The organism is Flammeovirga sp. SubArs3, assembly GCF_947387565.1.
Lineage (GTDB): Bacteria > Bacteroidota > Bacteroidia > Cytophagales > Flammeovirgaceae > Flammeovirga > Flammeovirga agarivorans.
The window spans coordinates 1-57,671 of the sequence record NZ_CANDOA010000003.1 but is presented as its reverse complement, the minus strand read 5'-3'; the positions used below and the strand labels follow the sequence as shown (position 1 = coordinate 57,671).

The following is a 57,671-nucleotide window of genomic DNA, read 5'->3' as shown; positions in this document are numbered from 1 at the left end:
TCGGTAAATCTCAGAATGATGAAGTGACCTTTAATGGTAGAAAATTTACTGTTAAAGAAGTATTGTAGTTAACGTTTATTTTTTTCTTTTTTGAAAAACTGATATTCCCCTCATTCAGACATCAAACAAAAGGTAAATATTTATATCTTTGCTTGATTTTTTATAGGAATTCCTGTGAAATCAAAACAATAAAGCATTTACATTTTTAGAATACAATATAAAGTATGTCTGAATTTAACCATAATTCATTTGAGCCTAAGTGGCAAAAGTATTGGCAAGATAACAACATCTACAAAACAGATGTTGATACAAATAAGCCTAAGTTTTATGCATTGGATATGTTCCCTTATCCTTCGGGAGCTGGCCTTCATGTAGGTCACCCTATGGGATATATTGCATCAGATATCGTTTCTCGTTTCAAACGATTAAAAGGATTCAATGTACTTCACCCAATGGGCTTTGACTCTTTTGGTCTTCCTGCTGAGCAATATGCCATTGAAACAGGGCAACACCCTGCAATTACTACTGAGGCAAATATCAGTACTTTCAAAGGTCAGATGAATAAAATCGGATTCAGCTTTGACTGGAACCGTGAAGTTCAGACATCATCTCCTGAATATTACCGTTGGACACAATGGATTTTCCAACAATTATTCAATGCTTGGTATGATAAAGATGCTGACAAAGCAAAAGATATTTCTGAATTAGTTGCTCATTTTGAATCCAACGGTTCTGCAGGAATCAATGCTGAATGTGATGATGATGCAATACAATTCACTGCTGAAGAATGGAAAGGTTTCTCTGAATTAGAGCAATCTCAAATCTTATTACAATACCGTTTAACTTTCTTGTCTGAAGCAATGGTAAACTGGTGTCCAGCTTTGGGTACTGTACTTGCAAATGACGAAGTTAAAGACGGTGTTTCTGAGCGTGGTGGGCACCCAGTTGAGCGTAAAAAAATGAAACAATGGATGATGCGTATTACTGCATATGCAGATCGTCTATTGAACAATTTAGAAGGCTTAAACTGGTCTGATGCTTTAAAAGAAATGCAACGTAACTGGATTGGTAAATCTATTGGCTGTGAAATCGATTTTAAAGTAGCAGATAGTGATATTACATTAACTGCATTTACTACTAGAGTTGACACTACTTTTGGTGTTACTTATGTTGTTCTTGCTCCTGAGCATGAATTAATCCCAGAATTAACTACAGCTGAACAAAAAGCTGCTGTTGAGGAATATGTAGAGACTGCAAAAAATAGATCTGAAAGAGAGCGTCAATCTGATGTTAAAACTGTTTCTGGTGTATTTACAGGATCTTACGTTATCAATCCACTTTCAGGTGAGAAAGTACCTTTATGGATTGCTGACTATGTATTAGCAGGTTATGGTACTGGTGTCGTTATGGCTGTACCATCTTCTGATGATAGAGACTTCCGTTTTGCAAACAACTTCGATTTACCTATCGTTAGAGTAATCGAAGGTACTGAAGACATGGAAGATCCTACTGAAGTGAAAAAAGGCAAAATGATCAACTCAGGTTTCCTTAACGGTTTAGAATCTGATGAAGCGATCAAAGTAGCTATCGATAAATTAGTTGCTGAAGGAAAAGGTAAAGCGAAAGTGAATTTTAGAATTCGTGATGCTGTTTTCTCTCGTCAACGTTATTGGGGTGAGCCAGTTCCTGTTTATTTCGACAACGACGGTACACCTCACTTAGTTCCTGACAACCAACTTCCATTGGATTTACCAGAAGTAGAAAACTACTTACCTACTCCAGAAGGTGATCCTCCATTAGGTAATGCTAAAGATTGGAAGTTCGAGAATCAATACAATTACGAATTAACTACAATGCCAGGTTGGGCAGGTTCTTCTTGGTACTTCTTACGCTATATGGATCCTCAAAATAAAGAGGCTTTCGTAAGCAAAGAAGCGGCTGAATACTGGAACCAAGTAGATTTATATGTAGGTGGTACAGAGCATGCTACTGGCCATTTATTGTACTCTAGATTCTGGAATATGTTCTTATACGACATGGGCTTCATCGGTCATGAAGAGCCATTCCAAAGAATCGTAAACCAAGGTATGATCCAAGGTCGTTCGAACTTTGTTTACAGAGTTAAAGGTACCAACCAGTTTGTATCACACGGTCTTAAGAAAGACTATGAAGTACAACCTTTATACGTTGATGTTAACATCGTTGAGAATGACGTATTAGATACAGAAAAATTCAAGCAATGGCGTAAAGATTACGAGAATGCTGAATTCATTCTAGAAGATGGAAAATACATTTGTGGACACGTTGTAGAAAAGATGTCAAAATCTAAATACAATGTAGTTAACCCAGATGTTGTGATTGAGAAATATGGTGCGGATACTCTTCGTTTATACGAAATGTTCTTAGGACCAATTGAGCAATCAAAGCCATGGTCGATGCAAGGTATTGATGGTGTTTGGAAGTTCTTACGTAAACTTTGGAGATTGTTCTACAACGATGCGGGTCAATTGGTAGTTGTTGATGAGAAAGCAACTCCTGAAGAATTGAAGATCTTGCACAAAACAATCAAAAAAGCAGGTGAAGATATGGAAAGCTTAAGCTTAAACACTACAGTTCCTGCATTTATGGTTTGTGTTAATGAATTAGCCTCTGCTAAATGCCATAAAAAAGAAGTATTAGAGAAACTATTAGTAATCTTATCTCCTTTTGCCCCACACATTGCTGAAGAGCTATGGCATGAGGCTTTAGGAAACCAAGACAGTATTATCAATGCTGAATTCCCATCATTTGATGCCTCACTATTAGTTGAAGCTTCTCATACTTACCCTGTTTCTATTAACGGTAAAATGAGAGTAAAACTTGATTTACCTGTTGACATCTCTCAAGAAGAAGCAAAAGAAGCGGTATTCGCCAATGAGATTGTACAAAAATGGGTGGATGGTAAGCCTGTGAAGAAGTTTATCTTCGTTCCAAAGAGAATTGTAAACGTTGTAGTTTAATTTACAACGACAACCAATATATAACGGATACATCTTTCGGTGTATCCGTTTTTTTATCTCTTATCTATAGCCCAAGAAAAATACTTATCGATAATTTCCTCTCTATGCTCATTTATATGCTGAATTAAAGCTGCTGACGCAGGAAGTAAGTTCTTATTTTTATTGTAGACAAAGTTCCAATTGGTTACTATTGGCAGTCCTCTCATAGGAATCACTTTTAAAGAGCCGTTGGCCAATTCATTTTTTAATCCAATCAAAGGCATTACTGAAACACCAATCCCCGCATTTACCGTCTGTTTTACGGCCTCATTAGAAACTAATTCAATAGACTTTTCATATTTCAACTTCCTTTTTTCTAAGAATTCTTCCATTGCCAATCGAGTAGCGGACCCCTGCTCTCTAAAAATCATATTCATCTTAGAAAGTTTCTTTGTTGTAATTTTATCAGATAGATCTGCTGAGCCTATCAAATAAAGTTTATTCTCCATTAATTGAAGTATTTCTAGTTCCAAATTATCTGGTATTACAGAAACCAAAGCAAAATCAGTAGCATTGCGTTCCAAACTTTCTACAACTTTTAATTTATTGGACACATCGATCTTCAACTCTACCTGAGGATATTTTTTCATAAAGGATTGTATGAAATAAGGAATGACATACTTTCCTGTTGACACCACCGAGATATTAATTTTACCCGTAAGCAATCCATTGTATTGGTCTGTGAGTGATTGAAATTTATCTGCCTCACCTAAAATATTTTTACAAATTTCTACAACCTCTTTTCCAAATTCTGTAAAAAACAACTGCCTACCTATGGTTTCTGTAAGTGGTATTTTAAACTGTTCTTGAAACTTTTTCAACTGTATTGACACTGCTGGCTGTGTTAGAAAAAGTTCTTCCGAAGCCTTAGTAATACTCTGTAATTCAAATACTTTCAAGAACACTCTTAACTGATGTAAAGTATAATTCATAAACTGTTATTTATGTATATTATAAATTTTATAAATAAAAACTTATGATTAATTATACACATATTTGCAGCAACAAACAATTAAAATTCAATTCTAATGACTATAACATTTAACCGTAATTTTATGGAAACAGCAGCTCAAACAAGTGTACACTCACACATTAAACAAGGGATTTCTATTTCAGAAATCATTCAAAAAGTCCTATCCGAAAAAGGTGAAAAAGATGAATTTACTATTGATTGGATTTCCCCCAACGAGTTTGAGATAAAAAACATCTCTTCGCTCTCATTGCATTCTGCTCTCCTAGAAATTGAGAAGTTTGGTAAAAAGATTTCATATTCAAAAAAGACAATTATTAAAATCGATTAGTAATTGTCTTTTTTTTAGAATTCACTCTGTAAAAAACCGATGGGTAAACAAACTCATCGGTCACAACAAATTAATTTTCATAAAGTCTAAAACTTTATCATGAACCTTTTAGAGAACATAACAAATCCTGCATTATTATTCTTCTTATTAGGCGTATTGGCAGTACAGCTAAAAAGTGACTTGAAAGTTCCAGAGAACTCTTCTAAGTTCATGTCTATTTACCTTTTAATATCAATTGGTTTTAAGGGAGGACAGGAATTGTCTCACAACGGTATCACAACTGAAATTATCTGGAGTTTACTTTCAGGAATATTATTAGCGACCATTGTCCCTATTATTTCTTTTCTGATACTTAGAAGAAAAATGAGTGCGGCCAATGCCTGTGCCATTGCAGCTTCTTATGGATCTGTTAGTGCTGTAACTTTTGTAACTGCAGCCTCTTTCTTAGATTTTGAACAAATACATTTTGGAGGACATATGATAGCTGTTATGGCAATTATGGAGGCTCCAGCTATTGTGATTGGTGTGTTACTGTATAACTACTTCAAGGAAAACAATACAACTGACAAACAAGAAAACTCTATTAAAAGTATTTTTAAACATGCTGTAACAAATGCAAGTGTGTTTTTAATTCTAGGTAGTTTATTGATTGGATTTTTTGCTACCAAAGAACAAGCTGATGGAATTAAACCTTTCACCACAGATATATTCAAAGGCTTCTTAGTTATTTTCTTACTTGATATGGGGATTACTAGTGGCAAACAACTTTCAGCCATGATCAGTAAAGGTATCTACCCTTTCTTATTTTCCACAATAATGCCTTTTATCTATGGTTTAATCGCTTTACTTATAAGTATAGAAATCACTGATAATATTGGTAATCAACTTCTTTTCTCCATTCTTGGAGCAAGTGCGTCTTACATCGCAGTACCAGCTGCAATGAAGAATGCTCTACCAGAAGCTAATCCGGGGTTATATTTACCTATGGCCTTGGGGATTACTTTTCCGGTCAATGTGTTGATAGGAATACCATTCTACTATTCAATTCTTATGGTAATTCACTAATAATAAAATAGTTGAAGTAGAGATATTTGATACACTCTCTACTTCAACTTAAAATACGTATCTATAGTAAACACAAAAAGTTGGCATAAAAATTCTAGTATTCTTTACTAAACAAACTTCACTAAACTAAATCAAACATGCGACTTGTGTATACTACTCTCTCACTGATCATATTATTGGTCAGTTGTACTCCTAAAAAAGGGAGTATTTATTACAAAAGTAATTCTGGCAAAAGCATTACGGCGGTAAAGTACAGCCCATTAAATGCGACCGAGGAAAAAGTCTCCTTAGATAAAGTTAGCGAAGCAGAATATAACTATTCCATTGATGCCACCTCGTATTTAACCATTCATGATGACAACTTTGATTTAGAGTTCTTAGTATCTCCTGGGCAAAGTATCGAAATCACAAAAGAAGATGGAGACGTAGTTTTTAAAGGAGACAATGCAGCATACAATCAATCCCTATATGAGATTCAGCGTACTTTTGATAGAGTGTATGAAAATATCAATTATAAAGACCTTTCTATTCTTGATTTTAATAAAACCATCAAGGATTTAGAAAATGAAATGACATCGAAAATCAGTGAAAACCTGAAAAAACATCAGAAAGAGGTGTTATTACAAATCATACAGATAGAAACTTCATTTATCCGCATCAATTATGATCTTCAAACAAGAAGAGCAAGAGAAGAGGAATATGTATTAGACGATAAAGCAGATATTAAAAACTTTGACCTTTCGATTATCGATGAATTATACCAACAGAATTTCAATTATTTATCGTATTACATTCCACATTATAGTGATGTTAAATATTTCAACAATGTTATTTACCAGAAGAGTGGTGAATTTTATTACGCTTTAAGAGCTGATGAATACAAACGCTCTAACCTACCCAATAATATTAAAGAAAAACTTATCGCTTCTGATGTGAGTAGATCTATTACTAATTATGGGTTTAATCATAATTCAGAAACTTTATTGTATCAATTTTTGCAGGACTTCCCTGAGTTTTCTCATAAGAATGACCTGATTGCATTGATTAAAAAACATTCAACGATAAAAAATGGAAACCCTGCCCCCGAAATCAAAGATACATTCACGAGTAATGGAAAGTTTTTCGACATCAACCAATATAAAGGGAAATTGGTCTATATCAACGTTTGGGCAACTTGGTGTACTCAGTGTGAAAGTCAATTGATAGACATGAACTCATTACGAAACAAGTATGATCATGAAAAGATCAATTTTATCACATTAAGTGTAGACAGAGACCAACAAATGTGGAAAAATTATGTGGAAAACAACGATCTTGAAATCGATGATAATGTATGGACTTCAAATGTAGACAAGTTCTATTCTGGATATAAAATTTTTGGACTACCAAGATTTATATTGATTAATCAGGAAGGTAATATTATTGATGCTTTTGCTCCTGCACCTGCTTCTACTCAATTAGAAGAACTTATTGCAGAGGCTATATAAATCAGAATAAAAGAAGTAAAAAAGGCGAGCTCATTACATCATAAGCTCGCCTTTTTTATAGATCACTCAAAAACTTGCATTGTTTTCATTTATTAAAAAGTAATAACAAGCACAAACAAGCATAAACAAGAAAATATTAGTACTTTCAACTCATCAAAAGATTATCAATCTTACTATATGAAAATGAAATACTTTTTTTTAAACATCTCAGTACTAATACTTTTAATGGGATGTTCAGCTAAATACCAAGGAATCGATCAACAATACCACTCTCTGCTTGATCGTGCATTAACAAAAGCAGGAGACAATAGACAAGACATTGAAGCAGCTTTAGAAGATATACCTACTGAAATGAAAAACGGTATGGCGTTTCTTATTGCCTATATGCCTGAAAGAGACCTTAGAACACTTTCGTCCGCTTATTTATTAGAAAATGTTCAATTGGCATATCAAGCTAAAAATGAATTCCTATGGGGAAAATCTATTCCCGATTCTATCTTTTATAATGATGTATTACCCTATGCATTAATGAATGAAAGAAGAGATGACTGGAGAAAAGACTTCTACCAAAGATTTGCACCGATTGTCAAAGATTGCAAATCATTAGAAGAAGCTATTCAAGTTATTAATGATACCATTATTGATATTGTAGAAGTAAAATATTCTACAGAAAGAGAAAAACCCGATCAGTCGCCTTATGAATCTATAGATCAAGGTTTGGCTTCATGTTCTGGGTTATCAGTATTGTTGGCCGATGCTTTTAGAGCTGTGGGAATCCCAGCAAGATTGGCTGGTACTCCTAATTGGACACTAAAAGAGGGCAACCATAACTGGAACGAAGTTTGGGTAAATGGCAAGTGGTATTTTACAGAGTACTACCCTTCTGGGTTAGACAAAGGGTGGTTTTTAGCTGATGCAGGTGCTGCAAATACGGAAGATCCTAAAAACTGGATCTATGCTTCTTCTTGGAAACCTGCCGAACATGCCTTCCCTCTAGTATGGGATTATTCGATTAAATATGTTCATGCTCATAACGTAACAGATCGTTACATTAAATTATGGAAGAAGGAACAAGCTAGTCATGCTGATCAAGAGGGAAAAGTAGCAGTTCGAATTAAAATGTTTAAAGATAAAACATGTTCGCTGATAAGTAATAATAGAGTCGAATCTGAAATTACCGTTTCACTAGATAGAAAAATTATTGAAAATGGTAAAACTGCTGGACCACTGAAAGATATGAATGACATTCTTCAATTCTACCTTGAAGAAGAAAAAGATTATCAGATTACATTTATGAACGACAAAGGTATTCCGGTAACACACACCTTAGAAGTAGAAAAGGAACCTATGGAAGTTACGTTGTATCACTCAGAAAAACCTGGAAAAACTCATTTCCCTTCAAAATAGGTAAACCGATAAATACAAAAAGCCCTTCCTCAGATCACAAAGAACTGGGAAGGGCTTTATCATTTAATTAATTATATTTTACTGTTCGTGTAGATTACTCGTATTTCTATTTCCTTCTTGCATTGTATACCAATTACGGTTGCTTCCACCACCAGTAGTAGCAAAAGTTGAGAAATTGACATAGGCATTAGTAATATCTACATTCTCTTTTGGAGGATCAAAACGAATTGGAACATGTACTGCCCATGGATAGTTTTCTACAGTTTTAAAACCACCTACATCTTCACCTGCTTGAATAAATGTTGTTTTGAATTTAGAAGTATATGATTTACCTGGTAAATGCACCTCTCTATCTCTTTCACTATTTACGAAGATAAATGGATTATAAGGTACATCTCCTAGTGATGATAATGCTACTGGACTACTTAGGCTTACTACTACATTAATAGTACTACTTGATTTCACTGGTCCTGTACCACTTAACACATCGGATGATTTATCAAAGATGATTACTACAGGTTTTTCTGCTGGGATTCCACTTTCTAGACCTTTACTGTCTAATGAAACTACACCTCCTGTTAAAATTGAACCTGCTACACTACTGATAGAGTCAGCATGGAACGGTAACTCTACAGCAAAACCAGAATGTAAATGTGCTTGAACAGATTTTGCTTTGAATTCCATATCCATTTCCACCACATCATTATCGGCATTTGTGATCAAATTGAAATTGTATTCAATGATCAAATCGTTGAAATCAAAGTCACCTCTGTGAGGGTATAAATCTTCATATGCTACCGATGACCATGCTCCTGCGGTTGGATAATTATTGTTGAATGCTTTGTTTGGATTATTCGGATAATCATCATTTGCATCAACTACACCATCATCGTCAGAATCTGCTTCTTGAGCTGTACAACGATAACCCGAGATATCTCTAACAGGGTGATCTAAAGTATCAAGTATGGTGTATGAACCATCTGAAGGATCCATTTGTAATAAAACTGCATTACCACTTGAGTTGACTGTAGCATACATATTGTTGTTTCTATCAAACGCAATACCTGTTATGTAATAAGGGAAACTACCTGGTGTAATTTGTGTACAGGTAGCTACTGTAGTATCACTATTAAAGGTCATTGAATATAGACCAACAGTACCTGTAGCCATATACATATTACCATTATTATCAATGGCAATATCTCCACCTCCATTCGGGTTTCCACCACCAGGAACTAAACCATTTACAGTGGGATTATGAACGATACTATTGTCTGATGCATCCATAATTAAAATTCTGTTCGCATCTCCAATAATCAGATAATCAGTAGCATGGTCATATTCCATACGAGCATAACTGTTATCAAATACTGAAATACCTGTATTATTCTGACCAATTAAATTAGCTGTACCAGTAGCTAAATCAGTACTGTATAGATTAGCTGAATTACTTCCTGTTCTTACATCATAATACATGATATTTCTTGAACGGTCAATTGCATTGGCTTGAGATCCACCTGCAATTGCAATAGGAGTAGATTGAGCATAACTATTTTCTAAATCAATAGTAAACTGTTCACCATCCGAGTTTACTGCATATAACAAATCATTACAATCTTGTACCCTTGAATTATTATTTCTAACCCTTTCCGATTCTTCATTAAAATTTACATTAATGTTGTTTGTTGTTAATTGTATTTTTTCAAAATGGTCTCGACCATTACTACTTCTCATTATATATAGAGCCTCTATATGATTAGAGAAGTTTGTCGAATATTCTAGTCGACCTTCTGCGTCTGATAATGCTTTACCTCTTAACTGTAAGTTATCACCATCTTCAATCGCATATATACTATATACTACTGGTTGTGATACATTCTCTGAAGTTATTCTCAAGTTTATTTCTTGAGTAGTTTCGTAGTTGAATCCATCAGGAACAGTGTAATCTGTTAGAGCTGTTTGGCCATCTTGTGCTCCGCTTTGTGGATCGGTAGGATCGTTTTCCTTTTGAGAACATCCGATCAAGGTTGTGATGATGAAAAGAGCAACTGGTAAGTGTCTCTTAAAAAAATGAGTCATAATTAATTAAATTAGGTGTTATTCAAGGAATATTATTCAAGGAGTATTACACTCTTTTATTAGGTTTCATTTGTAATTACACCCGTTAACAGAAAGTAGTTTTAGTATGTAAGTTTTTTTTTAATTGTTGACTATTTTATTTTTCCACTACCCAATTTTGCTATGAAATTATACTAAGACATCCTCAAATAGTTCAATTTTTCAGAAATCCACTAATATTTAATTTTTAAGGAAAAAAATCTACACATGTAGCATTCTTCCAAATTTGAAATAAAAAATGGTTTCCAATCTAAGATCAGAAACCACTTATTTATATTTAATTCCATGTTTTAATAAAATCTGAATACATCAGGTATTGATTATTATTCAGACTCAAATGAATATTATTATCTCTTTCTTGCTGTAGTTCTTTACATTTCTTTCTTCGTTCACTGACACCTAACTCAGAAAATTTATTTATTGAGAGGTAAAACTCTGTATATGCATCAATAATCTTCGTTTTCTGATTTTTTGAGATGTTTTCCACCTTTGTTGATATAATTTCAGCATCTTTCTTTCCTTGTTGATAAGGGTCATCTATCACCACAAAAGTATAATCCAGATGATGGTGTTCGCATTTTAAGTCGTGATAATGCTTCTTTAATTTCTTCTTATGATGGTGGTCGTAATGTGCTTTAGTTTTTACCGGTTGATCCTGAGCGTTGCATATAAACGTCACACCGGTAACTAAAACTGTGAACAAAAATAGATACCTCATGTATAGCAGTAAGTTAAATGAATTCGTTTCGTACAAAAAAATCTAAGTATAGTAATATCAATTTATATAAATCGAGAAAAAAATCAAAATAATGGATACGTTAGGTCAATGTACCTTTTAAAAATAAAAGCTCTCCAAAAAGGAAAGCTTTTAAATTTGATTGATAATGCAGAGGTTATACTATATGTTTTTTTATGAACTGATGAAGAAGAAGATATTTTAAAGCAAAAAACTTAATCCACAACTATAGACTTTAAAACTCTTCTCTTCGTTCAGCTCATACTATCTTTTACAAAAAAACTCATGAAACTTATTCAGCTTCATGAGTTAGTCGTATGAGAAAACTAATCCTTACACTCTCTATCTTATTTTTTTAAAGAATTTATAATTTTTTCTTTCTTTTCATCTGACAGTGTGATCTTTACATCTTCATTTTTTTTATAAAATAAAGACATTGAAGCATCAAAACGTAAAGTCATCTTCTCATAAAGCTTACATGTTTTACACAAGGCAGTATGTATACTTAATTTTAGATTGTCTATAAAAGACAATTTCACTTCTGCCTTTTTATCTATAAGAGCTGCTGCTTTTTTACAAGTAATCATGATAATAGGTTATTTATTAAACCAGTTCAGTTGAATACAATTCCTTAGATTTAATTTGGCTCTATGGATAAGCTGCCAATAATTAGACGTTGAAATTTCAAGATCCTTACAAATCTCATCTGCTTTTTTGTCTTCAAGATATTTTGAGGTTATCGCGATATGAGATCTTTCCGACAGTTTCCCTAAGCATTCTTGCAAAACCTTTACAAAATCTAAGTTGTTCATCAACTGCTCATCAGTATCTCCCCATAAGGTGGGGTTGTTATCTTTTTTCCAAGTTTCATTTTCATTAAAGAAAATATCACTCTGTGGTTGTTCCCGTTTGCTCTTCTGTTTTCTAAAATGATCCAACATTTTATGTTTCAAAATAGAAATCAGCCAAGTTTTAGGAGAACTTTTCCCTTCAAATTTGTCTATTGATTGTTGAGCAGCAATAAATGTCTCTTGAATTAAATCTTCTGATACTTGAACATCTGCAGTTCTCTTAAGAACCCACCTATATAATTCGTCAGCATATTCATGTACCCATTCTTGGATATTGTGTTGATCGATCAAAATAATTCTTTTTGAGTTGAATTTATAAGACCAATATAAGCATAGAGAAGTGGATCTTACAAAAAAGCTCGCCTATTATAAAATAGGCGAGCTTTATTTTTAATGGTGGTGATGTCCACCTTCTGATTTTTTCATTTCAGCCATTAGATAATAGGCATTATTTAAAGCTACTTTTTGTCCCTGTTTCATTGGGTACAATAACTTCACTTCAATATTTCCATGATCACTATTTCCTACCTGAACCTTTTGAGGTTTAAAAGACCATTCGTCTCCTTCTTTGTCCACAGTAAAGAAGAAATAGTCTTCACCTTCTTGAACTACAGCCGCTTCGGGCAATGCATCTACATATTTATTATTGATCAGTATCTTTCCTCTTACATAAGTACCCGGAATCAAGTCATTTTTCTGATCTACAATATCAGCATGAAGATGGATGGCTTTCGGTCCTTTTTCAAAAGATTTACCGATATTAAAAATCTTTGCTTTTCTCTTTTTCCCAGATTCTATTTCGGTAGTGAAAATCACATCTTGTCCTACCTCCACTTTAGAGATATCTTTTTCATATACCATTAAATCCACATGTATATCATCAAGAGATATTACTTCGAATAATTCTTTCTGAGGTAAAACGTATTGCCCAGTTTTAACAAGGACCTTCTGAATATATCCATTTAAAGGACTAACAACTGGTATATTTTCGTAGATATGCCCTTCTTGGATCTTTGGTAAATTGAGAAGCAACATTTTCAATTGAGCTTCTAAACCTTTCACCTCACCATTTAAACTAAAGTAGGATGCAGATGCTTTCTGATATTCTCTCCCAGAACCTACCTTCTCATCATACAGTTTTTTCTGACGATTGTATTCTTCTTTTGCAAAAGATAATTGATGAAACTTTTGTTGATACTCGGTCTGCAGACTAATTAGATCAGGGTGACTGATATAAGCTAATACTTGCCCTTTTTTCACCTTCTCGCCCTCAATCACTTTTATCTTAATGACATTCGCTCCAATAATTGTGGTCACAGCTGCATCGTGTTGAGGAGGTACTTCGAGATCTCCATTGGTCATCACATATTCACCAATATTCATTTTTTGAAGTTCTCCAATTTCCATATCCATACTTTTAAACTGTAAAGCATTGATATGAACTTCTTCACCATGTTCTCCTTCTTCATGCCCCTCTTTATGTTCATGTTTCTCTTCTTCGCTATGCTCATGGTTTTCACCAATGGAAGAAGAACAAGAGTAAGCCCCTACCATTAGGAACAAGGTCAGTATATATATATTTAGTTTTTTCATTTTATTATCGTAATTCAGTTTGTCAGTTATTCATTAATAAGGTATTCCAATTGAATAGTAATCATATTGTAATTATTCAATGTATTCAGATAAGCATATTTTATCTCCAAACTCTGGTTTACATTCTGGAAATATTCAACATAATTGATGGCTCCATTTTCAAAGCTTTTCTGAGCATTGTCAATAATTCTATCCACTTGGGGTAATGCCTTATTTTCATAATACTCCAAGCTACCATTCAACTGATTTAGTTGTTGGATAAGACGTTTGTACTGCCCTTCCAATCTAATTTGTTGTTGATCTGCTGATATCTGAGCGATTTGTCGTTGCAGTTTTGCAGCATTCACTTTTGCTTTTTGTGAGCCAAAAAACAAAGGAACACCTAATCCCACACTAAATCCTTGGAAACGGTCTGATGAGGAAGCAAAACTACCATCACTTAGTACTGATCCATCCAAAGAGTTATTGAAATATCCTAATTGAATATCAGGTAACATCTCTGCAGAAGCTACTTTTTGTTCTGCATTGGCGATTTCAATTTGTTGTTGAGCAAACTGTAATAATGGATTACTATTTACTTTCTCTTGATCAAGCACCGTTTCAGCGCCTCTCTTATTCAAAGGTGCAGGCTTAAATTCATAACCTAAAGTATCTTGAAGTAAAACTCTTAAGGTATTTTCTTGAATTAAGATATCTGCTTGTAGAAGATAAATCTCATTTTCAATTTGCATCACTTGAGTTTCTGCTGATGCCTTTTCCAAATAATTAGCTGCTTCGGTCTCGAACCTAATTGTTGCCGCTCTTAAAAACTCTTGATAAAGACTATCTTGAAAAGACATTAGTTTCTGCCTTTCAACCAGATAAGATAATTGATACCAAGCACTTCTAATTTCACTGACCACTTGATTTTGAGTCATCTGCAACTTTATATTACTACCCGAAATATTTTCCTCGGCTAACTTTCTTTGCCTAGAATATACCGTCGGAAAGTCGAAACTCTGCGAAATGCTTATTCCTAAATCATTACGATAACTGTTATACTGTCCATATTCTGCAGTAACTTCTGTCTTATTGATATCTATCGCCTGACGTTTCTGTTCCTCAGTTAGTTGCACATTCGTCTCTGCAATTTTCACACTACCATTCTGTTGTAAACCAATCGCTATGGCCTGATCTAAAGTTTCAATGACTCCTGTTTGAGCTTTTACATGCTTAGGAAGTAGAAGCATACAAAAGCCAATAAAAGCTACGGAAACTATCTTTGTATTGGGTTTAACAATCACTCTTCTTGATTCTATCATTTTATACATAATAGGAAGTACGATTAATGTTAGAAGTGTAGAAGTAATCATCCCTCCTATAACAACAGTTGCTAAAGGACGTTGCACCTCTGCCCCTGCCGATACTGAAATAGCCATTGGTAAGAATCCTAAGATATCCGTTAAAGCAGTTAATAATATTGGTCGGATACGTCTTTTTGTTCCTAAACGAATACGTTCATTTAAATCATCTACGCCATTCTCTTTAAGTTCATTCCAACCTTCAATCAATACCAAACCGTTCAATACAGCTACACCAAATAGCACTACAAATCCTACTCCTGCTGAAATACTAAATGGTAATCCTCTAAAGTATAAGGCTAAAATTCCACCGATAGTAGCAAATGGTATCGCCATATTGATCATAATGGTTTGCCTCCAAGAACGAAGTGCTATAAACAACAAGAAAAATATGGATAATAAGGCTACTGGAACAACAATCTGTAATTTTCTATTGGCTCTTTCTAGATTTTCAAATTGACCTCCATAGCGGATAAAATACCCTGGAGGCAGTTCTAATTCTTCATCCAATATTTGTTTGATATCTTCAACCACAGACTGAATATCTCTACCTCTTACATTGATACCAACATACGTTCTTCTCTGTGTGTTATCTCTACTGATTTGCATTGGTCCCACTTCGTAATCAATATCAGCCACCAAATATAAAGGCACTTGTGATCCATCCCGAAGAGGTACTAAAATTTCTCTTAATTGATCTATGTTATCTCTTTCAGTTTTGTCAAAACGTACTACCAAATCGAATCGCTTTTCGCCTTCGAAGATCATTCCTGCAGATTTCCCTGCAAATGCGGTCTGTACTAAGGTATTTAAGTCTGAAATATTTAAGCCATATTGTGCTACTTTCTCTCTATTGTACTGGATGGAAATTTGTGGCAAACCTGCTGTAGCTTCTACACGCATATCTCCAATTCCCTCTACCTTACTCACTAATTTTGAAATTTCCTGAGCTTTGTTTGCAAGAATATCCAAATCTTCCCCAAAGAGTTTCACTGCTATATCTTCTCTTACCCCTGAAATCAATTCATTGAATCTCATCTCAATAGGTTGAGTAAACTCATAGTTCACCCCAGGTAATATTGATAATTTTTCTTTAAACTTCTCGATCAATTCTTCTTTTGAAGATGCTGAAGTCCACTCACTTTTAGGTTTTAGAATCACTAGACAATCTGCCAAATCGAAAGGCATGGGATCTGTGGGAACATCAGCAACACCTATTCTACTCATTACCTGCTCCACCTCGGGGAAATTATCTTTCATGATCTTTTCCACCTTAGTCGTTGCTTCGATTGTCTCTTCTAAAGAAGAACCCGGTTTCATCATGACATGGTAGGCAATATCTCCCTCATCAAGTTGAGTCATAAATTCTCCACCCATTGTTGTGAAAATGTAGATACTACCCACTAATACTACAAATGATGAAAGTAGAATCACCTTTCCTCTTTTTAATGATACTAATAAAATAGGTTCATAGAAGTTCTCAATACCTCTTATCAGTTTATCACCAAAACCAACTGTAGAACCTTGGTGTACATTAATAAATAAAGAAGAAACCATCGGTACGTAGGTTAAGCAAAGAATCATTACTCCGATCATGGCAAACATAAAGGTCAACGCCATAGGAATAAACATTTTTCCTTCTACACCTTCTAATGTCAAGATGGGAGCAAACACAATAAGTATAATAAGTTGTCCAAAGAAAGCAGAGTTCATCATCTTACTAGATGATTGATATGTTGCCTGATCCTTTTCGTCTTGCGAAAGCTGAATAGCTCCCTTTATTTTACTGTGCATTGCAAACACTGTAGCTTCAACAATGATCACCGCACCATCGACAATTATACCAAAGTCAATAGCTCCTAGACTCATTAAATTGGCCCATACATCGAATTGATACATCATCATAAAGGCAAATAATAATGATAATGGAATTGTAGATGCTACTACTAAACCCCCTCTCCAGTTTCCTAATAATAGAACAAGTACAAAAATTACAATCAATGCCCCTTCTACTAAGTTTTGTGATACCGTTGAAGTCGTCTTATCAATTAACTTATTTCTTGCCAGAAACTCTTTGATTCTTACCCCTTCAGGTAAAGACTTTTGAATTAGCTCTACTCTTTCTTGAACAGCATGAATCACTTCCTTAGAATTGGCTCCTTTCAACATTAATATCATTCCCCCAACGGCTTCACCTTCACCTTCTTTAGTAAGTGCTCCATACCTTACAGCATGACCATATTGTACCTTACCTATATCTCTAATTTTAATTGGGAGTCCTCCCTGATGTGCAACTACAATATTTTCAATATCAGAAAGACTTCTTGCCAAACCTTCTCCTCTAATAAAATTGGCTTTATGGTTTTTGACAATATAAGCCGCTCCAGAATTCTGATTATTTTTTTCCAATGCTTCAAATACCTCCGACAAAGTAATGTCCATTGATCTCAACACATCGGGTTTTACGGCTACTTCATATTGTTTGATATAACCTCCAAAAGCATTGACCTCTACCACACCGGGAACCATGGCCATTTGTCTTTTGATGATCCAATCTTGTACAGACCTTAGGTCAGATAAAGAGTATTTGTCTTTAAATGCTTCATCAACTTCTAAGGTATATTGATAAATTTCACCAAGACCAGTCGTAATTGGTCCAATAAATGGCTCTGCAAAGCCGGCAGGTATATTTTCTTTAATTTCAGGAAGCTTTTCAGCAACTAATTGTCTAGGTAAAAATGTACCCATTTGATCTTTGAAGACAATAGTTACCAATGATAGTCCTGATCTACTTACCGAACGAATCTCCACAACATCTGGTAAATTAGATAACGCTAACTCTACAGGGTATGTGATAAACTGTTCTACTTCTTCAGTTCCTAAACTAGGAGCTTGTGTGATTACTTGTACTTGATTATTGGTAATATCAGGTACAGCATCAACAGGCACTTTTGATAAGCTCCAGATTCCTCCGACTAACCAAAAGAGTATAAAGATCCCTATCAATAATTTGTTCTTTATTGAGAAGGAAATGATTTTATTAATCATTCTAAGAAATTATTTTTTGTTTGTTATGTATTTAGAACTCCACAAAGTATATATCAATCTGTGGATTAGACATATTTGTCCATGGGTTAAAGAAGTGAGGGCGGGCCTCGTTTTCCAAATACAAAATGGGGTATGAGTGATGTTAGGATGTGGTTTATGCTTACAGAATTCACCTTCTGTTCAACATAAATAGGTTGTAAAACCACCATCAAAAAAGCTGTTACTTCTCTGATCTCCTTGGGTACTTTTAGTAGAACTTCTTCTCTACTTTCCTCAAGTAAATTTACAGATTCAGCATGTTGAATTTGCCCAAGAATACAAGACAGGAAGTCATACAGATTAGGATCGCAGTGTCCTTTATGTTCGAAATGGGCATTTTTCTCAATACCACATTCGTCTACATTAATTGATGGGGTATGGCAAAAATTTGCCTCATCGCTGCTATCATGATTATGGCCAATAAAGGTATGTACTACTCCCAAAGAGTAGGACAACAAAACCATAAATGATATGTATAACTTCAATTTTTCCATCAATGCAAATTTAGGAAAAAATGAGTTGTAACAATAAGGCAAAAAAGATTTTTTGATAAAGTGCGTGTATAATATAAATCAGAATGAATTTAATACGCTATCAGAAAATAGAAATTTGTTCCATTTCATTTCCATACCACACTCGGTCACCATCTTTCTTTCCTTTAAAGATTCTATACAATGGTGAATCTGTAGTTAGGCCAACAACCCTTTTACCTTTAATTTTCATATCAGGTAATTGCGTACCTACTACAAATATTGAACTTTTGGTTTCAAACACTACTCCTTTTGAGATCTCATCAAATGGTTTTAGGCGCATAATGTATTGTATACGCTGCTTGATTTTCTCTTTTCTTTGGGGTGTTCTTGCACTTAATTCAACAGCTTCTAATAGACGTCTGTAGAATTTCACTTTCTTAGAATACATATGACGATAAAGTTAATTTATATTGTATAGGAATATAACCATTAAGAGATACAATATCAACAACTTAATTATCAAATATGTTCAGTATGACAAAAAACTATTTCTTCACCCAAATTTCTATATTCTCTGGGCTTCTCCAGATAAAATTCAAAGGTTTGCTAGCCGAAGACTTTTCAGGATCATTATAAAAAAAGATACCAACATTTGGAACCTCCATTCCCCATTTTGAAGACATTTTAGTTTCCCCTCTTCTAATCATGGCTAATTGAATAAAACCCTTAAACGGGTAAGCTATGACTACTACTTCTCCTTTGTTTGCCAATTCTTGAGCCTCTGACAAAGTGGTAGCATTGGCTTCACCAATCATTTTCCATTGGCTATCCGCAGAGATTTTATCATAAGCTTCTGTCATCGTCAGAAAAGAACCTCCTACATAGGGATCTTTGAAATCATCGATATTATAAATTTCTGTAATAGCTTTTGCTGTAGTTTGTCGACATTTCAGAGGATCAATACTTTTGGCATAACAAGTAGTAAATTCTTTAATATAGCTATTTAATACCTGATCAATCTCTTCATCAGAAAGCGTTGACTTTTTACTATTCTCTTCCACAGGTTCAGATAATAAATCTGTATCACTTTCCGCTGACTCATCTAACTTTGATAATAAGAACATACCAAGGTCTACATTTTCCTTATTGAAGTACTCTCCTTTAAACATGTATTGGGCAATCACTTTACCTTCAAACCTTTCACCATTAGGCTGTACTAGTTTGATCTTACCATCACTTCCTTTTTCTCCAACTAATTTCACTTTTTCATTAGTGGATTTATAAATGCAAAAACCTTCTGCTTTATTATCATCACCAATACTAAAACGTACTCTTACTTCTAATTCAGAATTAATTAACCCTTCAAAAGCTAAGTCCGTTTGTGAGAATGCATTACTAGTAGAATATAAAAGTATGAATGTCAGTACTATGTTTTTTAACATGATGTATAAGTTAGATAACAAAAAACCGCAGTAACTATAAATATATTCTTGAGATATACTTTATAGATGCTAATTTTAAAAGTGTAGATTCGTTTTTCTTATCGCGAAATTAAACGTTTTTTTAGTATAACAAGACTTTCACTTATGAAAGAAGCTCAACTTTTAGAAAAAATCATTACATCAGATCTGCTCCCTTCTAAAGAGAAAGTTTTTAAAAGAGGTGAACTATTACAAGAAGTAAATTCTATTGCAAATGAAGTCTTTGTGATAATAGAAGGTGCAGTTCAAGTGATATTTCATGATAAAGAAGAATATATTATCCGTTTGGGATATAAAAATTCTATTATCGCTGCAATTCCTGCTTTCTTTTACGATACTCCTACTAACCTAAGTATTGAAGCAATTCGAACTTGTAGAGCAAAAGTGATTAAAAAGAAAGACTTTGATCAAATTATTGAGACGCATCCTGAATTTCAAAAAGGATTACAATACCTTCTTGTTGATCTTATTCGCCAACAAAGTGAGAGAGAAATAGATTTACTAATCAATTCCCCTAAAGAAAGAATACGAAGAGTCATGGAACGCAGCCCTCAACTTTTCCAAGAGGTCCCGTTAAAATATATAGCTACCTACCTACGCATGTCTCCTGAAACTTTAAGTAGAATTCTAAAATCTTGATCTCAATCAAGATTCTTTGTCGATATTCTATTGAATTTTGGGTAACACTAAATCTCAATACTATGAAAGTCAACCAAGAACAATTTTTACAACAACTAATTGAAAACGTTGAAGACAACCTAACTTCTGTCAATGAGTACATGGAGTTATCTGATGAGGAACTGAATACTAAATACGATGAAAAAAGTTGGAGTATTCTTGAATGTATGGAACATCTAAATAGATATGGAGATTATTATATCCCATATTTAAAGAAAGCGATGAATACATCACCTCAAAAAACAAAAGATATTTATAAAGGAGGATGGCTTGGAAATTATTTTGCCAATATGATGCAACCAAAAGGCGGAAGTATCTCCAATAAAATGTCAGCCCCTTCAGATAAAAATCCAATTGGAACAACTCTAGATCGAGTAGTACTTAGTGTTAGAAAAGAACAATGTACACAACTACTTGAGATTTTAGGGCACTCTTTTGATAAAAATATAAATAAACCAAGAATACCTATAAGTATAAGTAGAGTGATCAGACTAAAATATGGTGACACCTTACACTTCTTAATTGCACATGACAATAGACACACCCTACAAGGTGATAGAATAATGTATTCTATTTCTAACAAAAACACCATTTAAAATAGGTGATTTCTATTATTTCATACAATAAATTGCAGTATTAGATGAAAACACTGAATTGAATAAAGAATATCAATGTAAACAGATACATGCATTTACAATTTTTTGTACTTTTATAATGAACCAAAAGTTTATAGACCCATTATTAAAGACATTAATATACCCAAATACTAACTATGATTACACAATTACTGTGAAGCCTGTTCAAAAAGAACAGGCTTATTTTTTTCCTATTTTTTATAAAAAATCTATGTTAGTCTAGTTCTCACTATATTCTGTAAAAAATTAATCTAAGATTAGTCGAAAAAGAAGTTTTTTTCATTACCGGAAAGTATCAAATTATTGAAATAAAATTGGTAGCTTTAATTAACACTGTCGGATTTTACAATCAAATTTCAATTCCCAACCAACATGTCTAAAAAGAAGGTTTCAATCAGTAAAGTCTTTAAAGAAATAGTATGGCCAAGAAGAAAGTTGCTATTAATAGGACTACTTCTAATTATAATTAACCGTTTGTGCGGGCTTGTTCTACCGGGAGCAAGTAAATATTTAATGGATGATGTGATTACCAATCAAGATTATGAAATGCTCAAAAAGTTAGTCATGGTGGTTGTCCTTGCCATATTTTTCCAAGCATCCACAGGTTTTTTACTTACCCGACTTCTTTCGGTTGAAGCACAACGACTAATTGCCCATTTAAGAGCAAATGTACAACGTCATGTCATCTCTTTGCCAATTAGTTATTTTGATAATACTAAATCTGGAGTTTTGGTTTCTAGAATAATGAGTGATGTTGAAGGTGTCCGTAACTTAGTCGGAACAGGATTGGTACAACTTATAGGAGGAACGATTACAGCTATTATTTCTTTGGTATTACTAATAAAAATCAGTTGGTCCATGACTGTATTTGTTCTCGTTCCTGTTTCCATTTTTGGGATGATTTCGATGAAAGCCTTTCAATTTATACGACCGATTTTCAGAAAACGCGGCAAGATAAAGGCGGAAGTAACAGGTAGACTCACGGAGTCTTTAAATGGTGTCAGGATAATTAAGGGTTTTAATGCTGAAGAAGAAGAAAATAGGATCTTTGAAGAAGGTGTAGATAAGCTATTTAAAAACGTTAAGAAAAGTCTGACAAGTACGGCAATTATGACAAGTTCGTCTACCTTTTTACTGGGTATAGCGTCAACAGGTATTATGGGTATTGGTGGATATAAAATTATGCAGGGAGAGTTAACCATTGGTGATTTCCTAGCCTTCACTTTATACTTAGGTTTTATGATTGCCCCTATCGTTCAGATGAGTAACATCGGAAGCCAATTAACAGAAGCATTTGCTGGTCTAGATAGAACAGAGGAAATAATGAATGAGGCAAGTGAAACGGATGACCCTTTAAGGACAGAAGAAGTTAGCGACCAAATTAAAGGAGATATTGAACTTAATAATATTGAATTTGCTTATGAAGACAATAAAAATGTTCTTCACAATATTTCATTTAAAGCTAATGCTGGATCTATTACTGCCTTGGTGGGTTCATCGGGTTCTGGTAAAACAACCATTGCAAGCTTAATTGCTACATTCCTTAACCCTACTTCTGGTTCTATTACATTAGATGGACAAGATTTAAGAAAAGTACACCTACCTAGTTTCAGAAAGCACTTAGGTGTTGTTTTACAAGATGATTTCCTATTTGAAGGAACTATTGAAGAAAACATCAAATTCTCCAACCCTGACGCCACCAATGATTCACTATTAAAAGCTGTAAAAGCGGCTTATGTAGACGAATTTACGGATCGATTTGAAGAAGGCTTGCAAACCGTTATAGGAGAAAGAGGTGTAAAACTATCTGGAGGGCAACGTCAAAGAATTGCTATCGCCAGAGCCATTATTGCTGATCCAAAAATCATTATTCTAGATGAAGCAACTTCTAGCCTTGATACTGAAAGCGAAGCTCTAATTCAAAAATCCCTTAATGTTCTAATGAAAGGTAGAACTACCATCGTTATTGCACATAGACTAAGTACTATTCAAAAGGCAGATCAGATCCTTGTTATGAATCAAGGAGAAATTATTGAAAAAGGTACGCACCAAGAACTTATCGATAAAGAAGGGCGCTACCATGAATTGTATAAATACCAGGCTAGAATTTAATTTCATATCAAACATTAAAAACACAAAAGAATCATAACATTAATAATTTCAGATATTATTCAATAAAATAATAATTTATGTTTAATATTAAACTTATTAAGTTAAGAGACTAAAAATAGAAAAAAGGTCATTGTGATGGTTAATAATAGACTCTTTATTTGTAGTGAATTACATACAATTTACTTATTTAATTATTTGTCTATTATTAACTACTACAATGAAAACCAATACTTTATTTAGTAACATCAACAAAGACTTTCCTGCAAGTATAGTGGTGTTTCTAGTCGCCCTACCACTATGTCTTGGAATTGCTCTAGCATCTGGGGCTCCATTATTATCGGGTATCATCTCTGGAATAGTTGGTGGTGTTGTTGTCGCATCCTTTAGTGGGTCTGCAATTGGTGTAAGTGGCCCTGCCGCTGGTCTTGCGGTTATTGTTTTCCATGCCATTGATGACCTTCATTCGTTCGAGGCCTTCTTATGTACTGTTGTATTAGCAGGTGCTATTCAGATTGTACTTGGCTTTTTAAAAGCAGGGGTAATTGGATACTACTTCCCTACATCTGTCATTAAGGGTATGCTCACTGGTATTGGGGTAAACATCCTAATACAACAAGTTCCTAATGCTTTAGGGTATGTCGGTCCAGAACATGAACTGACCTTATCCTTATCAAACATTACATTTGGTGCTATCCTTGTTTGTGCAGCTTCTTTGTTTATTCTTATTATTTGGGACAAACCCTTTATGAAAAGAAACAAAATTGTTGCTCAGATTCCTGCTCCATTAATTGTAGTTGGTTTTGGTATTGGGTATTACCTGCTTACTCAAGGTAACCAAGAATGGGGATTAATGACTGACCAACTTGTTCAGATTCCAGTGATTCATAATTGGGATGAATTTGTCGCTACGTTCCACTTCCCTGATTTTTCTGCAGTATCTAATCCGAAAGTATATACAATTGCATTTACCATGGCTATTGTTGCTTCTTTAGAAACTTTGCTATCGGTAGAAGCGGCAGATAAGTTAGATCCACAGAAGAGAAATACACCAACTAATCGAGAGTTAATTGCACAAGGAACAGGTAATATCATTTCTGGTATGATTGGAGGATTACCAATTACACAAGTAATTGTGAGATCATCTGTGAATGTCAACTCAGGAGGAACATCTAAGTTATCGGCAATTTCGCATGGTATTTTACTATTTATCTGTGTTCTGGCGATCCCAGAAATATTAGATTTTATTCCATTAGCTTGTTTAGCTGCGATTTTGCTTCAAGTAGGTTATAAATTAGCAAAGCCTGAAAACTTCAAAATGATGTATTCAAAAGGCTGGACTACTTTCCTACCTTTTATTATAACTGTAGTCGGTGTAGTATTTACCGATTTATTAGAAGGTATCGCTTTGGGCTTAATTGTCTCGGTAATTGAAATTGTCTATAATTCAATACAAAAGCCAGTGGCCGTAGCTTTTCAAGCTAATACTACCGATCAAGGACCGATTAATATTGAACTATCACAACAAGTATCCTTTTTAAATAAGGCTAAAATCAAAAAAATACTAGATGAGCTACCAGAAAATTCTGAAGTGATCATCAACACATCTAAAAGTGAAAGTCTTCATACTGATGTGAGTGACATTATTGACCAATTTATAACTGAAGGATCATTAAAGAAAAATATAAAAGCTTCTTTAGTGAGTAGTCCTCAACAACAATTGGCATAAATAAAAAAGTCATCCTATCTGAATCGAATAGGATGACTTTCTTTTTTATATCGAATAGAAAGACCAACTAAAACCTAACCTCACCTGAGACGGTAAATCTAAATCATACTCACTCTCAAATTGAGGTGAATAGGTCTCTCGATAATATCTTCTAGTTTGAAAAATATCTTGTGCACTTACCCATATTTTACCTTTTCGTTTTGCAACATATCGGGATACATTGACATCAACACCACTGGCCGGTACTAAATTACCATTGTACTCAATTTTCTGAGAAACATAATACCCTACAATTCTAAATCGATAATGTGTAAAGAACTTAGCTTTATAAGTCATTTTTGCATTGTAAACCCAAGCCGACAACGGTAATCTTTCATCTACTCTTTGGTTATAAATGTCTTGGTATAGGTTTCCGGAAAGAATGATGGATTGATTTTTTGCAACGTGCCAATGTATATACATACTTGTTCCAATGGTATGCTTATCAACGACATTATCAAAGGTGGAAATAATAGTATCCCCTTTTGTCTGATAAACCCTTTCAACCCCATCCATAATATTTCGATAAAACAGCCCTAACCTCGTCGACACCTTATCTTGCTGATTGGTAACATTCAATGACAACTTCTGAAACTTCTCCAATCCTAAATTAGGGTTACCAAAACTAATAAATAACGGGTTATTATCATTTACCAGAGGGTTCATCTTGTATTCAGAAGGGGTGTTCATTCTAAATGAGTAAGAGATATTTCCCATCCAGTTCTCATTGAACTTCTTATTCAAACTTGCATTTGGATTGATCACTAAAAATGAATTATTCGTATCAAAAAGTGTATCAGGTGCTGCCACTTCTGAAGTAACGATGGAATTTTCAACAACCGCTCCTACATTGAAAGATACATCATTGTAAAACTTATAATTCCAAGAAGCATACCCTGAGAACTTCTGATTTAGGTAGTCGGTATTCTGAGAACCTCTACCTCTCTCTTCCTGATCGCCTTCTGATGTGATATTGTAATACTTTTCATTCGTTTTTTGAACTTTGGTATAGTTTCTAAAACCTGTTGTTAAAGTACTTCTTTCATTAAAAGGGTGGATATATTTTAAAGATGCAAAGTAGTTTTGTGCAGGTCTTTCTCTTTCGGTAATTCTCGTATCATTATAGCTCCACAAATCCTTATCTACATTGTAAGTATTCGTTCCATTACTATTGTATTGATCGAAAGAATCCATAGACCACCTTGCTCTAAAAAGAAGTTTTCTACCTTCCTGCATAAAGTGCTTATCATAATTTAGCTGGGCTTGCAGCTTATGAGTAGTTCTATCATTATAAATAGACCTGTAGTTGATCCTAGGGTTAAGATTATCTACGTCTGTATTTTCTAAATATTCTACTTCATCTCCTTGTAATTCATGTTCTCTTTGCTGCCAAGTAAGAAGTAATTTCAGCTTATCATTTGCAGAAAGAGCATAAGAAGTAATCCAATTGACATTATAGTTCGTTTGCTTTGTTACATCATCTCGAACCGCTTCTCTATAATTTTTATCGTAATTTAAACGACTACTTTCTCTTGAAGTTGGTGTTTCTATGTTCTGGTAGCTTAGGTTTAGTGTTGTTGCCCAACGATCATTAGACCTCGATACATTAACATTACCTTTGTATTGTTCTGGCATACCACCTTGAATTTGTACTCTTGCATGGTTACCCAACTTTACGTTTTCTTTCAAAATAATATTGATAGCAGAACTAGCAGAAGTATATTCAGCTGGTGGATTATTTAGCAATTCCACCCTATCGATCATTTGCATGGGGATCTCCTCCAATGGATTCTCCAAATCCGATTCTTCACCATTGACTAGAATAACGACGGTTTCGCCATTTGATGTTACTTCGCCATTTTCATCAATCGTTACAGAAGGCATACCTGAAATGATATCCTCCATATCTGTTCCACCGTCATCATCAACATTAAAACTCATGCCGTTGGTTGTCATGTTTACGTTTTCTCGTTCGGCGGTTACGGTAACCCCTTCTAGTTCCGTAATATTCGATTCTAATAAAACTTTACCCAATGAAATGTCCAATTCATCAGTAACAGATATTATCCTTTGGTAAGGCTTATAGCCTGTAAAGACAAATCTTAAAGTATATTCATCGTAGCCTTTTGCAGACATCGAGAATTTACCATCAAAATCGGTAGTAGTCACTGCATATATGCTATCTCCTTTTACCCATGCGATATTTACAAAAGGCAGTAGTTCGTTTGATTCTGCATCTAACACAATACCGGATATATTTTGTCCAAATCCTGGTAGTGCATAAAAGATGATGCAAAATAAAGTAGTCAAAATTCTTCTCATCTCAAGAAAAAGTTGGTTGTTGTTCACAATTAATATTAAATGCTTCGGTATTCTTACAAATTTACTTATTGAAAATTATCATACTCATCTGCATCCTTATTATTTGTTAAAATGAATTATAACATACAACAAATAGATTTTCAGAAACAATTTTGTATCAATATCTTATGGAAATGGTCAAAATAGGTTTTGTGTTTGTTCAAAATAGTTCAGTTTTCATTCAAAAAACGACTTTTAAAACCATTTAATACAATAAAATCTTATTTAAGTTAAATTTATTGAATTTCTCTACTTATCTTTGTGACAACTAAATATAAATCCTACAACCTATTCACTATAACTATAAATGATCAATCAAGGTATTAAATATATCATTTCACTTTTTCTTTTCTTCACCATAAATACGCTATTACAAGCACAAAGTAATTTTATGGTAAGCTATACCAATACAAAAGCTGTTGGTGATGAACAAGTACTTGACCTCAATGGGGTTAATATTGAATGGAGAACTTTTATCAAGAAATCCAATTTCTCTGCAAGTATCAGTGCTGGATTTCAAATGTCTGCTCGTTCAGATTTTAATAGAGAGATAGATTCTGGCATCATTAGTAGTGATGTGAAAAACTTAAGAATTGTGCCTACTACATTCGGTATCAATTATCATTTTAGAAAAGGAAAGTTTTTCGAACCATATATTGGGATCAGTGGAGTCTCTTACTATATGACTAGAGATTTATACTTCTCTCTCCTCAGACAGACTCAAGATAATAGACAGACTGCTACTTTAGAAGAATGGAATTTTGGTATTTCTCCTGAAGTTGGCGTCATTACAAAAATATTTGATAAGGTAAATGTATTCGCTAATATAGAATATCACCATGTATTTGGAGATAAGCCACCATTTAACTTTCAATTTATGAGTTTTAATGTTGGTCTTATTTTCTAATAAAAAAGCCATCACAAACTAAATTGTGATGGCTTTTCTAATATACTATTTTTTACTACATAGCATACTCGTTGATAGGCTTGATAAACTTCAACTTATTGTTTTTGAATTTCAATAAGTCTTTTCTACCTCTACCTAACGCAATACCTTCGTAGTCTGCAATAATCAATTTCTTTTTCCCAGCATCTTTGACCGTTAAAGTGATAAACTTAAAAGGAGAATCTTCGGGAGTAATAATAATTGTTTCTTTACCCGACTTAATTTTTTCTTTGATATAGTCAATGTATGGGTAAAGATAATCGCTCTCGTCTAGGCGCTTTTTCTTCATGTATTCTCTGGTCTTAATTACAATACCAGTAGTTAATGCTGCACCTGCCGCGATTGCTGTTACTAATGTAGTTGCCTGTTTTCTTTTCATAATCCTCTAAATAGTTTTCGATAATATTAAGATACGATGAATTTGGAGAATTGTTTAATGATTTTCATTTATTATAGAATAATTTTTTCCATGATATCAATATATTGAAACAAAACCTTTACAATCCATTGATTTACAACATTATGAAAAAATTATTATCTATAATCCTTCTCCTTTTCTCTCAATTTTCCTTTGGGCAATCCTTTGTTCCTGCCCTTTCTGTATCAGGAATGGTCTCCGCAAAGTCTGCCTATGTCATAAAAAATGATGGTACTAAAATAGAGGGTAAAGTAACTTCTGCATCCCTGACAAATAATATCTTAAAAACGGTAACGATGAAAACAAGTGATGGAGAAAAGATGAAATTCAAGGCGGAAGATATTAAACAGTTTGCTGTCGTTCCAAAAGATCTATTTAAGTTTGAGCAATCTATGACTGCTGGCTCAATCAAAGAATTAGCAGGTAGAGATTTTGCTGATGTAGTCGACCAAAGCCATGTGTATTATGAACAAGCTATACTACCTGGGAAGAAAAATAAATTTGCTCTTATGCAATTACTAAACCCAGGTTTTGATCATGTTGTGAAGATTTACAAAGATCCCAATGCAAAACAAACAGGAGGTATTGGAGTTGCTGGAGTTAAAGTAACTGGCGGTATTGATAAATCATATTTGGTTTGTGATACAGGATCTAATAGAGCGGTCTTAATGGAAAAGAAAAAGTATAAAAAAGAAGCCCAGAAAGTGATATTTGATAAATGTCCTGAAGTCTTCAATAAATATTATGCTGGCGAAAAATTTCAATGGAAAGATTTTGCAGAGCATGTTTACGTTTATGATCAGCTATGTGCAGATAAATAACAAAAGGGTCGCTTCATAATATTTGAAGCGACCCTTTTTTCTATATTTAGAATGAACTATGCTTTAATAGCTTCTGTGCCCACTCTGTTTACTAATTCTTCTCCATTTTCATAGGCAGTTAAGTTACCTAATGTTACTCTTGCAATTTGAGTTAACGCTGTATCTGTAAAGAAAGCTTGGTGACCTGTTACCAATACATTAGGGAATGCCATAAGATTCATCATTTTCTCATCTCTGATTAATGTCTCTGACAAGTCTCTGAAGAATAGTTTTTCCTCTTGCTCATAAACATCAATGCCAAGGTAACCTAAATGACCTTTTGATAATGCTCTAATTGCTGCTTCTGTATCAATTAATCTACCTCTTGAAGTATTGATCAACATCGCTCCTTTCTTCATTCTCCAAATCGTGTGATCATTAATGATATGGTGTGTTTGAGGAGTTAATGGACAGTGTAATGAAATAATATCCGATTGATCAAGTAACTCATTTAATGAAACATATTTAAGTGTTCCATTCTTTTCTAATTCTTTGTTAGGATATAAATCGAAGCCTACCACCTTACAACCTAAACCTGTCATGATATTTGCGAAAATCTGCCCAATTTTACCGGTACCAATAATACCTACAGTTTTTCCATGAATATCGAAGCCAGTTAAACGGTCTAATGAGAAGTTACCCTCTCTTACTCTGTTGTATGCTTTATGTGTCTTTCTATTTAAAGTAAGAATTAATGCTAAAGTGTGCTCAGCAACTGCATATGGTGAATAAGCAGGTACTCTTAGGATTACAATACCATGCTTTTCTGCTTCTTCTAAATCTACATTGTTAAAACCTGCACAACGAAGAGCAATAACTTTTACACCAAAATCAGCAATAATTTTAATAGTTTCTGCATCAACTACGTCATTCACAAAAACACAAACAGCATCAAACCCTTTGGCTAATGGAGCAGTTTTAACTCTTAATCTAGATTCAAAAAATACTAACTCGTGATTAGTGCTAACTCCTTCTAGCTTAAAAAATTCTTTATCGTATGATTTCGTACCAAAAATAGCGACTTTCATAATAATATCTTATTTGTAAAACAGTAAATTTTATATAGTAAAAATAAGAGAATATTTTAATATACAATGATGATTTTCATTGACTTAAATATCATTTTTTACACTTAATTACACCACTTTTTTATAACAACATTAAAGACTGGCAATTATTTATTTAGTTTTCAAGTGTTTATAAAAATGTTAAAATATCACTTATTGATCCAATAATCATCAAAATAATAGTGATGAAGGGAAAAATAATTCTGATCCCTTAAACTGTTAATTCAAATTGAGATGAAATTACTTTCCCTGCCGATGCTGAAGGGATATTAAGTACTATTCCACACATATAAGCATGAGCATATATTTGATTACTTAATAGATCAGGTTGTGTCGCTAATCTATTTTGCAAAAATTTCTTCTGGAAGCCTTTAATTACTTCTCCTGTATAAGAGTCTCTTGTAGGTACTGGACATCTTTCACAGGGTTTATAGCCATTAAGCTGTACATTATTAATAAAGAAAGGTTTGGGGTGTTGCTTATCAACTCCCATCAGTTCATCCTCTTGGAAAGCATATTCACTGTTTATAATAAAGTTCATACGCATTCTCCTATTTACTTCTTCAGGGTCTAAATCAAACCACTCACCTACTAATTGGAAAGTTTGGTTTGATACGAGACTCGCTCCAACATTTCCTCCATTGTGGTCAGGGAAACCAGTTGAAGTGTTTTCTAAAACATGAACTTCCTCCTTAAAATATTCAGATAAAAATGCATTTAACTGTGTATAATCTCCTTCTAATAGAAAGTTTTCTTTTGAAGCATCACCAATACCAAGGGCAACTGTTTTATTATCCAAGTCAAACTCAGACCTTAATTGATGTACAGCTGGATATTTTTTTCCATTGACTGTTCTACCATCACTTTTTCGATGAATTGCCCACCTTCTATCATTTTCTAATGTTAAGCCATCAGTGATTTTAACTTCATCCAAAACTACTGGATCTAAGGATTTGATAGGGAAAATTTGAATTCTTTCTAGTTTCATGGTAAAAATCTTTGTTGAAAATGGAAAATCGTGACAAAAGAACAGAATTATTAGAATTTTAACAAAATAAATGAATCTATTCAAATTGTATTACGTTTAAATCATTAACCATATACATCACTAAATAGTAAAACCATGAAGCATTTAATTCTAAAGAACGAAATCCACCTTGGCTGTCTATCAGTAGTACCTGAAGCAACCAAAATGCCTATTTCTCTCGGAGACATTATGGCTTACATGAACTTCCCCAACAATGAAATCGCAAAAAATGTTGTGGAAAGAGTATTCAATGAAAACTCGGGAAGCGTAGAAAATGAAGTGATGGTCAGAGAGTATTTCAATCAAAAATTCAATGTTGATGAAATTTTGAAATCTGCTCATTACAAATTTAATCATCAACCAAATACAAAAGAGGAAGCTGATGCTTATCTAGCTGAAGTGAACCTTGCTTGGGATGATTTTCTAGTAAAAGTAAATAACGGTTTAATGCAGGTGAGGTATTCATTACTTGATAGAATGTATACTTCTAGTGCAAATAGCCTATACCAATAATTATTATATATGCTGTTTTATTAAAAAGGCTAACTTCTTTTTTGAAGTTAGCCTTTTTTTAGTGCCAAGCGCCTATAATCGCACCTTGTATGGTGAGGAAGGTAATCTGATACCCTGCATCTATTAACCATAATTTTATACTTCTTCGTTGATATAAATAGTTAATACCCATTGACATTCCAACGAACATAATTCCAATTAGAAAGCCATGCATTGCTCCTTGTGTAACGTCGATAGTTGCCCCTGCATGACTGATTAGCATGGATATGCCAAAAGACATAATTAGCATGAGAACAAAGCTAGTCCCAAAAATGACAGCCATATTTGCTTCCTGTAAATATTCATCAGTAAAGCCTAATTCTTTTTGCCAAGCTTTTCCAAAAATGGCTGAATACCAAATTGCTCCTAAAATAAAAGAAGCAACTGCTGCTACTAATACAGCTAAAAAATTAATCTGAGAGAAGTCCATAGTTTGAAATTGAAGTAGAATAATATCAATCTTTAATATACACTTCTTCAAAGTATTACCCAAAAATATTCTTTTTCTTCTCCGCTTTTAATGCTTCAATATCTTTTGCAAGTTGTCTCATATCCAGCTTTATGGTACCATTGTAGATTCCTCTGATCCGTTTATCAGCATCTACTAAAATAACATGTTCGGTATGAAGAAAATCTGTAGAATCTTTTGTAAAACCTAGATCCTCTTCGGCAAAATAGGATTGTCTCGCCAGTTGATAAATTTCACTTTTATCTCCCGTTAGAAAATGCCAATTTTTAGATTGGATCTGTTGCTTCTCAGTATACTCTTGTAATACTTCAACATTATCTATCCAAGGCGTAACACTATACGACAAAATAGCTACCTCTTGATCATCACTATATTCCTGATCTATTATTTTCATATGATTGGTCATCACAGGACAAATACTTCCACAGCTTGTAAAAATGAAATTTGCCACATGAATTTTCCCTTCTATATCTTTTTGAGTGATTTGTTGATTGTGTTGATCAAGGAATGAAAAATCGTTGATTTCATGAGTGATCTTGCGATCAATATCTTTTTCGTTATTTAGAAAAATAGGTGTAAAATCAGGTGTATTATAAAATGGCAATTCTTTTTCCTGTGATTGACATGAGAATAATACTATCGTAAATAATATCGTGATGAATCTATATTGCATTGTCGGATACGTTTATACAGTTCTTGGTCCCAAGTAGTCCATACCTCCTTCCGTCTTTTATTACATAGTTGGCTTTTATCTTGCCGTTGTCATACCAAACTTTTTGAGGTCCTTCTTCTTGGCCTAAATGATAATTTTGATCTCTTATTAAAATACCGTCCATTGTCCATGCTTTAGAATTTCCTTCATAAACATCATTGGACAATTCATAATGAAATTTTAAAGATCCATTCTGGTAGAAACCTTTATGATTTCCTTCTTTCTTTCCTAAATGGAAAAAACGTTTTTCTTTCATAACATGGTCAGGATAATATCTTGACCATTGCCCTTCTTTTTTTCCTTTATAATACCTTTTTACTCTTAGTGTATCACCGTTGGAATAACTCCAATAAATTGCACCAGAAAAAGGTTGTTGATTTACATAAAATATTCCTCCCATTGCTTGATGGCTGACACTATCAACATGTACAGTGGGCAGATATTTGAAATCAACTATGTTCTCCTCCTTCTTGCCTTTTTGACAAGAGGAGAAGAAAATAATTAGGAAAAATAAGGTGATATATTTATTGAGTACTAGTACCTGGTGTTCCATAATATCCATTTCCATTGATGTAAGGATCTTCCGCAGTAATATGGTAATGATAAATACCATCAGGGTAATCTTCTGTTGCATGTGAGTGACCATGATAATCATCTAGATCATCATTAGTTACTGCTACATTATTCTCCATTGGTCCGTATACAGGGAAACCATCTAATAAGAAACCTAATAAACCATCTTGTCCTATCGATTCTTGTTCCGTTAAGTAATTAGGCTCAAGGTGATAATGGTATACTCCTGAACTCTGTGGGTGACCATTGTATTGATCAAAAGAATAAATCTCATTGGTCAACGGTTGATTATTCGGACCCGCATACTGGTTAAAGAAAGCCACTCCATTTAAAGCCACTCCCATAGTTCCTAAAGCAGTCGCTTGATGATCTGTAGCCTCTGTTGGATATAATGGTATTCTTACTGTTCTATCTACAGATTGAATTACGTTAGGGTTTTGGTTGAATGATCTTTCATCATTTTCTTCATAACGGTCTTGCCATTCAGAACCATCATAATATGGACTACCATGATCTGGAATACCCTCCATTTCGATCACTACATAGTCTCCATCTTTGTAGATATCTGTAGCTCCATAAATTTTTCTATATACTGCTAATTCATCGTCAGTGTCTATTTCTGAATCTGTATCTTCATCGGTATCAGAGTCAGTTTCTTCTTCTGTTTCAGAATCATCCGCATCAGAAGCTTCCTCTTCACTGTCCGTATCTGTTTGAGAAGTTGGATCCATAGTGTCATCAGCTTCGGTAGATGAGCAGCTAGAAAAAGTAAATCCAATTAAAAAAAGTAGTATAATCAGTTTGTACCTCATAGTAAATTAAGTTTAAGTAATCTTTGTGTTCTTTTCAGTAAAAGAATAAGAATTGGTAGTTGTACTCATTTTAGTTGAAAAAATTTACGAAAAAATCATGCTAAAATAAAAAGGCCCTACCAAATGGCAGGGCCCACACTATATCACATATTGTCTAATGATCTGAATATTATCTCTTTATAATTCTTTCAACAATCTGCTGATCGCCTACATTAATTTTAACTAGATATACTCCCGAAGGTAATTTTCCACCATCTAACTGAATAGTAGTACTACCCTTTTCAACATCTTGTGTAAATGATTCCATTAATCCTCCTTGTACATTGAATACCTGAAGATTTAATACTCCACTTTTCTGTGCTGTAATATTTACTTTAGTGAAGTTCGAGAATGGATTAGGGTAACTTACGGCTTCTAATAGCTCTTTCGAAAGGCTATTGTCAGTAGTTATTCTTCTTACATTACTCGATAAAGCAGTATTCATTGCTGAAAGTAGACTTAATGAAGGATCTTCTACATCAAAAGTAAGTTCCCAAATAATAGTGCCTTGTAAACCATTGCTTTGTGCATAAGACACCTTAGCAGCAGCACCTTTTGGTGTTTCAAAATAGATCTTTCTACCATCTTCAGCACCAACAAAACCACTTAATTGATTTGGATCTTGTGGATCATAAGAAGTTGCTGCATCTGGATATAAATCTAAAATTTCGTTGTATCCAATGAAGTAGAATCCGTTCGCTCCTTGACCAGCATCTTTCTTCGTTAATGATAAATCATATCCGTAGAAAGGCACACCAATTGTCAATTTGCCTTTGTTTACTCCATGACCAGAACCTTGCCATGTAGACCACTCTCCACTCCAATATTTCAATGAAGTTTCTACTGAGTAGATTGGATTATCAGCCGATGCTTTAGTATAATTGCTGTTATCCACTTCATATAAAGATGAGTGAGGGCCAATAGGAGAATCATCCCATGAGCCTGTAAAGTCATATGTCATTAGACCTAACCAATCTAAATAACCTACTAGACCTGCATCATAGTTATTACCATACCAAGGCGTTGCAAAAACTGCACTTGACAATAGTAGAGATGGACGTTTAGCTCTTAATTTTTTAGCTAATAAAGTAAGACCATAAGATGCAGGGTGAGCACCTTGCTCAACTTCTCCACCCCACTTGTCTGTTCCTCTTGTTCTACCACCTTGCTCAGTAGTACCTGGAATTGCAGGATCTGCCCACCAGCACTCAAGGTCTAAATCAATACCGTCAAGATTATATTTATCTACAAAAGCTAATAATTTATCAGCAGTAACATCAATAATTGCAGGATTAGACTTGTATTGTTCCATTACTTTCAAGAAACCATAATCTATGGCTCCACCTACAGCAATTGAGATCGTCGCCCCTTGAGCATGTGCTTTAGGTACGATAATAGGAAGTAATGAATCTAAGACATGTTGAGATTCAGCAGAGAAATCACCGCTTGCAAAGTCACTAGCTGTATACGCAGTACCCTCTTTCATATCAAACTCAAGGAAAGCAACATTTACATGAGTTACTTTTGAGTAATCAAGATCTCCTGGTGATCCTTTCCATGTAGGAACATAGCCAATAATTCTTTGAGCACCCGTTGGAGCTGGAGCAAATGGACCTGTTAGGTTAATAGAACCGTCTGCGTTAATATCATTCACTGATGATTGTGTAAACGATACTACTTTAGTTGCAGTTGTATTATTTCCTTGAGCATCTGTTGCAGAAGCTGTAATCACATAGTTACCAAATGAAGAAGGAGTAAATGTTGTTGACTTACCTTGAGTAGTGGCTCCATCAACAGTTAATGAAACATCTGTTACTTCTCCATTTTCATCTTGTGCATCCACCTCAATATCAATCGTAGTTAAAGCTGTGTATGTATCACCCGCTGGATGAACAAAAGTGATTGTAGGAACAACATCTCCTAAACCTCCGTTTCCACAAACTTCACCAGTCGCTTGCCAAGGATCACCATTGCCTGGCTCGTTCCCTTGTGTCCACCATTTTGCACTATAGATGTTTCCGTTGAAAACTACCTGATCACCACCTGTATAAATTGTTTCACTATCCCATTCAGGATGAGGACATTCTACAACAAATGGCACTTCTTTTACATTTACTGACGCAGCAGCAGAAGCAGTTAATCCATCATTATCTGTTACTGTTACCTCTACCGAGTAGATACCATAAGCATTTACTTCGTAGTTACCTTCGTTTACAACAATTCCATTCACTGTATATTCTACAGAAGCAATTGTTCCATCTTCATCTGATGACGTTGAAGATAAAACCAAGTTATATGGTAAAACCGTTTCAACTGTACCTGAAGCAGGGCTATCTAAGCTCACTACTGGAGCTAATGGTTGTGGCTCCGTCAATACAATTGTTGCTGAAACAGAAGATGATTGATTATCATTATCTGTCACCGTTGCTACAATAACGTATTCACCGTAAACAGAAGCATCAAATGAATTACCAGATACTTCTGTACCATTTACTGTAACGACTACAGAAGTAACACTACCATCCTCATCAGAAGAGTTCGTTGATAAATCAATAGCATATGGTAAGGTATCCACCATTTTTGTCTCTGATTGAAGAGAAACAAAAGATACTGTAGGAGCTACAGGTTGTGGTGCTACCAATGTAACTTTCACTAGATCTGATGCTGTTTGACCATCGTTGTCTGTAGCTGTCACAGTGAAATTATACTCCCCTAAAGCTGTGATATCAAATGTTCCTTCTGAAATTGATGTACCATTTACTGCATATTCAACTGAAGTGATTGTACCATCTTCATCCGTAGCATCCGCTACAACATTTACTGAGTAAGGGAATGAAGTTACTTCAACAGTTCCTGCATTTGGTGTTACAAAAGATACCTGAGGAGCAATTGGACCTACTGAACAAGGACCAATAGTTTTCCACCAGTGTTCAGCTGTACCTGGAGTTACGTTGTAAAGATTTCCAACAACTGCCTCATAGATTACTCCTTCATAACTTACTTGATCTCCTGAGTTGTAGATCATAGGGTAACCTTCATATTCTGCTACATCTCCACAGTTTCCACCACCTGTAGAAGTTTCTTCTTTAACCGTAATTGTTGATGATGCTGTAGCTGATGCTCCTTCATTATCTGTAACCGTTACGTTGATTGTATATGATCCAAAAGCCGAAGGAGTCCATGAAGCAGGAGAAGCAGTAAATGTTTGTCCATCAACTTCAATACTAGTTGAAGCAATTGTACCGTCTTCATCATTTGCATCTACTACAATTTCAATCGCTTCTAAAGTGGCTACCGTTAATGTTGAAGCATCTGCAGGTGCAGTAATAGCTACTGTAGGTGCTACATTTGGAGTTGAAGGATCTACCACCACTACTTTAGCTACTTTTGTTGTTGTTTTTCCTTGATCATCTGTTGCCACAACTGATATAGTTTGCTCACCATATGCTGCAGGAACAAATGAAGCAGAATAAACTCCTTGATCTAAAGTAGCCGTTACTTCAACATCGTTTACTTTAACAACTACAGATGCAACAGACATATCATCCGATGCTATAAATGTAAAGTCGATCGATGTTAAATCAGTTTGCTCAACTGATTCTGGTGCTGTGATAGCAACAACTGGAGCTGGATTTACAGGACCTGCGTTTTCAGCAAATACCTTGTTCACCACATGAACTAATTCTGGAACGGTACCTGGGCATGATGGATATCCACCAATTTTTCCTGTTTCTGGCCCTACTTTCCAGTCTGTATACACTTCCCAGATAATCACACCTCCAATATTGTTATCAGTGATATATTCTGATTTTAAAGTGATAGACTCTTCATCATCATAAGAAGTAAAGTAGTTATTACCACCAGACGATTTTGTCATATACGGCACTTTTGCCACATCATCCCAATGTCTTGTCCATTCACCCGAAGCCAATGCTTCTTGGATTTGGAAGAAATATGGCGAACCTTCTGTTGCCCCCCAGTTATTTAAATCTGAAGCAGAACTTACAGGTCCATCAACAGAGAAAGTAACATCTTTTTTGATCGTAGGAACATTTACACCTGCGGCTCCATCAGTAACAACTCCTCTACCATAGAAAGCCATACCCATGTTTACTTTCGCAGGATTTACACCTAATGAATCTCTTAAGTAAGTAAACGTTAAATCCCATGAGAAATTACCCCACTCTTCTCCAGGGTAAGGATATAATGGAGAGTTATGACCTGCAATACCAGACCATCCACCATGAAAATCATAAGACATCATGTTGTAATAGTCCATTACTTTGTCCAACTCTTCCCACTCTAAATTCTTTAATTTAGCTGGAGCAGCAGAGAAAGCAGCTGTAACCAAACGATCAGGGCCAACTAACGCTCTAATCTCTTGCATAAGTACAGTAAAGTTGTGGTAATCATCTTCTGTACCTGTAAAGTTCATCCCTGCGAATGGACCTGGATATTCCCAGTCGATATCGATACCATCAAAACCGTATTCATCAATAAGGATTTTACAATCGTCAAGAAATCTTTGTTTTTTAACTGGATCAGCAGCCATTTCTGGAAAGTGCTTACACATAGACCATCCACCAATAGATGCCATTACTCTGATACCATTATCATGAGCAATTTTAATCATACCTGGTGTTGGATATTCTGTAAGTGGCCATTCTCCTTTCTCACCTGTTTCAGTTCTTATCCAACCATTGTATGCACCACTTGGTTTAGGCTCATACCCTAATTCATATAGAACATCATCCCATCCCCAAAATTCTTGAGGAGAACCCAAAACCATCGCTTGGTCATGAGATGAGTACTTATCTGGATGTAATAGATCTGCTGGCTGTTGAATCGTTCCTTCTTTATAGATCTGTTTGTTTCTTAAGTCTCCACTATGTAGAGAACCGTCAACCGCAACACCGAAGAAAGAGAAATTTAAAATAGTATACTGAGAGTAATCAATATTATAGTGATTTAATGATCCTTTCGGAATATTAAAGTCTTGGCCTTTCCATGCATCCCAGTTGGGAACATAACCAATAACTTCTTTTTCATGATCGTTGATAGAGTACGGAGAGCCTGAGTCTATTTGAGACCATACTCCTGCAATTGGCAACATTATCATGAGCCAAGTAAGAATTCCCATTCGGAATTTCTTGTGGATGTTGTTCATCTTTTTGATAGTTAGATTTAAAATGTAGTAGCTAATTAGTTTCTGATATTTACCTAGGATTCATCTAGAAGATAATGTGGACAGCTCTGAAGGGGACTGTCCGCTACGAATTCATTTCAAAACTAAAACACAAATCAAAGCAAATAAAAAATGTATGTAGTACAATTAAGGATACATATACATTTCTCAATCACAAAAAAAAGGGTACAAAGAAAATCTAGCTATAGGGTACACAAAAGTCGAAAAACATCATTTTTGATATAAAAAACAAAGGTTCTTAGGGAGACATACATTACATATAAAAAATAAAAAAAGGTAAATCACTTAAAGATTTTTCTTTAGCGATTTACCAGGTGTTTGCGTGGGGTAGTTTAAATTAAGAGATACTTTTTCTTGTTATCTTTTGATGTGTAACTCATCAGAAAAGTAATTTTTTGAAAAAGTATAAGGAGTATCTTTCACCATTTCTTGTTGGTTTTTGTCTTTCGTTTCAGGTACATCATGATCAATAAATACTGCCATAACATACATTAAATAAAAAGGAACTAAGTAGAAAAAAGAGAGTAATGTCTTCGCTTTCATAAAATAGATTTTTACTGGCTTCTATTTAGTAAAAGATAAACGAAGTGGGATGTACTTACATTCATTGAAATATTTATGTATTTTCTTCTTTCTGTATAAAAAACAAAAATCATCCTCAGAAAATTCCAAGGATGATTGATTTTATTGTGATTTCTTGAAAAATTAATTCCAACCACCACCTAATGCATTATATAGTTTTATATACTCTGTGATCTTAATTAACTCATTATCGACAAGTACTAGCTCTGCCTGTAATAGGTTTTGCCTCGCCGTAATTACCTCCAGATAATTTGCAGATCCTGACGATAATAAATCTTGTGAGTAATCAACAGCAAAACGGTAAGCATCGCACACCTCTAATTGGTTCTCAATTATTAAGTTTTGCTTATTGATGACTAATACAGAATTAGAAACTTCTTGACCAGCAAATAATATCTGTTGCTGAAAGTTTAAAAGTGCCTTTCTTTCTTCAGCTTGAGTGATCTCATAATCTGTTTTGATCTGTCTTTTATTCCAGATAGGTTGTGTCATTTGTCCTAAAATATTGAACATAAATGACTGAGGATTAAACCAATCTTGTATTTCAACACTTTGTAAACCGCCATTTAGAGATATAGACACAGAAGGATAAAAATTAGATTTTGAGATATTTACCCTCTCAAAAGCAGATATTAAATTGTATTCTGCTGCTTTTACATCTGGTCGGTTTTCTAATAATTGTAGTGGTACCCCCACATCCAGTTTAAAATCAAATCGATCATGAAAAGTCGTATCTCTTTGTACTTCCTGACCTGGAATACCCATGAGGAAAGAGATAACATTTTCAGAAAGTTGTGCTTGTTTTTCAGCCTCTACTAATAGCAATTTAGAATTGGCTAATAAGGCTTCCGATTGTTTCACTGCGACCAAAGTCAATTCACCAGAACCATACAGTGCTTTCGTTGTCTCTAAACTTTCTTCTCTTGAAGTAATCGTTTTCAGTAAGATCTCTTTTTGCTTGTCGAAGCCAATTAATCGATAATAATTAAAAGCAATTTGACTAACTAAGTTTGAGATCACCGCTTTCTTTACTTCTTGCTGCTGAAGGTAATTATTCTTCGACAATTCTGTTGTCGCTTTCAACTTGCCCCAAATATCAGCTTCCCAAGTAATGTTTGCCGTTACATCATAATTCCATTGATCTGGGAAAACACTACCAAATGCTGAATTTGGAGAGTTTTTCTGATACGATGCTCCAAGATTACCATTGATGGTCGGCATTTGAGCCATTTTTCCTTGCTTAAATAATGATTCTGCGATTTTTACATTTTCTAAAGCAATTCGAACATCAAAATTATTTGTAATGCCTTGCTGAATATAATTTCTCAACAAAGAATCCTGAAAATATTCTGACCAAGCAATATTTGCGAAATTCGCGACAGTATCTACTTCATCTTGAATTCGGTACAATTGATCATTATCAATTTCTACAGTTCTTGTATAATCTTTTCGAATTAAACAAGATGTTGTAAGTGATCCTATCAAGACACTTACAAACAATATTTTAATTAGACGCATTTTCTAAATCTTTATCTGCTGTTGGTGTTTCAATAGACTTTTTACCTAATCCGAAGAAATGTTCTTGAATAGATTGGAAAATCATAAATAATACTGGAATAAAAACTAAACCCAATACAGTACCTACAAATAAACCTGCTACTGCACCTGTACCAATTGACCTGTTACCTGCTGCTCCAACTCCAGATGCTAAAACTAAAGGCATCAACCCTAAGATAAAGGCAAATGATGTCATTAAAATTGGACGAATACGTTCTCTTGCCCCTTCAATTGCCGAATCATAAATACTTAATCCTTCATGTCTTCGCTGTAAGGCAAATTCGATAATCAAAATGGCATTTTTGGCAAGTAATCCCACCAACATAATCATGGCTACCTGGAAATAAATATTGTTCTCTAAGCCCGCCATATATGTAAATCCATATGCTCCCACGATACCAAAAGGCAATGAGAATAATACAGCGAAAGGCAAGATATAACTCTCATATTGTGCAGCTAAGAACAAATAGGTAAACAAAATACTTAGCATAAAAATATAGAAAGATTGTCCTGATGAATTAATCTCTTCTCTTGTTAAACCAGAAAAGGCAATTTCATAATTCAATGGTAATTCTTCTTCTGCTATTCTTTTTATGGCTTCAATGGCTTCTCCTGATGAATGCCCAGGAGCAAGACCACCTGAGATAGATACAGCATTATATAAGTTGAATCGTTTTATCGACTGCGGGCCATAAGTTCTATTAAGTTTTACAAACTCTGATACTTGAACCATAGTACCATTTGTATTTCTAACAAAAATATTATCCAAGCTCGATGCATCTTTTCTATCACTTGGTTTTGCCTGCATATTTACTCTTAACTGTTTACCAAATCGAGTAAAGTCTGCTACATAATAACCACCAATAAAACCTTGTAAAGACCTAAAAATATCCCCAACATTAACACCTGATTCTTTAGCCTTGGCTACGTTAATGTCCATTTCTAATTGAGGTACATTGACATTAAATGAGTTGGAAGCAAAACCTACTGATTCATCCTGCATAATAGCATTAGTGAAATTTTTAGCTACCTCATCCAATCCTTTTAACGAACCAGAAGCTTTATCTAAAATTTGGAATTCGAAACCATCTGCACTACCAAAACCTGGGATACTTGGAGGTACAAAGAATATTACTTGTGCAGAGTTGATATGTGCAGTTCTCTTTTTCAGTTCCGCCATAATACCATCAAGACTAGTTTCAGGTGTCGTTCTTTCATCATATCCTTTCAAGAGTACAAAACCTAAAGCATAAGAACTACCAGCACCAGAAAAGAAGTTGGAACCTGATCTCATGGAAGCAGAATGTACTCCAGGAATATCTTTTATGTTTCCGAGGATTTCTTCTGAAACAGCAAAAGTTCTATCCATTGATGAACCAATTGGCAACTCAATATTCACAAACACTACTCCTCTATCTTCTTTAGGAACAAATCCTGATGGAGTCACTAAATTGAAATAGTAAGCACCACCAACTGAAAACATTAAGGCTACAAAAGTCAACCATTTGTAACGTAGAAATACCTGTAATGTCCTTGTGTACTTTCTTACCCCAATATCAAATGCCAAATTGAAGGCATCATAGAATTTATCTATCAAAGATTTCTTTTGATGTTCATGCCCTCCTTTTAAGAAAATCACACACAAAGCAGGTGATAGTGTAAGTGCATTGACGGCTGATATCAGAATAGCTATGATCAACGTTACTCCAAATTGCTCATAGAATACACCAGAAGGGCCATTCACAAAAGTAATTGGAATAAATACCGCTGCCATTACTAAGGTGATTGAGATAATAGCTCCTCCAATTTCACTCATCGCTTTACTTGTCGCTTTGTAAGCATCCGTCATTCCTCCGTCCATTTTAGCATGTACAGCCTCAACAACAACAATAGCATCATCTACCACAATGCCAATGGCTAAAACCATGGCAAACAAAGTCAATAGGTTAACGGAATATCCAAATAGACCTAAAAAGAAGAAAGTACCGATGATCGCTACAGGTACAGCAATAGCTGGAATTAATGTAGACTTAAAATCTTGTAAGAAGATTAATACTACCAGGAATACCAAAATAAAAGCCTCAAATAATGTATGTTGAACTTTTTCCATGGATGCCGTTAAGAAACGGTTAGTATCATAGTTAATCACATACTTTACACCATCAGGAAAATTCTTTTCTAATCTTTGTAACTCTTTATGTAGGTTTTCAATTACCTCTTGAGCATTTGAACCTGGTGTTTGGAAAATACCAAAACTAACACTTGGATAGCCTAAAGTGATACTTTTGGTATCATAAGAAAAGGCATCTAGTTCTATATCTGCTACGTCTTTCAGTCGTAAGAATTTACCATTTCCTTCTGAACGGATAATTATATCTTCATACTCCTTTTTATTCTTATACCTACCTTTGTATTTGATCACATATTCAAAAGGTTCACCCGCATTTTGACCTAATGCACCAGCTGCAGCTTCTAAACTTTGTTCTTTAACAGCATCCTGAATATCAGTAGTCGTCAACTTATAGTTGGCCATTTTTGCTGGGTCCAACCAAATCCTCATTGAATAATCTCTTGCTCCAAATACATTCACTGAAGCCACACCCTTTACCCTTTGTAATTCTGGTTTTAATTGAATGTTAAGGTAATTGGATACAAAAGTCTCATCATAATCTTTATTTTCTGAATAAACAGCAGCATAAAGAAGAGCTGAATTTTGTTGCTTTTGAGTAATCACACCTGAACGAATCACTTCGGCAGGAAGTTTTGCATTCGCTCTTGCCACTCTGTTTTGAACGTTTACAGCAGCCACATCAGGATCAATTCCTTGCTCGAAGAAGACAGTAATAGAAGCATCTCCATTATTACTCGCTGAAGAAGTCATGTAGGTCATTCCTTCCACTCCATTAATTTGCTCTTCGATAGGCACAACAACACTCTCTAAAATTGTTTCTGCACTCGCTCCAGGATAGGTTGCTGACACAGAAACTGTTGGAGGTGCAATATCAGGATATTGAGAAACAGGTAGATTCATATAGCCTAGAATACCCAATAAAGTAATCACAACAGAGATCACTGTGGATAAAACAGGTCTATCTATAAATTTTTGTAACATGATTGGTTTATCTGAATTGTGTAGAATAGGTATTAAGCACATCCTCTACAGATGTAGCATCTGCAATAATTTTCTGACCAGACCTAACAATGTTCACACCTTCTGCTAGAATTTGATCTCCTTTCTTTATTCCACCTTCTACAACTAGTAATTTCCCCGTTTTTATAGAGCTTTCTATCTTCTTTGTATATAAAGAATCTGTCTCAGAAACTCTATACACTAACGTTTGTCCTTGTTGTTCGAATGTTGATTGGAATGGAATTACCAATGCATCTTCCATTTCATTTTTAAGAATCACTCTCCCTGAAGAACCATCTCTTAATATACCTTCAGGGTTAGGGAATTTTGCTCTAAATGACACAGATCCCGTATTCTGATCTATTGAACCAGAAATGGTTACGATTTTACCTTGATGCGTATAATCACTGCCATCTGCTAACTGAAGTGTCACTGCTTCCATATTTTGAATACGGTCTTCCATTGTTTTCCCTTTGACATTCTTAGTGAAAGCAAGAAAATCCTTCTCATTCATAGAGAAATAAGCAAATACATTCTTAATGTCTGAAACTTCCGTTAAAGATGGCGTACTTGGTCCAACCAGAGTACCTTGTCTAAAATTAATTGACCCTACAACTCCATTTACAGGGCTTGTAATTGTTGCGTAACTGATCTGTGCGTATATAGTGTTAAGGTTACTTTTAGTTTGGGCCAATTTAGCTTCTGCAGTTTTCAGTTGAATTTCACTGATCACTTTCTTCTCTACCAAAGGCTTTAACCTTTCCACTTCAACTTGTGCCGCATCTACCTGTGCTTTAGCAGTTTGTGCTTCTTCACTTAATGAAGCAGTTTCAATATGAAAGAGTTTTTGTCCCTTTCTAACCTCCTGACCTTCATCTACATATACAGCATCAATGTAGCCACTTATTTTTGCTCGCACTTCACTACTTACTTCTCCTCTAATGCTTGTAGGATAGGATTTTGTATAAGATATGTCACGTTGTTCTACAGCTACCACTTTATATTTTTTGGGAGCTTTAGTTTGCATCTTTTGTTCTTTTTTACCGCATGAGAAGAAGATCATTAAAGGCAAAATGAACTTGATAAATTGATTCATTAAAGTTAGGTTAAAAATAAAATTAGTGAGTTTAGTCGTTCACACAAATGTCAGATGAAATTTCGAATTATTTATGTTTGCTAGTTCTTATTTAATAATTTTTAATATAAATCAAGACTTATACGATATTATCTAGGGTTTAATATCCAAAATCGGTACAAAATCCTCAAAATCCATTAGATATTGTATGACCTCTTCAGCTGTTTTCTCGGCTGTTTTTCCCACACCGTGTATTGTTGCTGAGGCAAATCCAGTCCAATTACCATAACCAACGGCCCATAGTCCTTCTTTTTGCAACACTCTTGTACCCTCTGTTTCTATTTTATGGTTTTGAACGATGTCTAAGGAGTTCAGAAAAGAGAAATTGGGTTTAAAACCGGTACACCATATCACCGCATCAAACACTTGATGTTCGTTGTTTTCATGCCAAATAACACCGTCCTCAACGAAAGAAAAATTTGACTTTCTTGCCGTTAAGTCACCTCTCTTTTTTGCTTCTTTTACACTTTCCAACATCACAATATCACTAAGAATACGGTCTTTATGATCTTGAAAATGTTCATTTTTATCTTGTTCAGTTTGAGAAGCCGAATCAAATAAATACCTACCATCAACTTCATCAGGAAGAAACCTTGGTGGAATACGAGTAGCCCATTGAACATCATGGGTTCTAGACACCTCAGAAACGATTTGAGCACCACTATTACCTCCACCAATAATAAGGATTTTATTCCCTTTTAATTGATCGGGATTTCGATAATAATAGGAATGCAATAATTGTCCTTTAAAGTCTCTCATTCCTTCATATTTAGGAATGTAGGGAGTACTTGTCGCACCGGTACAAGAAATAACAACTTTTGTCTCAACTTCCCCTTTTGTAGTCTCTACAGTATAATATTTACAGTTTTCTTTGACACTTTGAACCGTGACAGGTCTTTCGATTGGAAAACCATAACGTTGCTCATATTTATCAAGGTAATCTATAAATTCCTCTCTTGAAGGGTATTTTATTTCTTTCGGTGGTGGTAACATCCAGCCAGATAATGATGAATAAATTCCAGGTGAAAAAAGTTGTAAAGAATCCCAACCTTTTGACCATGACCCTCCAGCCTTTTCATTTTCATCTAAGATCAAAAAGTTAATCTTATATCTATGTAAAAAGTATGCTACGGATAACCCTGTCTGACCTCCACCTATAATGACGACATCATATTTTCGATCCATCTTTCTGTGAGTTATGTTTAATAAAGAATCAGAAGACTAGGTAACTACTGATATTAAAAAATATAGAAAATTTGTTGTAACTGAATGCAATATAGTTAAAAATATATAATAACGGAGTATTAAAATAGTCCTATTTAATTGCGTATGATTGGAAATGATCAGAACTATAAGCAAGTGGTTTATTATCGTTGAAATAAAAATCCAGTCTACCTACTTTAATACCTGCATAACCTACCTGTGTTACTAATACATCTTTATCTTCAGCATTCTTCATTACAGTAGGTTCATCCAAGAAGGTATGAGAGTGCCCACCAATGATAACATCAATGTACTTGGTCTTCTTAGCTAACTGATGATCATCTTCGTCACCTTTGTTAAATGCTGTATAACCTAAATGAGATAAACATATTACTAAATCACAATTTTCTTCAAACTTTAAAAGTTTACTAAATTGTTGTGCTGCATCTATTCCACTACTATATTTTGTTTCTTGATAGCAAGATTTTGACACCAAGCCATCTAGTTTTATTCCTATACCAAATACACCTATTTTAATCCCATCTTTATGAAAAATCTTGTACGGTTTAGTTTTTCCATCCATAGAAGTATTTGAGAAATCATAGTTAGTAATTAACAGATCAAAATCAGTATGAGGCATCACATTTGATAGCCCATCTACTTTATTATCGAAGTCATGATTCCCAATTGTTGCTGCATCATACCCCATTTTAGACATACTTTTCATTTCAATTTCACCTTTGAAAAAATTGAAATAAGGAGTACCCTGAAAAATATCTCCAGCATCTAGTAATAGTACATTTTCTTGTTCAGCTCTTACCTGATCAATAAATTGCTTTCTTTTTGCCACCCCAGCCATATTAGGATAGTGTTTGTGAGAAGATGGAAATGGATCAATCTGACTATGCGTATCGTTGGTATGTAAGATGGTGATTTGCTTTAATTTATTGGTAGCAAATAAAGTTGAAGGCACCAAAAAACCTAATGTTCCTAATGCAGTACCTTTCGATAAAAGTTTCACAAATTCTCTTCTCGACTGATTCAGATCCTTCTTATTTGACATCGTATAATCTTTTCCCATGATTCACCTTAACTTCTTTTACATCTACACAGTAATCAATGATTGCATCGCGAAGAAGAATATCTGTCATTGATGAGTTTTTTGATTTTTTGAAAAACGCCATATTATCTCCTCCTTCAAAAAGGTAGTCCGTCGTTAGAACAGCATATAGCTTATTAGGATCTACTTTTTCACCGCCAACTAAAGGTTCATAAGGCTTCCCTTCTTTTATTCCTAATTGTATGCCTGAAACCGGTGCTTTATATTCAGCAACATACTCAAATAAATCTTCCAGGTCACTCCCTTTTAAACGAGCAATAACCAACTGATTATCAAAGGGCATTAATTTAAAAGCATGACGTTTCGAGATATCTCCCTTAAAAATTGAGGCTCTAAAACCACCATTATTCATAATACATAAATCTATTGTATTACCCGTCTCTTTTTCAACAACATATACACTGAGATCACATACAAAATTGCCTAATTTATTATTTGGATAATCAATAGTTAAATCTTCATTGACTTTTGCTATCACTTGATCCATCTGAGCATCCAATTCTTTTTTATAAGGAAGGATAAAATTAGTCATGCTCGTATCCGCTTGAATTTGCTCATTCATCGCATTACTTACAAAGTCTATTTTCGAAAGATCATCTTTAGATTTTTTACAGCTGACACTACTAAATAATAACAGCACTAGGTAAAAAGCAAACGTCTTAATTTTAACGTATCTTATCATTTAAAATATCAAGTTAATTTATCGGTGCAATATGGCAAACTGTACCGCAACTGTCAATTTATTTCACCTGATTACAGAAATAGTACAATTAAAACATTCAATAATTTATTGATAATCAAGAGTTATATTTTTGTCATTTTTATAAAAAAAGTACATCAAGAACACTATTTGATAAAGAATTTGATATAAAAAATATGATAGTAGAAAGATTAGAAGTAATTTCGTAACTTATATTTAATAATATTCGTTAACACGATAAACTAAGTTTTTTAATTTCACTCAACAAAATCTAATGACTAACATGACGAAACTATACATTAAGTCATTTGCTGTTTTTCTTTCTACTTTATCTTTCTTTCTAATTTCATCCGCTGTCTTTTCACAAAATATTGAAGAAACACACGTAATTGAAGAAGGTAACGGAACGGGTAATACTTTCGGTTCACATATTACAATATCCCCAGATGGTAAATCGATTATCACTCATGGTGATGACGGCACAACAAACTTTTATGATTACGATAATAATGAAGTACAACTAGTACATACTGAACAATCGGAATATAAAAAGCGAACTATTAACGTTGATGGTGAAAACCATGTATTTTATCTATTACCATATAATGGATATATAGAAAATGATGGAGCTTTTCCAAGAGGCGATTACAAAACATCTGCAGATGATAACCACAAAATTTGGGTAAGTCCGCAATCTGAGGGGACTCATTATTTCTACATTCACGTGTACAACTTCAACATGGGTAGTCCATTATCAGATGGATTTGAAGTTGTTGAAATTGATCAAAAATTAGGAGCCTCTGATATTTCAATATTTAGCGAAGGTTATTTTGGTTATTTCCCGACCATAAGTGTTGGTGCTGAAGAAGACGATAATAATGTAAAAGGTCAGAAAGTGATCTTTAAATCAGATTGGGAACTTTATATCAGCGACCCTCAATATGATGGTTATACTGGTCGAGTTATCAAATATGAAATTGAAGGTGGATTCTGGAAATACAAAGAAGCTAAATCTTTATATGATGCGGGTATCGATTATGGGAATGCTTTCGGCTCTCATTTCGAGCTTACAAGAAATAGCTCAGATGGGGTTGCATTCTTCGTTCATGGCAATGGTGAAGTTTCAATTACTGATTTTAATAATCCAACATCAAAAGGGATTACAAAAAACATTAGTCCATATGGTAACCTAACTGGTACTTACTCTTCTTTCGAAAATGTCAATTTAAGTATTCAATTTACTGAGATCCTTAAATTTGAAAATGCCGGAAAGGAACATCTTGAGTTTTTCAAGTTAGATCAGGTCGATAAAGTTGATGAAGGTATCAGAATCAACTCTACTGATTATGACAAGATATATGATGTATTTGTTTACAGTGATAAAATAATTGTCGCTGGTTTAAGAGGTAGTGACGAAGTTATTGAAGAATACATTCCTGGTACTTTCTTCGATTCATTTACCCTAGCGAACTCTGTTAAGATTGGTACTGGTTCTGTAGCCTCTTCTCAACTTCATATTATGGAAGATGATGAGAGTTTTTCAGTTTTCTCTAGAACGGAACAAGAAATCAAAGTTTTCGATAAAAGCGATATTACTGCTACAGCTACAAAACTTAGTTTTAAAGATGTAACTTCTTGGACAGGCTTTGGTAGCGGTATGGGAATGATATATAACAATGTTATTGTTGGTGATAACTATCAAAACAACTTCTCAATTCAGGCCATTCCTTATGTCACAATAGCTGATGGTAATTGGTGGGAAAGTAAAGCTTGGTCAGGGGGGAAATCTCCAGATAGTCAAGATAAAAATGCTCATGTATATATAGACCACAGCCTTAGCTTAAATTATAATGAGTCATATCATTCAATGACTGTCAATGCCTCTGGTTATTTAACATTATTAAGTGCCGGGGAAGGGTCTTCTGCTGAATTAACAGTACCCAATTTCAAAAATGATGGTACGATTACTATACAAAAATTTGGAGGTCTAATTTGTGAGAACATTCAAAATACTGGTATCATCACCTTTGCGGATGATTATTCTACTTTTGAATCTAAAAACTTAGTGAGTGATGGTACAGTTACTATTGGATCAGGTAATAATACCACCCTTGGAGGTAAAATCAATGGTGTTCTTAATACTTATAGTGACTTAAATATTGGATATAATTTTGAGGTAAATGGACTAATCAATTTTGGTACTGAAGATGTCGGTATTGTAATGAGTCCTATTGATGCTGATATTACCTTCCAATCAAATAATACATATATTTCAACGTACGTTGAAGTCTTAAATAAGAATAGTAATTCTTTCAAAGCAAGCATTAAAAATAACCTTTGGTTAAAAGACAAATTATTAATCAATTCTGACAATTTTGACTTTAAACAATTAAGCTTAAGAATTGGTAATAACAATACAGATGAAGCTTTAATAGATTCAAGAGTAAATAAACCTATTGAACTTAAAGCTCTTGAAGTTGCATATAAGACAACTCTATTAAATAATGATGGTTCTGATGGAGATGAGTTTATCATCGAAGACAATATTAAATTGGATGGTGACTTGTACTTACAAGGCATAAACTTGGTGGTACCATACAGAAACTCCAATACTGTATTTGATGGTGACGCGAATGTCTATTATTCTTCTAGTTATGATGAATATGTACTTGTTGAGTTTAGAAATAGTGTAACTACACCCTTCTCTATTGATCTACCATTCTACTCTGAAGAAACTGACGATGGATCAACAGGAATCTATTACGATGCTTCATTAACTCTTAATGTTACTAAGCTTAATACTACATCAGGTCGAGTTGGCATACTGTTCTTTACCAATAAATTTGACTCTTATGACGATTTAATCTTTGAACAAGATGGAGAGTTTTATGGTCTTATGCCTGGTAAAAGCTGGTATATTGAGGGCGGTGAAGGTGTTTCATCTATTGCAGGTAGTATTACTACAGCAATAACTAATACATATGACTGGAATATTACGGATGCATCAGAGTTGGTTTTAGAGAAAGATGATAGTGGGACAAAAAACATTATTACTGCTACTGGAGATCTTTCAAATGTTGCTTTCGGTGCTTTCAACCCAGATGAACAAAGTGTACATAACGTACGTGTACTAACGACTTCAATTGGAGGTACATTTACAACGGTTGCTAATAATGCTTGGGAAACATACCTATCATGGGACAAAGATAGAATCCCTAGATATCCTCAAGACAATGCCATTGTTGAACATACTATAGACATGCGTCTACCTCCAGAAGACTTTATTATTAATTCATTAGTTATTGATAATACTGCTTCTGAAAATAGTGCTGAGGTGAATCTAGTTTCAACATCAGATGGAACAAATTACGCTTTGGAACCTTATTATTTCTTCACTCAAAACTTAAATCTTTATAGTGGCGGTGTTTTTGAATTGGACTATGTGAATCTTGAGGTTTTAAATGATATTACACTTGATGGTGTTATTGCAAACACTTTTGATAAAGCAAAAGTAGTTGATACCTCCGCTCCTCATTTTAGTTTCTATGGTGAAAAAATCTCTTCTACAGACCCTGATAATTCTCAGATTTTTGTATCCAACTTTAATGTAGAAGATGGAGAAGCTACAAGAACAATTCAAATTGATGTTCCTTTAACAATCGATGAAGGTTTATTTCATGTTTATGGTAATAATGAAACAATAATTACCAATCAATTAAACCTTATCAATGGTGCAAGATTCACAAGAGGTCATGATTTCACTATTAATAATAGTGGCTCCACTGCCAATGATTATAATTTCACATTTCACACAGAAGAAAGTCATCACTTTAACAACCTAACATTAATTGATGTCAATTCATTTACTTTTGAGTCTAATGCTGTTATTAGAAACTCTCTTGTAGCCTCACAAACACAAGCAATTTATATAGCTGGTGCTTCACAATTAGACGTACTCGGTGATGAGCTTGATGGATCATATATACCAAATAGTACCCCATTTAAATTAGAGGTTCCTTTATTTGCAGGAGCTGATGGGGCTTACCCTTCTGATCTTAATATTGATATTGAGGACGATCAAGAAAGAGCTTATGTAATTGGTGGTAGAGTTGAGAATATTAATTCAATTGGAGATACATTATATGTAATTGACCCTAATTGGATGACTTATGATGACACTAACAATTCATCAGGTGCTATCAAGTTTTTATTAAATAGCCCTGAATTTAATGCGAATTTACAAGCTGATAGTGAGTATGGTGGAACCTATCCATTTACCTTATTAAATAGTGAAGACGACAGTTTAGTAATTACTTACAGTATCTATGATCCGTTTACATATAAAAACAGACACAAAGATATTGATGAAGAGATAGTTATTGAGTACAATGGAGGTGAAATCACAAACTTTGCATTGAAAGACACATTACTTAATGATGGTTATGAAGATATCAAATTCAACCTAATTAAAGTACCTCTAACAGCAATTACAGACTTAGATAACTCTACCCATTTCAACATCGAGATTGACGTAAGAATGCGTCATAAAAAATATACAAATGTAACAACGAATTGGTCTACTATTATATTTGAGTACGTTCCTGAAGGCTATTTAGATACTAATGATATTGATGCTGTAGCAGACTTATTTACTTCTCTTACATTTAGAGACGGTGATTTTGCTTCAAACTTTGGTGTATCTTGGACTCCTACAGACCTTTACACATGGGATGGTGAAATGGCAGCAATGCCAGGTTTAGAAAACTATATCGATTTTGACGAATATGGTTTTCTTACATATATCGACATCTCGAATAAAAACGTTGAATCATGGAGTATCTCACACTTTGCAGGAGTAATTGAAGGCGGAGAAGGTGGGTTCCTAGAAGAGACTGGAGGCTTCAAAGGTGAGGTCCAAGTCAATGAAGGAGAATTAGAAATTCCGATTGGAGGTCCAGTCATCGGTTACTACAGTCATGTTACTATTAATGCTGATGGAAACTACCTCTACTTTGACCAGTTTGATGATTACTATGAAGGGACATCACCAACTATTCAATATACACCTGCTTCTCCATTTGAAGTGTATAATGAAACTTACACATTAGGAGATGATGATAAGTTCTCACTGAATGACAATTATCTATTCGGGGACACTTACGAGTGGTTAAAGAAAAACGAAGACTCTGGTGTATTCGAAGCAATTACTAATACGGATGAAAACCTTGGCATCACAGCTTTAGCTGACAACGGTACTTACCAAGCAAAACTTTACCCTCCTAATGAATGGGTATTTGATTTCCATTTAACTATTGAAATTAATATCAATGTTGAAAGAGGTCAAAAAGATAGAGATAACATGATTACTCTACTTGCTGAACTTGGACTAGGTAGCGATTATAATCCAGTTGATCCAATATGGGAATGGAATGACTCTATTAGAGTTGATGATTATGGATACGTTCGTAAGGTTAGTCTTGATGAAATGGACTTAACAGAAGCTCCAGCTTCATTAAGTAATTTCGCATATATCGATACATTATCATTGGAGAAGAATACCATTTCTTCATTAAATAATATCCCATCATTATCTGTCACTGAAGAATTAAATATCAACGACAACCAATTCTATTTTGATGATATTGATGACGTCAATAATAATGTAAACTTCACATTTGGTGCTGGTATTGACTTTGTTATTGGAAATCAAAATTATGCATCTGTAGAAGAAATTGAAGCAACTGTAAAAGGTGGTGAATCATATTCTGCCACTATTACACCTGTTCCTACTTACAGTAATCTTGTATACACTTGGGAACAGGACAATAGCTTCTTTAAAAATGATATTGAGTTCGACATTCCAATTATGGATAAAGTAGACGAAGGTAATTACATGTTATATGTATCATCTTCTGATATTCCTGATTTAAATATTAAAATCGCAGACATTGATATCACTTTTGCCCTTGGAGATCAAGATTCATCATATGTACATGATCTACTTACTGAACTTGGTATTACTTTCGAAGAAACTGATCCTTTCAGAAACTGGAACGACAATGGCATCATCACTAATATTGATGACCATGGATTAGTAACTAGTATTGACTTAAGTGGTTCAAGCCTAGACCATGTTCCTGATGCTTTAAGTAGTTTTGCTTCTCTGGATGAGTTATATATTAATGATAATAACATTTACTTTGATGAATTAGATGAACTATTAAGTTTACCAACAAGTGTCCTTGACTATGGAGAGCAAAATGTTACTCCTACTGTTATTAATGCTGTTGTAAAACATGGTGACAACTATACCTCATCAATCACCCAAGAATATAGTGACATCTCTTATGATTGGAAAAAAGGAATAACATCTGTATTCTCTACAAAAGATATTTCATTCTCTGATTTCCAACCTGGCGATGCTGGCACATATGATTTATCAGTTACATCGATGAGTCATAATGAAATAACATATGATCTATACCAAATCAACCTAACATACACTCTAGGTGATTATGATTCCGCTTACATTAGACAGTTTATCGTTGATTTAGGGAAAACAATCGATAACCCTTCTGATGGATTCAGAGACTGGACTGTAGATGGCGTGAGTTATACAGTAGACGCATATGGTGCTGTAACTACATTAAACATAAGTGGAAATGACCTTACTTCTATTCCGAGAAGTTTAGATAACTTAGGAAATCTTGAAACGTTAGATGTAACAAATAACCAGTTATATTTTGATGAATTGGATTATCTAAGCAGTATCGAACTAGTCAATTTTTATTATGGTAATCAGACCATTGATCCAGTTCAACAAGTAGATACAATTGTAAAAGGTGGCGAAGGGTATACTTCTGCTTTATCTGCTGCTCCTACTTACTCTGATTTAACTTACGAATGGGTTTTTGATAATGCAGGTTATTCTAATGTTCTAGACCTTGATATCTCAAACATGACTAGAGAAGATGAAGGTAACTATCAGTTATTTATCTCTTCCTCTAATCATGATGGACTAGAAATTAAGTTTGCTGACATTAATATTACTTTCGCTCTTGGTGATCAAGACTCTACAAAAGTCCATGATTTACTCACTGAACTTGGTATCACTTTTAATGAAGATGATCCGTTCAGAACATGGAATTCAGAAGGTATTATTACTACAGTTTACGATAATGGAGCTGTTATCGATATTGATCTATCAAATAAAAATCTTACAGAGGTTCCTTCTTCTTTAGCTGCTTTTGCTGATGTAGAAAATATCATTCTTGATGACAACAATATCTATTTCGATGAATTAGATGTGTTATTAGGGTACGATTCAGAAATTAACCTCACATATGACGGACAAAGTGTAACGCCTACTACAGTAAATGCTGTAGTAAAGCATGGTGATAGCTATACTTCATCTATCACACAAGATTATGCCGACATCACCTATAACTGGAAAAAAGGTAGTTCTTCACTGTTCGCTTCAAAAGATATCAGTTTCTCTGACTTCCAACCTGCTGATGCCGGTACATATGATTTATATGTAACTTCTACCACACATGCAGGACAAGAATACAACTTATACCAAATCAACCTGACTTATACTTTAGGCGACAGAGATTCCGCTTACATTAAACAAGTCGTCGCTGATTTAGGGAAAACGATTGATAATCCTTCTGATGAATTCAGAAACTGGACTATCGACGGGGTAAGCTATGTAGTGAATGATTATGGTGAAGTTACTTCATTAGACATCAGTGGTAATGATCTTACTTCTACTCCATCAAGTTTATTAAATCTTACCAACTTGGGCACTTTAGATGTAAGTGATAACCAATTGTACTTTGACGATTTAGATGTTCTAAGTGCAATGGGTGTAGCAAGTTTTGTGTATGATGGACAAACTATCGATCCGATACAAGAGTTAAATACAATTGTAAAAGGTGGCGAAGGATATACTTCTGCTTTATCAGCTGCTCCTACTTACTCTGATTTAACTTACGAATGGGTTTTTGACAATGCAGGTTATTCTAATGTTCTA

40 protein-coding genes (1 of these 40 running past the window's edge) are annotated in these 57,671 nt (G+C 34.3%); 14 read left to right on the top strand and 26 right to left on the bottom strand.

From position 1 onward, the window contains the following. Both QL232_RS09410 and leuS read left to right on the top strand, forming a co-directional pair. Positions 1 to 68 carry the 3' portion of a 3-oxoacyl-ACP synthase gene (locus QL232_RS09410; protein ID WP_281613934.1) on the top strand. Its footprint begins 385 nt before the window's first position, so only the last 68 of its 453 coding nucleotides appear in the window; its start codon lies off the left edge, out of view; the stop codon is at positions 66 to 68. 156 nt (positions 69 to 224) lie between these two features. Next, a complete protein-coding gene (gene leuS / locus QL232_RS09405) occupies positions 225 to 2,999 on the top strand; it encodes a leucine--tRNA ligase (RefSeq protein ID WP_281613933.1) in 2,775 nt (924 codons plus the stop codon). A gap of 53 nt (positions 3,000 to 3,052) precedes the next feature. Here leuS and QL232_RS09400 read toward each other — a convergent pair whose 3' ends face one another. Further along, a complete protein-coding gene (locus QL232_RS09400; RefSeq protein WP_168882904.1) occupies positions 3,053 to 3,970 on the bottom strand; it encodes a LysR family transcriptional regulator in 918 nt (305 codons plus the stop codon). A gap of 96 nt (positions 3,971 to 4,066) precedes the next feature. On the opposite strand from QL232_RS09400, the gene QL232_RS09395 reads away from it, so the two are divergent. From QL232_RS09395 to QL232_RS09380, 4 genes are all read left to right on the top strand, one after another. Beyond that, positions 4,067 to 4,339, top strand: coding sequence for a hypothetical protein (locus QL232_RS09395; RefSeq protein WP_281613932.1), 273 nt, complete (start codon positions 4,067 to 4,069; stop codon positions 4,337 to 4,339). 99 nt (positions 4,340 to 4,438) lie between these two features. Beyond that, positions 4,439 to 5,404 carry a sodium-dependent bicarbonate transport family permease gene (locus tag QL232_RS09390; RefSeq protein ID WP_168882902.1) on the top strand — a complete coding sequence of 322 codons (966 nt, stop codon included), beginning with the start codon at positions 4,439 to 4,441 and terminating at the stop codon, positions 5,402 to 5,404. Positions 5,405 to 5,541: 137 nt separating this feature from the next. Continuing rightward, positions 5,542 to 6,891 (top strand): TlpA family protein disulfide reductase, encoded by a 1,350-nt coding sequence (locus tag QL232_RS09385; RefSeq protein WP_281613931.1) that lies wholly within the window; start codon positions 5,542 to 5,544, stop codon positions 6,889 to 6,891. Positions 6,892 to 7,074: 183 nt separating this feature from the next. Further along, positions 7,075 to 8,298, top strand: a complete 1,224-nt coding sequence (locus tag QL232_RS09380; protein WP_281613930.1) for a transglutaminase-like domain-containing protein — start codon at positions 7,075 to 7,077, stop codon at positions 8,296 to 8,298. A 78-nt stretch (positions 8,299 to 8,376) separates the two neighbouring features. Here QL232_RS09380 and QL232_RS09375 read toward each other — a convergent pair whose 3' ends face one another. The 9 genes from QL232_RS09375 to QL232_RS09335 form a co-directional block, all read right to left on the bottom strand. Then, a complete protein-coding gene (locus QL232_RS09375; protein ID WP_281613929.1) occupies positions 8,377 to 10,377 on the bottom strand; it encodes an LruC domain-containing protein in 2,001 nt (666 codons plus the stop codon). 316 nt (positions 10,378 to 10,693) lie between these two features. Continuing rightward, a complete protein-coding gene (locus QL232_RS09370; protein ID WP_281613928.1) occupies positions 10,694 to 11,134 on the bottom strand; it encodes a hypothetical protein in 441 nt (146 codons plus the stop codon). Positions 11,135 to 11,499: 365 nt separating this feature from the next. After that, on the bottom strand, positions 11,500 to 11,739 hold the full coding sequence (locus tag QL232_RS09365) for a hypothetical protein (RefSeq protein ID WP_281613927.1): 240 nt from the start codon (positions 11,737 to 11,739) through the stop codon (positions 11,500 to 11,502). 9 nt (positions 11,740 to 11,748) lie between these two features. Further along, on the bottom strand, positions 11,749 to 12,294 hold the full coding sequence (locus QL232_RS09360; protein WP_168882896.1) for a sigma-70 family RNA polymerase sigma factor: 546 nt from the start codon (positions 12,292 to 12,294) through the stop codon (positions 11,749 to 11,751). A 99-nt stretch (positions 12,295 to 12,393) separates the two neighbouring features. Further along, the gene (locus QL232_RS09355) at positions 12,394 to 13,596 is read right to left on the bottom strand and encodes an efflux RND transporter periplasmic adaptor subunit (protein ID WP_281613926.1); all 1,203 of its coding nucleotides are present in this window, start codon (positions 13,594 to 13,596) and stop codon (positions 12,394 to 12,396) included. A 26-nt stretch (positions 13,597 to 13,622) separates the two neighbouring features. Further along, complete coding sequence (locus QL232_RS09350) at positions 13,623 to 17,984, bottom strand: CusA/CzcA family heavy metal efflux RND transporter (protein ID WP_281613925.1); 4,362 nt, start codon at positions 17,982 to 17,984, stop codon at positions 13,623 to 13,625. Between the two features lie 86 nt (positions 17,985 to 18,070). Beyond that, positions 18,071 to 18,517: a hypothetical protein gene (locus tag QL232_RS09345; RefSeq protein ID WP_168882893.1), complete on the bottom strand. Its 447-nt coding sequence runs from the start codon at positions 18,515 to 18,517 to the stop codon at positions 18,071 to 18,073. 100 nt (positions 18,518 to 18,617) lie between these two features. Beyond that, positions 18,618 to 18,944: a hypothetical protein gene (locus tag QL232_RS09340; RefSeq protein ID WP_168882892.1), complete on the bottom strand. Its 327-nt coding sequence runs from the start codon at positions 18,942 to 18,944 to the stop codon at positions 18,618 to 18,620. Positions 18,945 to 19,041: 97 nt separating this feature from the next. Next, positions 19,042 to 19,938 carry a hypothetical protein gene (locus QL232_RS09335; protein WP_281613924.1) on the bottom strand — a complete coding sequence of 299 codons (897 nt, stop codon included), beginning with the start codon at positions 19,936 to 19,938 and terminating at the stop codon, positions 19,042 to 19,044. Positions 19,939 to 20,082: 144 nt separating this feature from the next. Here QL232_RS09335 and QL232_RS09330 point away from each other — a divergent pair, with 144 nt between their 5' ends. The 4 genes from QL232_RS09330 to QL232_RS09315 all read left to right on the top strand — a co-directional run bounded on the left by QL232_RS09330 (position 20,083) and on the right by QL232_RS09315 (position 25,128). Continuing rightward, the gene (locus tag QL232_RS09330; RefSeq protein WP_281613923.1) at positions 20,083 to 20,616 is read left to right on the top strand and encodes a Crp/Fnr family transcriptional regulator; all 534 of its coding nucleotides are present in this window, start codon (positions 20,083 to 20,085) and stop codon (positions 20,614 to 20,616) included. Positions 20,617 to 20,678: 62 nt separating this feature from the next. Further along, entirely contained in the window at positions 20,679 to 21,251 is a 573-nt protein-coding gene (locus QL232_RS09325) for a DinB family protein (protein ID WP_281613922.1), read from the top strand. A 411-nt stretch (positions 21,252 to 21,662) separates the two neighbouring features. After that, complete coding sequence (locus QL232_RS09320) at positions 21,663 to 23,402, top strand: ABC transporter ATP-binding protein (RefSeq protein ID WP_281613921.1); 1,740 nt, start codon at positions 21,663 to 21,665, stop codon at positions 23,400 to 23,402. A 217-nt stretch (positions 23,403 to 23,619) separates the two neighbouring features. Beyond that, the gene (locus tag QL232_RS09315) at positions 23,620 to 25,128 is read left to right on the top strand and encodes a SulP family inorganic anion transporter (protein WP_281613920.1); all 1,509 of its coding nucleotides are present in this window, start codon (positions 23,620 to 23,622) and stop codon (positions 25,126 to 25,128) included. A gap of 45 nt (positions 25,129 to 25,173) precedes the next feature. On the opposite strand, the gene QL232_RS09310 is transcribed toward QL232_RS09315, so the two are convergent. Continuing rightward, complete coding sequence (locus tag QL232_RS09310; RefSeq protein WP_281613919.1) at positions 25,174 to 27,489, bottom strand: outer membrane beta-barrel family protein; 2,316 nt, start codon at positions 27,487 to 27,489, stop codon at positions 25,174 to 25,176. A gap of 346 nt (positions 27,490 to 27,835) precedes the next feature. On the opposite strand from QL232_RS09310, the gene QL232_RS09305 reads away from it, so the two are divergent. Beyond that, complete coding sequence (locus tag QL232_RS09305; RefSeq protein WP_281613918.1) at positions 27,836 to 28,435, top strand: hypothetical protein; 600 nt, start codon at positions 27,836 to 27,838, stop codon at positions 28,433 to 28,435. Between the two features lie 55 nt (positions 28,436 to 28,490). Here the strand turns inward: QL232_RS09305 and QL232_RS09300 are convergent, their stop codons facing one another. Continuing rightward, on the bottom strand, positions 28,491 to 28,853 hold the full coding sequence (locus QL232_RS09300; RefSeq protein ID WP_168882884.1) for a hypothetical protein: 363 nt from the start codon (positions 28,851 to 28,853) through the stop codon (positions 28,491 to 28,493). A gap of 143 nt (positions 28,854 to 28,996) precedes the next feature. On the opposite strand from QL232_RS09300, the gene QL232_RS09295 reads away from it, so the two are divergent. Beyond that, complete coding sequence (locus QL232_RS09295; protein WP_281613917.1) at positions 28,997 to 29,713, top strand: hypothetical protein; 717 nt, start codon at positions 28,997 to 28,999, stop codon at positions 29,711 to 29,713. Positions 29,714 to 29,769: 56 nt separating this feature from the next. Here QL232_RS09295 and QL232_RS09290 read toward each other — a convergent pair whose 3' ends face one another. Both QL232_RS09290 and QL232_RS09285 read right to left on the bottom strand, forming a co-directional pair. Next, positions 29,770 to 30,780, bottom strand: coding sequence for a 2-hydroxyacid dehydrogenase (locus QL232_RS09290; protein WP_168882882.1), 1,011 nt, complete (start codon positions 30,778 to 30,780; stop codon positions 29,770 to 29,772). A 250-nt stretch (positions 30,781 to 31,030) separates the two neighbouring features. Beyond that, complete coding sequence (locus QL232_RS09285) at positions 31,031 to 31,807, bottom strand: MOSC N-terminal beta barrel domain-containing protein (RefSeq protein WP_281613916.1); 777 nt, start codon at positions 31,805 to 31,807, stop codon at positions 31,031 to 31,033. A 135-nt stretch (positions 31,808 to 31,942) separates the two neighbouring features. Between QL232_RS09285 and QL232_RS09280 the strand changes: the two genes are divergently transcribed. Further along, positions 31,943 to 32,359: a hypothetical protein gene (locus QL232_RS09280; RefSeq protein ID WP_168882880.1), complete on the top strand. Its 417-nt coding sequence runs from the start codon at positions 31,943 to 31,945 to the stop codon at positions 32,357 to 32,359. 58 nt (positions 32,360 to 32,417) lie between these two features. Here QL232_RS09280 and QL232_RS09275 read toward each other — a convergent pair whose 3' ends face one another. The 12 genes from QL232_RS09275 to QL232_RS09220 all read right to left on the bottom strand — a co-directional run bounded on the left by QL232_RS09275 (position 32,418) and on the right by QL232_RS09220 (position 49,618). After that, positions 32,418 to 32,828 (bottom strand): DUF1761 domain-containing protein, encoded by a 411-nt coding sequence (locus QL232_RS09275; RefSeq protein ID WP_168882879.1) that lies wholly within the window; start codon positions 32,826 to 32,828, stop codon positions 32,418 to 32,420. Positions 32,829 to 32,883: 55 nt separating this feature from the next. Then, a complete protein-coding gene (locus tag QL232_RS09270) occupies positions 32,884 to 33,540 on the bottom strand; it encodes an SCO family protein (protein ID WP_281613915.1) in 657 nt (218 codons plus the stop codon). Next, positions 33,530 to 34,132: a toxin-antitoxin system YwqK family antitoxin gene (locus QL232_RS09265; protein ID WP_281613914.1), complete on the bottom strand. Its 603-nt coding sequence runs from the start codon at positions 34,130 to 34,132 to the stop codon at positions 33,530 to 33,532. Before QL232_RS09265 ends, QL232_RS09270 begins: the two co-directional genes overlap by 11 nt. After that, complete coding sequence (locus QL232_RS09260) at positions 34,104 to 34,964, bottom strand: YHYH protein (protein ID WP_281613913.1); 861 nt, start codon at positions 34,962 to 34,964, stop codon at positions 34,104 to 34,106. Before QL232_RS09260 ends, QL232_RS09265 begins: the two co-directional genes overlap by 29 nt. Positions 34,965 to 35,133: 169 nt before the next feature. Further along, a complete protein-coding gene (locus tag QL232_RS09255) occupies positions 35,134 to 40,170 on the bottom strand; it encodes a glycosyl hydrolase family 18 protein (RefSeq protein WP_281613912.1) in 5,037 nt (1,678 codons plus the stop codon). A 396-nt stretch (positions 40,171 to 40,566) separates the two neighbouring features. Beyond that, the gene (locus QL232_RS09250) at positions 40,567 to 40,752 is read right to left on the bottom strand and encodes a hypothetical protein (RefSeq protein WP_168882875.1); all 186 of its coding nucleotides are present in this window, start codon (positions 40,750 to 40,752) and stop codon (positions 40,567 to 40,569) included. 162 nt (positions 40,753 to 40,914) lie between these two features. Beyond that, complete coding sequence (locus tag QL232_RS09245) at positions 40,915 to 42,309, bottom strand: TolC family protein (protein ID WP_168882874.1); 1,395 nt, start codon at positions 42,307 to 42,309, stop codon at positions 40,915 to 40,917. Continuing rightward, on the bottom strand, positions 42,296 to 45,460 hold the full coding sequence (locus QL232_RS09240; RefSeq protein WP_281613911.1) for an efflux RND transporter permease subunit: 3,165 nt from the start codon (positions 45,458 to 45,460) through the stop codon (positions 42,296 to 42,298). Before QL232_RS09240 ends, QL232_RS09245 begins: the two co-directional genes overlap by 14 nt. Positions 45,461 to 45,467: 7 nt before the next feature. Then, the gene (locus QL232_RS09235; RefSeq protein ID WP_281613910.1) at positions 45,468 to 46,574 is read right to left on the bottom strand and encodes an efflux RND transporter periplasmic adaptor subunit; all 1,107 of its coding nucleotides are present in this window, start codon (positions 46,572 to 46,574) and stop codon (positions 45,468 to 45,470) included. A gap of 132 nt (positions 46,575 to 46,706) precedes the next feature. Further along, on the bottom strand, positions 46,707 to 47,798 hold the full coding sequence (locus tag QL232_RS09230; RefSeq protein WP_281613909.1) for an ArsO family NAD(P)H-dependent flavin-containing monooxygenase: 1,092 nt from the start codon (positions 47,796 to 47,798) through the stop codon (positions 46,707 to 46,709). Positions 47,799 to 47,928: 130 nt separating this feature from the next. After that, positions 47,929 to 48,879 (bottom strand): metallophosphatase, encoded by a 951-nt coding sequence (locus QL232_RS09225; RefSeq protein WP_281613908.1) that lies wholly within the window; start codon positions 48,877 to 48,879, stop codon positions 47,929 to 47,931. Beyond that, on the bottom strand, positions 48,869 to 49,618 hold the full coding sequence (locus QL232_RS09220; protein ID WP_281613907.1) for a 5'-nucleotidase: 750 nt from the start codon (positions 49,616 to 49,618) through the stop codon (positions 48,869 to 48,871). Before QL232_RS09220 ends, QL232_RS09225 begins: the two co-directional genes overlap by 11 nt. A gap of 301 nt (positions 49,619 to 49,919) precedes the next feature. Here QL232_RS09220 and QL232_RS09215 point away from each other — a divergent pair. Next, positions 49,920 to 57,671, top strand: a 7,752-nt coding sequence (locus tag QL232_RS09215) for a hypothetical protein (RefSeq protein WP_281613906.1), incomplete at its 3' end; no start/stop codon positions are given.

Coding starts and splice junctions, on each gene's coding strand:
- leuS (WP_281613933.1), top strand. CDS start 225: ATGTCTGAATTTAACCATAATTCATTTGAGCCTAAGTGGCAAAAGTAT.
- QL232_RS09400 (WP_168882904.1), bottom strand. CDS start 3,970: ATGAATTATACTTTACATCAGTTAAGAGTGTTCTTGAAAGTATTTGAA.
- QL232_RS09395 (WP_281613932.1), top strand. CDS start 4,067: ATGACTATAACATTTAACCGTAATTTTATGGAAACAGCAGCTCAAACA.
- QL232_RS09390 (WP_168882902.1), top strand. CDS start 4,439: ATGAACCTTTTAGAGAACATAACAAATCCTGCATTATTATTCTTCTTA.
- QL232_RS09385 (WP_281613931.1), top strand. CDS start 5,542: ATGCGACTTGTGTATACTACTCTCTCACTGATCATATTATTGGTCAGT.
- QL232_RS09380 (WP_281613930.1), top strand. CDS start 7,075: ATGAAATACTTTTTTTTAAACATCTCAGTACTAATACTTTTAATGGGA.
- QL232_RS09375 (WP_281613929.1), bottom strand. CDS start 10,377: ATGACTCATTTTTTTAAGAGACACTTACCAGTTGCTCTTTTCATCATC.
- QL232_RS09370 (WP_281613928.1), bottom strand. CDS start 11,134: ATGAGGTATCTATTTTTGTTCACAGTTTTAGTTACCGGTGTGACGTTT.
- QL232_RS09365 (WP_281613927.1), bottom strand. CDS start 11,739: ATGATTACTTGTAAAAAAGCAGCAGCTCTTATAGATAAAAAGGCAGAA.
- QL232_RS09355 (WP_281613926.1), bottom strand. CDS start 13,596: ATGAAAAAACTAAATATATATATACTGACCTTGTTCCTAATGGTAGGG.
- QL232_RS09350 (WP_281613925.1), bottom strand. CDS start 17,984: ATGATTAATAAAATCATTTCCTTCTCAATAAAGAACAAATTATTGATA.
- QL232_RS09345 (WP_168882893.1), bottom strand. CDS start 18,517: ATGGAAAAATTGAAGTTATACATATCATTTATGGTTTTGTTGTCCTAC.
- QL232_RS09340 (WP_168882892.1), bottom strand. CDS start 18,944: ATGTATTCTAAGAAAGTGAAATTCTACAGACGTCTATTAGAAGCTGTT.
- QL232_RS09335 (WP_281613924.1), bottom strand. CDS start 19,938: ATGTTAAAAAACATAGTACTGACATTCATACTTTTATATTCTACTAGT.
- QL232_RS09330 (WP_281613923.1), top strand. CDS start 20,083: ATGAAAGAAGCTCAACTTTTAGAAAAAATCATTACATCAGATCTGCTC.
- QL232_RS09325 (WP_281613922.1), top strand. CDS start 20,679: ATGAAAGTCAACCAAGAACAATTTTTACAACAACTAATTGAAAACGTT.
- QL232_RS09320 (WP_281613921.1), top strand. CDS start 21,663: ATGTCTAAAAAGAAGGTTTCAATCAGTAAAGTCTTTAAAGAAATAGTA.
- QL232_RS09315 (WP_281613920.1), top strand. CDS start 23,620: ATGAAAACCAATACTTTATTTAGTAACATCAACAAAGACTTTCCTGCA.
- QL232_RS09310 (WP_281613919.1), bottom strand. CDS start 27,489: ATGAGAAGAATTTTGACTACTTTATTTTGCATCATCTTTTATGCACTA.
- QL232_RS09305 (WP_281613918.1), top strand. CDS start 27,836: ATGATCAATCAAGGTATTAAATATATCATTTCACTTTTTCTTTTCTTC.
- QL232_RS09300 (WP_168882884.1), bottom strand. CDS start 28,853: ATGAAAAGAAAACAGGCAACTACATTAGTAACAGCAATCGCGGCAGGT.
- QL232_RS09295 (WP_281613917.1), top strand. CDS start 28,997: ATGAAAAAATTATTATCTATAATCCTTCTCCTTTTCTCTCAATTTTCC.
- QL232_RS09290 (WP_168882882.1), bottom strand. CDS start 30,780: ATGAAAGTCGCTATTTTTGGTACGAAATCATACGATAAAGAATTTTTT.
- QL232_RS09285 (WP_281613916.1), bottom strand. CDS start 31,807: ATGAAACTAGAAAGAATTCAAATTTTCCCTATCAAATCCTTAGATCCA.
- QL232_RS09280 (WP_168882880.1), top strand. CDS start 31,943: ATGAAGCATTTAATTCTAAAGAACGAAATCCACCTTGGCTGTCTATCA.
- QL232_RS09275 (WP_168882879.1), bottom strand. CDS start 32,828: ATGGACTTCTCTCAGATTAATTTTTTAGCTGTATTAGTAGCAGCAGTT.
- QL232_RS09270 (WP_281613915.1), bottom strand. CDS start 33,540: ATGCAATATAGATTCATCACGATATTATTTACGATAGTATTATTCTCA.
- QL232_RS09265 (WP_281613914.1), bottom strand. CDS start 34,132: ATGGAACACCAGGTACTAGTACTCAATAAATATATCACCTTATTTTTC.
- QL232_RS09260 (WP_281613913.1), bottom strand. CDS start 34,964: ATGAGGTACAAACTGATTATACTACTTTTTTTAATTGGATTTACTTTT.
- QL232_RS09255 (WP_281613912.1), bottom strand. CDS start 40,170: ATGAACAACATCCACAAGAAATTCCGAATGGGAATTCTTACTTGGCTC.
- QL232_RS09250 (WP_168882875.1), bottom strand. CDS start 40,752: ATGAAAGCGAAGACATTACTCTCTTTTTTCTACTTAGTTCCTTTTTAT.
- QL232_RS09245 (WP_168882874.1), bottom strand. CDS start 42,309: ATGCGTCTAATTAAAATATTGTTTGTAAGTGTCTTGATAGGATCACTT.
- QL232_RS09240 (WP_281613911.1), bottom strand. CDS start 45,460: ATGTTACAAAAATTTATAGATAGACCTGTTTTATCCACAGTGATCTCT.
- QL232_RS09235 (WP_281613910.1), bottom strand. CDS start 46,574: ATGAATCAATTTATCAAGTTCATTTTGCCTTTAATGATCTTCTTCTCA.
- QL232_RS09230 (WP_281613909.1), bottom strand. CDS start 47,798: ATGGATCGAAAATATGATGTCGTCATTATAGGTGGAGGTCAGACAGGG.
- QL232_RS09225 (WP_281613908.1), bottom strand. CDS start 48,879: ATGTCAAATAAGAAGGATCTGAATCAGTCGAGAAGAGAATTTGTGAAA.
- QL232_RS09220 (WP_281613907.1), bottom strand. CDS start 49,618: ATGATAAGATACGTTAAAATTAAGACGTTTGCTTTTTACCTAGTGCTG.